Below are 57,671 nucleotides of genomic sequence, written 5' to 3' on the forward strand. Positions count from 1 at the left end.
AATGATGTGACGTTCTGTTAGCTGCATTCTCAACCTCCTGACCACATAATACCATGCTTGATTACTTATGCTTACAAACTGAATGAAGTTTTACAATACCCAAATTATCCATTTTGATACCACTTCAAAAAAAGAATGCAACCAAGCGTCGAAATTTTGTAGGGTGGAGGCAAGGCGATGAGCGATTAATCTGTAGCACCTGCGCGATAAATCTCCAACCGTACCGCCACCCAGCACGAACCAAAAACTAAAAAACGAGTAAATTCACAATTTTTGAAACCAGCGCTGTATCAGCCAAAAACCTTCGTACTATCGCGGTATTTTTCGGTCGAAAGCAGTCGCCAACTCCCATCACCCAAAAGTTCCAAAACCTGCTGGTGATATTTCAACAAACTCAATCGGTGGCCCACACTCACAAATGTAGTTTTAGTTGCTTGCAACTGTTCGTATAAAAGTTGCTCGTTCTTCAAATCCAAAGCACTTGTAGCCTCATCCAAAATAGCATATCGCGGTTTCGTCAACAACAATCTGGCAAAAGCTAAACGCTGCTGTTCTCCCAGGGACAAAATCTCGACCCAATCTAAAGCCTCATCAAAACCGCCCAATCTGTCCGGCAAATCTGCTAAGTTGACTAATGCCAAAACACAGCGCAATTGTTCCTCATCAACCTTGCTGCTGGTATTGGGATAGAGAAGTTGCGATCGCAAATTGCCCAAAATCAGATAAGGACGCTGCGGCAAAAACAGCATTTCTCCCAATTCCGGCCGCGCCAGACGACCCGTTCCCGAGTCCCACAAACCCGCAATAGCCCGCAGCAAAGAACTCTTCCCAGAACCGCTTTCACCGACAATTAACAGTCCTTCTCCCGGCGACACCGCTACCGACAAATCCTTAATCAAAGTCTTTTGATGCTTCGGAGTATCTAAAGTAACCTGTTTCAGCATCAACTGAGAATCTACTACGACATCTATAGTAGTTCCTCCGGCACGAGATACCGCCTTTTTTGCTTCCAAAGTATCTGTAAATACAGTTAAACGATTGATACTAGCTGCAAAAGAACTAAGGGGTTCAATGCGACTGACAATCAGTGAAAAAGCGGCTAAAACCTGACGGAAAGCAAAACCCGCCTGAGTGATGTCTCCAAACTGAATCGTATCGGTTGTGTCGGCAAAATAAGCAGGAGCGAGAAACAAAGCCGGAATAATCACCACAGCATACCCATATCCAGTTGTAAAATAATCCAAATTTCGCTGCCAGCCAATTAGCAAATTAAAATTGCGGAATACTTCCACGAACCGCTGCTTTATTTGGATCGATTCTCGCTCTTCCCCTCCATAAAAGGCAATGGATTCAGCATTGTCGCGAATGTGAACCAGTCCGTAGCGGAAATTAGCTTCTTGTTTAAGTTGCTCGAAATTCAGAGGCACTAATTTTTGACCAAAAATCAGACTGGCGGTCGTCCCCAACATAGCATAGACAATCAGGAAAATTGAAAGTTGTTTCGAGATTGACCACAGGATACCCGTGAAAGATATGATATTAACTATTGAACTCAGGAGCGCCAGCATAAATGTCAAACTTGTACGAGTAAACGATTTGACATCTTCAGAAATTCTTTGGTCGGGATTGTCGATTTCCTTGTGTGAATTTATTTCGTAATAAGCCCGATTCTTAAAATACTTGTCCAGGAACTTATTTGTCATCCACTGTCGCCAGTAGAGACTCAATTTATCTTGGATGTAGCCGTAAATTACCACAATGGGAGTGCCGACTGCAAAAACCCCTGCATAGACAAAAAGATACTTCCAATAATTGAGCTGGTCTTTTTTTGCCAGTGCTGTATTGAAAAAGTTACTGACGTAACTAATGATTACATTCAAACCGCTTACGGACAGGGACAATAACAGCAATAAAGCTAAAAAAAACCACGACTGCCAATGCGCTATCAATCTGCCTTTAAAAAACCAAAAAGCGCTCAAAGGAATAATTAGCATCAAGGCAACAATGATAATTGTCGGGGAATCAATAATCTGCTGCAACAAACTAACTAACCCAGCAGCAATATTATTGACAAAATCCGGAAAAAGAGCGGCACCCCCCAAACATACAACACTAACGAGTACAAACATAGCAGCGAACAGAAATATTAATAACAGCGCTACTAATCCCAGAAAAACCCTGCCTCCTCCAGGCTCTAAAGGATAAAAGTAAGGCTGAGCGATCGCAATAAATTTTTCCCACAACTGACGGTCAAATCGATTCATTTTTACTGTTTGCAAAACTACTTCAACTGTTCTAACATATCAAGTTTGATTCCCCATTGTCGCAGTAATTTATTTGGGAGTTTAGGGAAGAGATTGGTCTCCTATGAGGTGCGCGGTCACGACTACAATTAAATTGGTTTGTAGTGAGGACTTTAGTCCTCATGAAAATCAGAGGACTAAAGTCCTCACTACAAACCAGATCGCGGTTATTTTACCGGAGATGATGTCACTCACAGAGGAATATTTGTTTTCCGATTTAAGTCGTGGAGACGCAAACAGTTTGTAGGTTAGTTGTGGGGTAAATCTAAAATCTTAAATCTATGGGATCGGGAGAAGTGGTGGTTTCGCCGATCGACTCCGACGACGATAGATTGTAGTAAAATCGGTGGCTAATCCCCAAACTAACTTGCTTGAGCACCCAATACAAAACAGCAATAACGACAAATGTTGCAGCCATTACTACAACCGGACGCTTACCAATCAAATCATTCATGACGGTGTTAACCAACGCATCGGGGTTAGTCAGGATGTCCCAAGTGTTGAACCGGATAAATCGTCCTAAATAAATGCCGATCGCCGAAAGTGCGTGTATAGTTATCTCCGTTGCCAGAATAAATCTACCCCAACCCTGTTGCTTCAGATAGTAACCCAAACCCATCACCGACAGTACATAGGCCTCAAATCCCGCCAACATAAACACCAGATACTGCGGAATCAGCGCCAATGTCACCACCCACACCGAGTTCCCCTCTTTAATCTGCTCGATCAGGTGAATGATATCAGTTAAAACGTAGGGTGCATTGGGCAAAAACGCGATAAACCAGAAAAAACCGCCCCACCAGCGGAGAGAGCGAACTCCGCGCTGTCGCAGCACCCAGATATCTAAAGCCATTAGTGCTAGCGTAATTGCGATCGCCCCCAAAACGTAAGTTGTACCCACATCTTGCACAATGTGCTTGAGATAGGACACAACATGGCGCGTGCTAGGCAAAAAAGTAGCGCCCAGGAGAACCCACGTACCCCACAGCAGCCAGCGCGATCGAGGTTTGCGGAAGAGCCAAAAACTCAACGCCAGCGGTACTAAACCTAAAAACAAATTCCAAGACATCCAGCGGACATTCTGTCCCATTGCTGCGATCGCTTCCAGGATTAATCCCATCATGTCAGTTTTTATACAATTAAAGGTTTCATGCAGCACCGCTTTCTCAGCAGCGTGAATCTATCTTAGTCGCTATAGCATTCGGAAGAGTTGACAGTTGACAGTTGACAGTTGACAGTTGACAGTTGACAGTCTGATTTGTAGGGTGCGTCAGCTAGCCACTTCTCGCTCCCCGCTGTCACATTACATAAAGGTACGTTGTTGCGCTTCAGCGCTCTTCGACGATCTATGAAAGAGCGCTGAAGCGCAACAACGTACCTAAGGAACCTACAGATAGGTTTTGCCGATCGGAATTTCGATCGCAAAAGTCGTTCCGCCTCCGACTTGGGAGAAACAGTCAATCTTGCCCTTGTGCTTTTCTACCACAATCGAGTGCGCGATCGACATTCCCAAGCCAGTACCTTTCCCCACAGCTTTTGTCGTAAAAAACGGGTTAAAAATGCGATCGATCACCGCCTGCGGAATCCCCGTACCGTTGTCCGAAATTTCCACCCTCACAGTGCCCTGGGCCGTGACACCAGTGCAAATCACAATCCGGCCGCTCTTAGTCGCTGCTTCTGGAACTGACAACTTGTGATATTGTTCTTCAATAGCATCAATTCCATTAGCAATAATATTCATAAACACTTGATTCAGTTGGCTGGCATAGCACTCCACCGGTGGCAGTTTCCCGAACTCCTTAATTACTTCAATTTCCGGGCGCCTATCGTGACTCTTTAAGCGATGCTGCAAAATCAACAAAGTGCTATTAATTCCCGCGTGAATATCGACAGGCTTCATTGCCGATTCGTCCAGCCGCGAGAAATTTCTCAGCGACAGCACAATTTGCCGGATGCGATCGGTTCCCACCTGCATCGAACCTACAAGTTTTCTTAGATCCTCAGTCATGAAATCCAAATCAATCTCTGCAATGCGATCGACAATTTTTGCATTAGGTTCGGGATACTCATGTTCGTAAAGATTCACCAGATCCAGCAACTGTGTAGTATACTGGTGTAGATAAGCAATGTTAGCGTGAATAAAGTTAACCGGATTATTAACTTCGTGGGCGATGCCTGCAACTAATTGACCCAAAGAAGACATTTTTTCAGTTTGAATGAGTTGAGATTGAGCAGAGCGCAATGACCGCAGCGCTGACTCTAGCTCTGTAGCTCTATCTCTTTCTCGCGCCTCGCTTTGTCGCAGAGCTTCCTCTGATTGTTTACGAGTCGTAATATCTTGGGCAAATCCAATTATTACCTTCGACCGACCCTGAGAATTTCTGCTAAAAATAGTATCCCGACTTTGCAGCCAAAACCATTCACCGTTTGCGGCCAGCATCCGGTACTCAATTTCCCTAATTTCGCCATCTTTAATTTCTGCAAAGCTCGCGTGATATTCCAAAATTTTTGGCAAATCTTCGGGGTTAATTAACTGAGTCATTAGTGATGAACCCATCGCTTTAATTTCATCAAATGTATAGCCAAGAAGCGTGCCCATAGAAGAATTAGCATAGACATTTCGCTGTTCTTCCAAGTCATAAAGATACAAAATGCCGGGAGTAGCATCCGCAATTTTTTGAATAAACTGCTGGCTCTCTTGCAAAGCTAACTCAGCTTGTTTGCGATTCGTAATATCAATAGTGATACCGTCCCAAAGAATATCGCCGTTTGCTTTAGCTTCAGGACGCGAAATTGACTGAAACCAGTGAATTTTTCCTGAAGGCAGCACGAACCGTCCTTCCCAGTACCAAGGTTGCAAAGTTTGCGCTGAAATAGCAACAGATTCGTTATAATCTTGGCGGTCGTCGGGATGAACCAAATCTATTAGCAAAGCCGCATTTTTACGAAGACTTTCTGGTTCTAGCTCAAACATTTCTAGGGAAGCAGGACTGACGTAAGGGAAACTTAAATAACCATCTCCACCAAGCAAACATTGATAAATTACTCCCGGCACATTTACAGACATTTTTTGGAATTTCGCTTCACTTTTTTGTAGTGCTTCCTCTGCTTCTTTGCGCTCCGTGATGTCAGTAATTGAACCAACAATGCGGACAGCTTTTCCAGATGCATCCCACAAAGCTTGTCCGCGACTGAGTATCCATTTGTAGGTGCTGTTGTAGCACCACAAGCGGTATTCGGTGATGTAATGCGGCGTTTTTTTGTCTAAATGGTCTTGGAAAGCTTGCATTACTAAATCTAAATCATCGGGATGCGTGTTTCTGTTCCATTCGTCAAAGTAATCGAGCATGGGGATGTGTTCGTATCCCGTGATTTCTTTAAATCGATCGGACAGAAATATTTCTCCTGTTTGCAAGTTCCAATCCCAAATGCCGTCATTGTTACCTTTGAGTGCTAACTGCCAGCGTTCTTCTGTTTGCATCAATTGAGCAGTTCTTTGTTCGACTCTATTTTCTAGTTCTTCATTGAGCTGTTTGAGACTTTCTTCTGCCTGTTTCCGCTCGATCGCAATTCCCGCTAAATGCCTGACAGATTCTATCAATTGCAGCTCAAAATTTTGGGGAGTGCGCGGTTGGGCGTAATACATACCAAAAGTTCCCAAAACTTGACCCCCAGATGAGACAATAGGAGTAGACCAGCAAGCTCTCAGTCCAAAACTCAAGGCTAAATCTCGAAAGTCTTGCCACAAAGGATCGCTGGCAATATCTGTAACGATCACCTGTTCGCAGCGATAGGCAGCAGTGCCGCAAGAACCGACATTCGGGCCGATGGCTACTCCATTAATAGCAGCATTATAACTTTCTGGCAAACTGGGCGCGGCTCCGTGCAGCAAATGTTTGCCGTCTGGAGCTAGAATCAAAATCGAACCCATGACATTTTTAGATTGCTGTTCGATAATTTTAATTAAAGTATTTAAAGTATCGCCAAGAGTTGCGTCCTGAGCAATCATTTCTAAAATTTGTTTTTGACCTGTCAACCAATTTTCAGCTTGCTTGCGCTCGGTAATGTCCCGGGCAATCCACAAAGCCGTGTTGTCTTTCATTGGCGAAATGGTAGCAGCAAACCACTTTTGTTCGCTGCCAATTTCCAGGTGATATTCACAATTCAAAGTTTGATTAGTAGAGACAGCGATAGTAATTTGCTCCAAAAAAAATTCTGCTGTTTCTGGATCGAATAGATCGTGAATTTTTTGACCTATAACTTCCGTCGGTGGCTTGTACAAAAGTTCGGGATTTGTCTGGGCAACTTTTAGATAGCGTCCCTCAATATCGAACACAAAAATTACGTCGTTCATGGCAGCGAACAATGCCCGCAATTCTGCTTCTGAAGCTTGCAGGGCGAGTTCAGCTTGTTTGCGATCGCTAATGTCGCGCCCCACTCCTTGGTATTCGATCGCCGCACCTCGATCGTCAAAAGTTGCCCTGTCAGTCCACTGTATCCAGCGAATTTCGCCCGTGTCGAGAATTACGCGGTGTTCCCAGGTAATAGCGGGATTTTGTAGGCTTAAAGAATTGAAAATATCGCTGCAAAAGTTTCTATCTTCTTCCCAAATCAAAGGCATAAAAGAATTGCCGATCAGATCCGATCGCGATTTATTGAAATAGCGGCAGTAGGCATCGTTGACAAAAGTCACAACTCCGCTGGGCAAGAAACGGCAAATAAGTTCGGTTTGGTCTTCAATAATTGCCCGATAGCGAGATTCGCTCGCTTGCAGCGCGGCTTCTGCTAGGATGCGATCGCTAATGTCTGTACCGACGAACAGCAGCCCGATCGATCGCCCTTTGGAATCGACCACAGGTTTGTTTCTCCAGGTTATCCAGACTTTTTCCCCATTGCGGCGGATGTTTTCATTTTCGTGTTTGAAGTATTTGTCCGGCTGTGCCACACAGTCTCGAATCATTATGACTAACTGATTTTCCGACAATGTGGCCGGATCTACAATTGTGCCGATCGCACTTTTGCCAAGAATTTCTGCTTGTGAATACCCGAAAAAATTTTCCGCAAACTCATTAAAAAAAGTAATCTTGCCTTCATTGTCTAACTGCACAATCATGCTGTTAGCGTTCTCAACCAGTTGTCGGTACTTAGCTTCGCTCGATCGCAGCATCGATAGGCCGTACATCCCCGTAAAAACCGCCACCCCGCTCAAAACTGCCAGCAAGCCACCTCCTGAGAGCAACCACCCCCGCCGTGGCGAATTCTCGGGCCATCCTCCTGCGGGAATTGCTGCCAACTGCCAGGAACCGTTGGGCAAAATCACTTCCAACACCACCGGATTGTTCTGAAAAATCGAGTTGTCGCCGAAAAACACCTCACCTGACACTCCCTTCGCGTCTTTCCCCCGGACAGCGTATTGCACCTTGGCTGAGGGATCGTTGAGTCCCGCTTCCTCAAGCAGGACATTTTTTTCGAGGATCACACCGATCAACCCCCAGTAAACTCCTGTTTCGGGCTCGGCGTCGGGGGGGGTCAGAAAAATTGGCGATCGGCTGATGAAGGCCACGCCTCCCTCCAATAATTGCACGGGCCCGGCAAGCAGAGTTTTTCTGGTGTGGATCGCATCTTCGACCATTTGCCGCTGTTTGGGTAGCGTCATCAAGTCAACGCCGATCGCCTTTTCATTTCCATCCTTCGGATAAATATCAGCGATCGTCGTCCCTTTAACTAAAGTGATGTTGCGAATGCCGGTTTGCTGTGCCAGCAGAATTCTCGCCGTAGCTGCAAACTCGGCTGCGGTGATGTCTGGGTTGTGGGAAATGTCAGCTACCAATCCCCGGATCAAAAATAGCCGGGAATTCAAAGAACCTTCCAACTTTGAGCGGACTGTGCTGAGCCGATCGATCGTGCTAGCGCGGTTGTGTTGCAAAAATCGCTCTTGTTCCGATCGGTCTAAAATGCCAACTCCGACCAAAATTGCTACTAATGCCGAAAATGCTGCTAAATACGGTGAAATTTGGAATTTTTTCAGCTTAAAGTATTCCATCTGTCGGCAGTTCAACTATATTTTTAAGTCTTTAGATAGATTTATTTTAGTTTCATTTTCCTATGCCGATGCAAGATTTCCGGCAGACGGAGCTTTTCACAAGTCTGCACGAGTTTTGTGTGTTCTAAGCTGTTGTACATCTCAATTGTTTATTTCAATTTCCTCGCACATTCTCCCCATTGGTGTCAACTTAAGGTCAAAAACTTTTGTATTTTTCGTTCGCAGCCGAAGCCAGATCCCCCTAAATCCCCCTTAAGAAGGGGGACTTTGAGTGCTTCTTGTCCCCCCCGACCTAAGGGGGGTTAGGGGGGATCTGGCATTAATCATCAGACAGAAGACTGGAATTACATTTGACGTGTTTGTTGACACCAATTCCCTCTCCCCCTCTCCCACTCTCCAGACTCGCGCACCCGAAACACGGGATTTGTTGGCTAAAATAAGGTTAGCAATAATTTTTGTCAGCGCTGGGCGCAAATAATTCATAGGGGCAATTTGATGCAGGAACAGTTGATGGAAGCGATCGCACCTTACCGCGATCGAGTAGATTATCTAGAAGTTCGCCTCGAACAAAGCGAGTCAACAGCCATTAGTTTTCGCGGCCCTCAGTTAGATGCAGTCAACCGCAGTTTCAGTCTAGCCGGCGGCATCCGCGCCTGTCACAAAGGCGGCTGGAGTTTTGTAACATTTAACGGTTTGGCTGAATTAAAAGCCCGGATTGAAGAAGCTGTCGTGCAGTCTCGTTTGGTAGGTAGCGAAAAAACTGTACTAGCAGATGTCACTCCGATTCAAGATTATGTAGCGGTGGAATTCGGTCGCGATCCGCGGTCTATTACTCTAGCAGAAAAACGCAAGTTGCTCGAATCTTACAACCAATTGCTGTTAGATTTCGACCCGCGAATTCAGACGACAATGGCCGGTTACAGCGATCGATTCGGGATTACTTATTTTGTGAATTCTCAAGGCACTTGCATTGCTCAAGAGCGTTTGGACGTGACGGGGCGGTTTGGGGCGATCGCCCGCGGGGAAGGCGGTGTCGTCCGTCAAGGGTTTGAATCGATTCATTCGCGATCGGATTACAATGTCTTGACAAATATTGAAGATCGTGTTAAAAGCGCGGCGGTGCGAGCTGTGGGCCAATTAGAAGCAAAACCGGTCAAAGGCGGCCAGTATCCAGTGATTTTAGACCCTTATTTGTCGGGGGTATTTATTCACGAAGCTTTCGGCCATTTGTCGGAAGCTGACGGCATTTACGAAAACCCGAAAATGCAGGAATTATTGACTTTGGGCAAGCCTGTGGCGATCGAACAATTGAACGTAATTGACGACGCAACTTTGCCGGGATTGCCGGGAACTTTGAAATACGACGACGAAGGAGTGCCAGCTCAGTGCAAGCATTTAATTAAAAATGGAGTTTTAGCAGCGAGAATGCACAATCGCGAGACTGCGGGCAAAATGGGCGAAGCTCCGACGGGAAATGCTCGGGCCTTGAGCGCTACTTTTATGCCGTTGGTACGGATGACTAATACTGCGATCGAATCTGGCGCACATTCTTTCGATGAAATGGTGGGCGACATTGAGGAAGGAGTCTATGCAGTACGGATGTTGGGAGGACAAACCAACGGCGAAATGTTTACCTTTGCAGCAGCCGAAGGCTTCATGATTCGCAACGGCAAATTGGCCGAACCGGTGAGTGATGTCACCTTAAGCGGCAACGTATTTCAGACTTTAAAGGATATAGAGTCGATCGGCAACGACTCAGTTTATGCCTACGGCGGATGTGGAAAAGGTGGCCAAAGCGGTTTAGCTGTCAGCGTCGGCGGCCCCCATTTGCGGATCAAAAATGTTGTAGTCGGAGGCAGATAATATATAGCCTTTCGAGCTTTCATATGAGGTACTCATGGGGATAGGGCATAGGGCATAGGGCATAGGGCATAGGGCATAGGGCATAGGGCATACCTCACTTTTTTTAGAACCGCTATATAAAAACTGTTGAGTTTTGAATTTTGAGTTTTGAACTCAACAGTTTTTATCCCCATCGGCGAACCCAAGAGTTCAATAAAAAACCCGGTTTCTTGAAGAAACCGGGTTTTTTTCTACCAACTAAGAGAGGATTGAAAAATTATCGGGTAGAGGTTGCGGGAATTCTGCATTTCTCGCGCAACCCTCTCAACCAAACTACGGGCTAATTTTAGTGGCAGCGACTTAAAGCTGTCTCATCTCATCTTCAAGCACCCGAACCAAATCTTGATTGCCGCTGGCTCTAGCGACTTCGATGCGGTGCATCAGTTGCTTTTGAATGTTAGCGCGGTGGGTTTCAGCGATTTTTTTTACGTTTTGGCGATTTGTGTTCATGGTGAACGTTCCTTATATTAAATTTGGTGTAACTCCTACTTCTTTAATATAGCGCAAAATTTCAAAAAGTATCTAAATTTACAAAAAGTTTACAGTTATTGACCGATCGACCACAATAGTGTATACTATCTCGCATAAGTCAATAGCGATATCTTGACATTTCCAATAATTTAAATAGTAGGCGTCGGTCAGATTCCCGCTTCCCAACAAAATAATTTCCCAAATCAAAGGTACATAGTTGCGCTTCAGCGCTCTTAGGTACGTAGTTGCGCTTCAGCGCTCTTAGGTACGTAGTTGCGCTTCAGCGCTCTTAGGTACGTAGTTGCGCTTCAGCGGTACGTAGTTGCGCTTCAGCGCTCTTTGATATAGACAAAAGCGCCAAAGCAAAGGTACGTGCCTTAGTCAAAACTGAAAACTTCCCCCAGCACCTCTAGCAAATGGTGAAGGTGTGCGAGCTCGTGAGTTGCCATCAGCGAAATCCGAATGCGACTGACACTGACAGTCGGAGGCCGAATCGCCACAGCCAAAATACCCATTTCCTTGAGTTGGCTGCTAACTGCTAAAGCTGTGGCTGCATCTTTTAACAGCAGACTGAAAATTGGGGAGAGGGAATTGCTAATTGGTAATTGGCGATTGGTAATCGCCCCATATTTGAAAGTTTCAATATTTTGTTGCAACCGAACTCGGCGCTCTGGTTCTTGCTGTACAATTCTCACAGCTTCCAAAGCAGCCGCCGTGTCAGCCGGCGTCAATGCTGTAGTATAAATCCAACTCGCGGCTCGATTGCGGAGAAAATCAATTAAAGTAGCGGAGCCCGCAACGTAGCCGCCCAAACTTCCCAAAGCTTTGCTAAGCGTGCCAACTTGAATTAGCGGCAATCCCTTACAGCCGAAATGTTCTGCACAACCGGCACCGCTAGCACCGAAAACTCCTGTAGCGTGAGCTTCATCTACTAATACCATACAGTTAAATTGCTCGCCCAAAGCTAACAACTCCGGCAGCGGACACAAGTCCCCATCCATGCTAAACACGCTATCGGTAATAATTAAACACTTGCGGAATTTAGCACGATTTTGTTCTAGCTTGGCTTTTAAATCCTCAAGATTGCAGTGATTGTACTCTAGCGCTGTTGCACGGCTGAGTATGGCTCCATTTTTGAGACTCGAATGATTGTACTTGTCAGATAATATCAAATCGCGCTGGCCGACAACTGATGCGATCGCCCCTAAATTCGCTAAATACCCGGAACTGAATACTAAAGCGTCTTCAGTTTGTTTTAAATTAGCAATAGCCAGTTCTAGCTGTCGGTGCAAATCGCGGTGTCCGCTGACTAACCTCGAACCCGTCGCACCCGTACCAAATTCCTTAGTTGCAGCCATCGCCGCTTGAATCAACCTGTCATCGCCGGCAAGTCCCAGATAATCGTTGCTGGCAAAGTTAATCAGCCAACGGCTTGCTAATTTTACCACAGGCCCCGGACAGCTTTCGATCAATTGTGGCGATCGATACCAATCGGCCCGGCGAACAGTGTCCAGGGACTTCTCTAGCCAAGCGTAAGGGTCTGCATTCATATTGTCCAGCGATCGAGTAATAAGTTATATTGTCTTATAATCAGTCCCTGCCTATCAGAGAAGCATATGCCACTCACTAAAAAATACAGATTAGTCACCCGCAGTGATTTTGACGGTCTTGTCTGTGCCGTTTTACTCAAAGAACTCGATATGATAGACGAGATTAAATTCGTGCATCCTAAAGATATGCAGGATGGAAAAATCGAAATAACAAATAACGATATTACCACCAATTTACCATATGTTGAGGGAGTTCATCTAGCTTTCGATCACCATTTTAGCGAAACTCTCAGACATGAAAAAATCAAAATCAACCACATCATTGACCCCTATGCAGCTTCCGCAGCCAGAGTGCTGTATAAATATTATGGAGGCAGAGCAAAATTTCCTGATATTTCCGAGGCGATGATGCTAGCAGTTGACAAAGCAGACTCCGCTCAATTTGCCAAAGAAGAGGTTTTGCAACCGGAAGAATGGGTGCTGTTAAACTTCTTGATGGACGCCCGCACTGGCTTGGGCAGGTTTAAAGAATTTACGGTTTCCAATTATCAGTTAATGATGGAGTTAATTGATTACTGCAAAAATCATACCATCGATGAAATCTTGCAGCTTTCTGATGTGAAAGAAAGAGTAGACCTTTACTTCGAGCAATCCCAAAAATTTGAAGACCAAATACAGCGCTGCGCCAAAGTTTACGATCATTTAGTCGTTTTAGATTTGCGTAACGAAGATGTGATTTATGCGGGAAATCGTTTTGTAATTTACGCTTTGTTCCCCGAGTGCAATATCTCGATTCACACACTATGGGGACTGAAGCAACAAAATACTGTTTTCGCCGTTGGTAAGTCAATCTTCAACAAAACTTCTCAAACTAATATAGGGGAGTTAATGTTAAAATATGGTGGGGGCGGCCACCGGAATGCGGGAACTTGTCAGATTGAAAATGATAAAGCTAGTAAAGTTTTGAAAGAGTTAATTGCCCAGATTGAGCAAAAGGGTTAAATTAAATTAACTTGATATTTTTGGCAGTCAGGACTTGAGTCTTTGATGATTTAAATTTTCAGGATTCAAGTCCTTACTACAAAAGGGAATGTTTAGAACTCAAGTCCTTGCTGCTAGCGGGAGTTTAGTCCTCAAGGTTTTGAGGTTGGGGGTTCGGGGCGTTGAAATTTTCTGCACTCTTGCCTTTGACTGGCGGCAAATAATCTACTAAACCCATATCAAAAGCCACATCCGGCAAATCGGCAGCGTTATAATTTCCTGCTTCAAACAATCGCCCAGGAGTAAAACAAGGCTGCTTCAATCTTACCACTTCGCTAGGCGAAAACATTCCCCTAAACATTTTGCGTTCGAGTCCCATAATTTCTGCTCCTAAAACAACTCTCGCATTAATCTTAACAATTTTTTGCCTGTCGCTTCCCAATTAAATAAATCCGCCGTCTCCCGAGCTTTTTGGGCTACCTGAAAACGCATGGGATCCTCCACAATTTTTCGCAACTGTTCGCGAACAGACTCAACATTTGGTTCGGCCCAATGAGGAGCATTTCTAATTTTAAGATACTGAGTATCGTAACATTCTCCGACGGGAATTAGATCGTGAGCAATGGGATAACAGTTAGCACTATTTGCGTACTCCGTCGGGCCACCGTACACAGTCATAGCGACTGGTAAACCCGCAGCAAAGGCATCCAAAATTTTAATCGCAAAACCCTCGCCACGAAACGGAGCCAAAAAAGCATCTGCTGATAAGTATAAATCCGCTAGTTCTGTTTTAGTAAAAAATTTAGGCTTTATCTCTATTTTCGGCTTTAATTTGCCGAATTGTCTTTCCATATTTATGATATGTTCGGTTATGGCATCAGGATTTTTGCCACCATCTTTGACGATCAACTCTACGTTGGCATCATCTTGAAACTCTTGATAAAATGCTTGGATGGCGAGATCCGTGCCAAATCTATACAAGTCAAAAGAATTGGTCATGTGCAGAATAGATTTTACATCGTTCTGGTTTTTTTTAGGTCTGGAAGAATAGAGTTGCGAAATTAAAGGATTGAAACCTAGAGGTATGACGGAGACTTTTTTTGTCGGACATCCAGCTTGGACTAAAACGTTTTTAGAATATTCACTGACGGCTATGATGTGGGATGAATTGTTGACAGCATCGTAAATCCAGTAATCATATTCATCATCATTTCTGGCGAATTCGTAATTGATGGCAAAAAATTCTAAGTTGAGGTGTCCGCTGAGTTCTTTTAAAAAGAAAGGTTTCCAATAATGAGACCATTTTAGCTGAAATAAATCTGATGGTGCGGTGTTCATCCACTTGGCTAGGAGGTGGTTTTCTTCGGCTGTGGAATAGCGTGTGAGGTGAGATGCGATTTCTGAGGGTTCGACTGAAATAGAAATCCCCATTTTGTCTAAGGTTTTCGCCAGCGATAGGGTAATGTCGGCGAAGGAATTAAAATTTTGAAAGCCGACGTTAAAGTGAACCATAATTAGTTATTGGTTATTGGTTATTGGTTATTGGTTATTGGTTATTGATTGTAGGGTGCGTCAGGCGAGTAGGTTTTCAATACAAACTCAGGATTTTTGCCCTGACGCACCTTGGGTTTATTGAGGTGAGAAGGTTTTCAATACAAATTCAGGATTTTTGCCCTGGCGCACCTTGGGGTTTATTGAGGGTTGATTAATTAATACCATTTCTCTAAAATTGTGCAACACTCTTCGACCCCCCCTAGCCCCCCCATGAATCAGGGGGGGAACAAGAATACTGTTATTTCGTTGAAAATTGGTATAAATTATTCATAAAAACATTTGTACAAGCCTCCACGTGAAAGATGCGGATTCATGAGATTGTTGATATAATTTAGGGATGTTCGAGTGCGACGCACCCTACGACTCACATCTCAAAATATACGATTTAAATGCGGTACAGCTTAGGATTTTGCTAAAGTGTAAGGTGCGTCGCTTGATGATTTTGCATATATAGCCTTTCTCAAAAAGATGAGGTATGGCTGACGGCTTATATAATAAACACTAAGAGGGGCTGAAGCCCAACAACGTACCTCATCTTTTTGAACACCGTTATGATTTAGGGATTGTTGATGGCGACGCACGCTACGACTAAAATCTAAGATCGCCAATGGTATGATTTTGCTAGGATGCCGATCGCACTAATATGACTGTACAGTCGCATCCGCGCGCCACAGCTTCCGGGATGTTCCCCTGAATCACCTGTTTCAGCAGCCCTTCGCGACTGGCTCCCAGGACGATCGCATCACATTGATCGTTTTGAGCCAAATCAATTAAAGCATCCGACACCGACTTAGCGCAAACCGCAGTCACTATTACTTCACAACTAACCCGCCCCTGAATAAACTTCGCAGCTTGCTTTAATTCGGCGCGCGAGGGCTCCGCAACAGAAGGCTGGTGCACCTGACACAATTTAATCTCCGATAAGGCACTCGCAGCCACGAAAGCAGGTAGCAGCCGCAATGCCGCAGCTTGCTTGTAACTGCCGCGAATTGGTACTAACCAGCGCTGCAAACCCATCAGTGTGTGCAATCCCAATTCTGGCGCCCGAATGTCGGAATTGGGCGAGGAAAATTCAGTCTCTGGTGTCGCTGATGAATTTGATGTCACAAATTGAGAATTTTCTGCGTCATCAACTCCTGCGGCATTTAACTGCCATTCTGTAGACGCATATTCCCGCCCGCTGCTAGCGGCTGAAAACTCATTTTTCTGGCGTGTTACTAATAGTTTTTCGCTCCATTTAACTAAAACTACTTCGCAGCCTGCTTGCCGAATTACGGTATCGACCACATCGCCAAAAATGCGTCCAGTTGTGGATAATTCGCCTTGCCAGCCCATCAAAATTAGGTCAATGTGACGCTCCCTAATTGTCTCTAAAATCGCGTGAGGCACGTCGTGAGCTACCCGAATTTGAGTGTGTACTGGCAAGTTCCAATTGCGGATAATGCGCTCGGCTTGTTGCAGCAGGCGGCGGCTTTTTGTGGTTCGCACTGCGCTTTCTGAGGGGGAACTGTTGCGCGGTACGATGATGATTTGCAGGCATTCTAATTCATAATTGCGATCGCGCGCAATGGCGGCCGCGAGTCGCAGCAAGGCGGGTGCTGTTTGCGGGTTGGAAAGCGGCACTAATAAGCGGCCGTTTCCGACTTGTGGCGCTCGGGTTTGATAGACTACATAGGAGGGTTCTGGATGCGGGCCTTGGGTTGTTTCTCCGCTGAGGCGATCGGATTCTACTCGGATTATGTCGCTGCGGGTAATAATTCCAACTAGATGCCGTCCTTCTATGACGGGCAAGCGGCTGATATTGTAGTGATTGAGTCTGTACAGTACCTCGCTTAGGGTATCCTTGGCTTTGACTGCGATCGGCTGTGCAGTCATAAATTCTTTGAGCAGTGTCTTGCCGGACAAATTCTGCTCGCTGGCTTTTGCTAAATCGGTTTGACTGATAATTCCGACCAGTTTACCATTTTCAACTACCGGAAAGCCGCGGTGGTGCGATCGCGAAAAAGCCTGCATCACTTCATCGAAAGTCAGTTGACTCGAAAGAGTTTCAACTCGGCGCTGCATCACGTTAGCTGCGTACAAGTCGCTCAAACCATCAACCGCAGGTTTATCTTTGGTGAGATGAATGCCGCTAAACTCCAAAAGGCGATCGTACAAAGAGCCGCTGTCCACCTTTTCGGCGACTAAATAAGCAACTACAGAACAGATCATCAAAGGTAGCACCAATTTGAAATCCGCCGTAATTTCAAACACAATAACTACCGCCGTAATCGGCGCCCTAGAAACCGCACAAAAAAACGCTCCCATTCCCGCCAAAGCGTAAGTTACCGGCAAACCAACACCCAGCCAATGTGCTTGGATAATTCCCACGATATGGCCGAGTGCCGAACCGAGAACTAAAGAAGGTGCAAACAATCCTCCCGGAGCTCCCGAAGCTGCGGAAAGAATTGTCAAACAAAAGTGAGCGATAAAAGCAATTAAACTGGTGGTTCCGCTAGCTTCTCCGGTTAGCAAAAACTCGCGCAAACCAGTATTATTGCGAAAATTTTCTGGCAAAGCAGCGATGACTATACCACAGATAAACCCCGCACAAGCAATTCGCCAAGGTAAGGCTAATTTCAGCGTTTTTCGATTGAAGTGCAAACCAGCAATAATCCCTTTGCTGAACAAAGCTCCCAGCAATCCCGCTAAAACTCCTAACAGTATATAGAACGGAATTTCCTGAGGAAAAAAACTAATTTTATACTCTCGCAAATTGAGATTTAAACTATCTCCGCCCAAAAGCTGCGAAACAACCGCACCGATGAAAGAAGCAATAATTGCCGTACCTAAAGTCAAGCCAGAAACATCGTGCAGCAGTTCTTCAACTACAAACAAAACCCCTGCAATCGGAGCATTAAAACCAGCAGCCAGTCCCGCCGCTGCACCGCAAGCAATCAATTGGCGGCGGTAGTCTGGGGAAGTCGGCATCAAGTTACCTATCCAGCCGGCCAAAGACGCTCCAATTTGGACGGTTGGGCCTTGTCTTCCCAGGGTTAAACCGGAACCAACTGCTAAAATAGTGGTCAGAAGTTTAACGACAGCTACTCGTAAATTCAAAGAAAGATTGACACCAGCGAGGGCAGCTTTGACGTGAGGAATGCCACTACCAGCAGTTTCTGGAGCGAAACGTTCAACTAAAAAACCTGTTAGAAACCCGCCTAATAAACCGACAGCCGGAAGCAAAATTAAAGCTGGAATTAGCGTTGAGGTAGCAACTCGCCAACTGCCGAGCCATCCGACTCCTAATTTGAGCAAGACGCCAGCCAATCCTGAAATTAAACCGATCAGGCAAGCTTCAAAAATAGCGAGGCGTTTGGGGCGTAAAAAAAGCTGAGATTCGATGACGCTGGAAGGTTCCCTAAGTTGTTTAGGGATAGTAATGTACGGCATAAATAGGGTAGATGACCTAAGAATTGTATGCTCGATTAGACTTTAGCAAACATTCGGTATGTTTGGGGAAATACAGCAAATATTAATGGCTAATTTACTATTTTTTCGATGCCATAATTTTGATTTCTATACTATAGCAGTTCTCGTAAATAATCATTTTACAAGACGACGGTCTAATACATCGATGTCAGGAGGTTGAACAGTTATGGTCAAAGTAGGAAGAGCAGGGTTTATATATCTTTGTTCTTGCCTAAGCATTGTTCCAAAATGAAGCAAATTTAATTAGAGTGGCAACACATTAAAGAAGATGAATTAGCTGCGACATTAATTGAGATTACAAAGTGTTGAAAAATTTATGATTTTTCTTGAATTCTTTTAATTAGGTTTAGTGCCTTTTCATAATCATCTTTTCTTGCTTGTTTCTGAAATAAGTCGGCGGCTTTTTGTAAATCTTGTATCGCACCCTGCTTATCTCCTAATATCGCTCGCGCAATACCAAGGTTGGCGTAGGCTTCAGCATAGTCTGGGTTGATTTTTATAGCCTGGTCGTAATCGGCGATCGCACCCTGCTTGTCTGCTAAGCTCGATCGGGTGACACCTCGGTTATAGTAGGCATGAGCATTGTTGGGGTCAATTTTTAGGGCTTGGTCGTAATCGGCGATCGCACCCTGCTTGTCTCCCAATTGATCGCGGACTAAACCTCGGTTGTAGTAGGCTAACGCATAATTAGGGTCAATTTTCAGGGCTTGGTCAAAATCTGCCTTCGCACCCTGCTTGTCTCCTAATTTTGCTCGGGCGATACCCCTGCCCATATAGGCATTGGCATAATTAGGATTAAGCTTAATTGCTCGATCGCAAGCCTCTACAGCGCCCTGATAATCTCCTTGGTGGTACTTCTGTCCAGCCAAATTATAAAATTCCTCCGCCGTCATCCCAGGCGCCCCAGCCTCACTCACAAGCTGCACGGACAAATCCACTCGATCGTAATGCTCAATCTGTGCCGCCGCGATCGATTTAGCTTCTCTGGCGTCAACTGCGGGGTGGTGGGCGATGAAAATAGTTGCAGTTAAACCAATTAATGTTGCTGGTATTCGGTGATGTAAGTTCATAATTTTAGTTAAAAATTTATTTTTTCCGAACTGTCAAATCTGAGAAATCCTGTGTTATACCAAACAGTAAATATTTTTGATATGGCAATCATAAATCAATACGCTTGGGTTAAGACCGTCCGGTCAATAAAACGATATGAAAAATAGACTCTGCGTTGGCGCGTGCCTGCCCGTTGGCGAAGCCGCCCTGAAAGGGCTAGGGCTTATGCTTCGTTCCTCTCTTCGGACAATTGCTAACCCAAGCGTATTGAATCATAAATGATTTAGATAAATCTGTAGGGGTAGTACCTTTCTTTGCCTACCCTCCTACTTATACTCTTTTTTGCAAAAAGTTGTTTTTGGTAGTGCGAGTTCAAGAGGGCGCACTACCCAAGTTAGCGTGTTCGATGCTCTCTAGATTATTGAGGACTTGACGGTGTGCCTTGAATTTTTTTAATTAACTCTAGCACCTTTTGAGAACTCTCATTGTCTCCTTGTTTCTGAAATAAGTCGGCGGCTTTCTGAAGATCTGCGATCGCTTCTTGCTTGTCTCCTAATTGTGCGCGTACACCACCCCGGCCTATGTAGGCTGGTGCATTATTGGGGTCAATTTTTATGGCTTGGTTGTAATCGGCGAGGGCAGCTTGATTGTCTGCTAAGATATACAGGATAAAACCCCGCTTGATGTAGGCTTCAGCATATTGGGGGTCAATTTTTATGGCTTGGTTGTAATCGGCGATCGCAGCCTGATTGTTTTTTAACCTTAAGTGGGTAACACCCCGGTTCAAGTAGGCTGAGGCATTTTTGGGGTCAATTTTTATGGCTTGGTCGTAATCGGCGATCGCACTCTGGCTGTTTCCTAAATCATCCCGGGCATTACCCCGACCGATATAGGCATTGGCAAAATTAGGATTAAGCGCAATTGCTCGATCGTAAGCCTCTATAGCACCCGGATAATCTTTTTCGCGGTACTTCTTGACACCCAGATTATAAAATTCCTCTGCTGTTTGCTCGTTCCCCAGAGGCTTGCTGGCCACACGCACAGACAAATCCATTCGAGCATAACTATCACTGATTGATTTGGCAGAGTTTGTTGCAACTGCGGGCGGCTGGGCGATGATAATAGTTGCAGTTAAACCAATTAATGCTGCTGGTAGTCGTCGATTAAAATTCATGATTTTAGTTGATGGTTGAGTGTGGTTTTATAACTGTCAAAGCTGAAAGTTTCTGCGATTCTAGCGACTTTCAGATATTAGATTAAGGAAAATTTTATGTTGTCCCTTGAATTCTTTTAATTATCTTTAGTACCTCTTGGTACATCTCTTTGTTTCCTTGTTGCTGAAATAAGTCGGCGGCTTTCTGAAGGTCTGCCACCTCTCCCTGTTTGTCTCCTAAGCTCGATCGCGTAATAGCACGGTTGAGATAGGCAAAGGCATAGTTGGGGTTAATTTTCAGGGATTTTTCGTAATCGGCGATTGCTCCCTGTTGGTCTCCTAATTCATCGCGAACATTACCCCGACTGGTATATACCGCAGCATCGTTGGGGTTAATGTTCAGAACTTGGTTGTAATCGGCGAGGGCACCCTGCTTGTCTCCCAATTGATAGCGAGTTTTCCCGCGGTTGTAGTAGGCTTTGGCATCGTTGGGATTAATTTTCAGAACTTCGTTGTAATCTTGTATCGCACCTTGCTTGTCTCCTAATCTATTGCGGGCATTGCCTCGATTGCCGTAGGCTTCGGCATACTTAGGATTAATTTTCAGGGCTGCGTCGAAATCGGCGATCGCACCTTGGTTGTCTCCTGAGCCTGAGCGGGCAATCCCTCGGTTGTAGTAGGCATTAGCATAGTTGGGGTCAATTTTCAGGGCTGCGTTGTAATCTGCGATCGCACCCTTATTGTCTCCTGAGGCTGAACGGGCATTACCGCGATCGTTATAGGCAGAAGTATAATTAGGATTAAGCGCAATTGCTCGACTGTAAGCTTCTATCGCACCCTGATAATCTCCTTTGTCGTACTTCTGTCCACCCTGATTGTAAAAATCCTCCGCTGTTTCCCCTGCCGCCGATAGCTCACTCGCAACTTGGACAGACAAATCCACTCGATCGTAAGTATCAATCTGCCCAGTAATTGATTTAACAGTGATTGATTTAGCTTCTCTGGCGTAAACTGCCGGGGATTGGGAGATCAAAATAGTTGCAGTCACACCAATTAATGTCGCTGGTAGTCGGCAGAGTAAATTCATAGTTTAAGTTGAAAATTGAGTAGTGGGCGAGACAGTTTGATCCTCAAAAGTTTTATCTTGGCATGGATCGATGCGGTCAATAGTTTAGTTGTTTATGGTACAATACGGTTGACTTAAGAACAATCTGACTTTCAAGAAATGCCTGTATTGCCTAGAAAATCTTGAGATGACATTCGTCAAAAAGCGTTAAGTCCACCGTATTGGTTTATGGTGATTCTTGAAGTCTATTAATTATATTTATTGCCTTTTCGTAAAGAACTTTATTGCCTTGTTTCTGAAATAATTCTGTGGATTTCTGAAGATCTGCGATCGCACCCTGCTTGTCTTTTAACCTCGATCGAGTAATCCCCCGATTGTAGTAGGCTAAAGCATAGTTGGGGTTAATTTTCAGGGCTTGTTCGTAATCGGCGATCGCACCTTGACTGTCTCCTGAGTCATCCCGGACATTGCCCCGATTGACATAGGCGGTGGCATTGTTGGGGTTATTTTTGATGGCTTGGTCGTAATCTGCGATCGCACCCTGTCTGTCTCCTGACTCATCGCGGAGATTGCCTCGATTGATATAGGCATTAGCATCATTGGGCTTAATTTTTATTGCCTGGTCAAAATCTGCCTTCGCACCCTGCTTGTCTCCTGAGTTCGATCGGACAACACCGCGATCGTTATAGGCCTCGGCATAATTGGGGTTGAGTTTAATCGCTTGAGTGTAAGACTCTATAGCACCCGGATAATCTCCTTGTTTGTACTTCTCTACAGCCTGATTGTAAAATTCTTCCGCTGTTTGGTTTTGTGTCAAAACCTCACTCGCTACCTGCGCGCCTAAATCCACCTTCGTTGAAGCCAACAATCTGAAATTTTGGTCGATTGGAATTCTCAATGAAAAGCTTTTATTTTCGGCATAACTCGGTTGACAATTTACTAAACCTGTGGTTGTTGAAACAACTAATCCTGTCAACAGTCCAGTCAAGATTTTAAACTTCATCCTAATCTCCACCTTTTGGTAATTTCAAGCAACTATTTTGACATCTGCGGTTATTTAGGCGATCGCCTCCACCAGCGTTGTCAAATCCGGCACTTCTAAATCCGGCTGGGCGCTGGCCGGCAGTGTCGCACCAAATCCTGTTCGATCGTATCTCCGATTTACCCAAACTGTCGATATTCCCATATATGAGGCTGGTACAATGTCGTGATACAGGCTTTGAGCGACGTGCAGGAGTTTTGACGGTGGTATGCCCATTTTCTCGATCGCCATTTCAAAGTTGCGAGTTGACGGTTTGTACGATCGTACTTGTTCCGCCGTAATTACCCAATCGAATTCAACTTTTAAATGTTTGGCAGTACCAACAAACAAATCGTCATCAATGTTGGAAATTACCGCCAATTTATATTTTTGCTTGAGCGCTCTCAAAGCTGCAACTGTATCCGGGAAAGGCTGCCAATTTTTTATCGATTCAACCAAACAATTAATTTCTGTTGCCGACTCTGTTTCTGTCGGTTCAAAACTAAATTTTTTACCAATTTTTCTGACTATTTCTTGCAGGATTTCCCGATATTTGATATACTCACCCTTGTCTTTTTCCAGTTCCGATTCAAACTCAGCAAACATTTCTAAAGTTCCCTCATCGCTAAAATCGATTTCGCGGTTGGACAGCAACTGTTTCAAGACTGGTAATATCCCACTTTCCCAATCTATGAGAGTGCCGTAGCAGTCAAAACTCACAACTTCAAATTGATTAAAATCTAACATCTGTCATTCCTCCTATTTTATCGAGACTGAGCCAGTCCAACCTATAGAAACCGATTTTTTACAGGAATTAAAGGCGATCGACCAGTTTCTTAGGAAAAAACCCGGTTTCTGAGCAGCAATCCGTAAGTCCTGTTGATTCTATTTTACGGTTGATATTCAGCAAAAATTTCAATTTTGCCGACAATATTGCGATTGAAGTCTGCCAACTCTTCTGCTGGAATCCAATACTCTTGGTGAATCGAACTGCCGACTGTTTGGACGGGATATTTATTCAAGAATTCAGCCAAAACTCTAAACCTGGTTACATAACCAAAATATCCCGATGCTGCATCTTTGGTATTCCAATCTCGTGCAATTTGTATGGCATATGCTTTGTGAAGTACGGGATAAAAAATAGGCTGGAAAGACAGTCGCGGCGGAAATACCAGAAAATCGCTTTCTTTAATTAATTCCATTTCTTTTTTTCCGACTGCTCTAAACAGAGTTACCGTCTCTTTATCTGATATGTTTATATTTTTAAACCAATCTTTCCAAGCCTCCCAATTGTGAATTATTTTAGCCACTTCCTTGTAACCAGCAGCCCGAGGATGGGAACCGTCATTGTTGGTAAGTTCTTCGATCCAAATCTCTGATTTTTCCAGCGGGGTACAAATATCTAAATAAGGCACATTTAACTCGCTACAAACTTGGGAAAACTGCTCGGATAAACTGGCTATTCTGATTGTGCGCTCGACATCAATAACTGGCGGCGGCCCTATCATTAAGACTGGCACTCTTTCTTTCGCAGAGTTGAGAATATAGCGGAGATTTTCAATTGACTTTTCAAGTAAGACGCGAGTTTTTCCGTTTTCAAAATAAGTGTCGTTGACGCCAAAGGAAAATACTATTCTGCCGTCGCAGTAGTGAGGTAAGCGACAAGAAATTTCGCTGAACCACCGAGTTTCTATATCCGTACTGGTTTCTCCCCGCACTCCTAAATTATAGTAGGTGATATCCTGTCTTTGCCCGCTGGCTGCCGCACAAACACGTCCTGTCCAACCAAGATATTTGGGGTCGCCTGTACCATTGACAAAAGAGTCGCCGATAAAACAAATACGCATATTATGTCTGGGAATGGGGAATGGGGAATGGGGAATGGGGAATGGGGAATTGGGAATTGGGAATTGGGAATGGATAATTGGGAATTGGGCGGAGCGAAGGGATTGGCCAAACAGGGAATTGAGAATTGGGAATTGGTTATTTTTTATTAGAAAAACTCCTCACAAGTAACCACTAACCACTAACCACTAACCACTAACTATTAACTACTAAGCTGTTGGGCATCTTAATTGTATTTTTTGGGCGGTTTCTGGGAGCCACCACACGGGTGCATCTCACTCACTTTTGGGGAGGGCGAAGCATGACCGCATATAAATTATTAGTTATAATCCCATATTGACTGCGGTCATGCTTCGCCCCTACAAACATATTTGTTAAAACCAGATGCACCCCACCCACAAGCATTTTATCAAACTTGACTGCACAATTTAAATGCACTTGGGCTTAACCACTAACCACTAACTATTAACTATGAACGATTACCCATTATCGATTACCAATGCCGTATGCCCTGTTTGCCCAATTCCCATGAATTTAGTTTTTGCCGGTGACGGACAATCCCTCTACAATTACAGATGGTGTGTGGCAAGAACCGTTCCACTCGGAGTCTCCTCCTAATTCTACCAATTGTTTGAGGACGCTGTAGACGTTGCCGGCTACCATGGTGTCTTTGATTCTGCCGATTATTTGACCTTTTTTGACTCTGTAGCCGAGATCGACGTTAATTGAAAAATCGCCGGAAATTCCGGCACTGCCGCCGAGCATTTGATCGATGACAATGCCGTCGTCTAATTGAGTGATTAAGTCAATTAACGATCGCTCTCCTGGTTTAATCAAAACATTAAACAAACTCGGCGTTGGATAGCTGCCCAAACCGGGGCGAAATCCGTTGCCGGTGGTGCCGCTTCCCAAGGCTCGACCGGTGGTGCGATCGGTATAAAATAGCTGCAATACTCCGCTGTTGATAAAGACGATCGCCCGAGTGGGAGTACCTTCGTCATCAAAAGGACAGCTATAGGGCCCGATATCCGGCTGCTGCGAGAGAGTGACAAGGGGCGATGTTACTTGTTGGCCCAATCGATCGTTCCAAGGAGAAGCGCCTTCGAGTACCTGTTTACCATTCAACGCCGCACAGACAGTCCCCCACAGCAAATCGGCTGCTTTGGCTGTAAACAGTACCGGCACGCGGCCCGTGGCGGGGGCTACATTTTCTTTCGCCCATTCCAAACGCTGCAAAACGCGCTTGGCGCTGGTGGTTAAGTCGAGGGTGCCGCGTTCGGTTTCGCCATCCCAAATGTTGAGGAAATCTTCGCCGCGGACTAATTCTGCTGACAAATAACCGCTGAGGGTGGTGTCGGTGTGGCTAGAATCCAAGCCTCTGGTGTTCAGCAAGCGGGTGCTTTCGATTTCGCAGTCGAGTTCGGCGGTGCAGAGGCTTTCGGGATAGGCTTCGCGGACGATCGCGATCGCCTCTTTTCCCCAGTTTACTAACTGTTCGGCTGGGATTGACACTCCGCGATCGGGATACACAACTTTGTCACCGGTGCCGAGTTCGATGGTTTCCGGCTCGTTGAGTTGCGAAAGTGCGATCGCGCGATCGACCAAAATCTGCGGTTCCACGGGCCCGTAGGCCACCGCCAAACCCGGCCGCCCGTCCCGCCACAGCCGCAGCGCAATGCCTTCTGCTTGGGCAGTTTCTAGCTGTTTGAGGCGGTTTGCTTCAAAAAAGACCGGCCGCGAGAGCGATTGCGATTCCAATACCTCAGCAGCTTCGGCACCTGCTTTGGTGGCTAATTCTAGCAGTTGTTCTGCTGATTGGTGATTGGTCATTGTTGTAGTTGACAGTTGACAGTTGACAGTTGACAGTTGGCAGTTGACAGTTGACAGTTGGCAGTTGGCAGTTGGTAGTTGACTGTTGTCATTTGTCGGTTGTCATTTGTCATTGGAAGCAATTACCGATTGCCAATTACCAATTACCGATTGCCAATTACCAATTACCAATTACCGATTACCAATTACCAAATTTTTGCGACCGATGCCAGATCGGTTATTGCCAAGGGATCGACTAATTAGTTAGTTAATTAGTTAGTTCGTGCAGCAGCCAAAATCCTGCAAAAGATTCCGATTGTGGATTCGACTGAATTGCTAAAAAATGTACTTGTTTTGCTTGCTTTTTCGCCGCTTCAAATCCTTTCGCTTCTTTCTCAGTTGCTGAGTCTCTGAGATTAGCTATAATCCAGCGATCGTTAGCTCCCGTATCTAATACCAGCCTAGGGATAGGGGCGCTATCATATCTGAGAAAAGCTAATTCCAAACCCGACATCCAACCTGCTAAAGCCGTTGCTCTCGATGAGTAGATGATTAATCCTGGAATTTGTGTTTCCGGGGCGAGGCGTGTCATCGGGAGTCCGAAAGCTTCGCCAAATCCAATATCCCACTCGGACATTTCGTCAAAAGCTGCGATCGGCAAACTCACAAACGACCATTTTTCGCCGATTAAGGCATCCGGCAGCGCTATGGGCGTTTCGGGTACAAATTGAACGGTGGGGTTCACAACCGGCTGATAACCCGGTTCGGCGGGATAAACGTCTTGCATCCGTTCTTCCAGCCACAGGCTGAGGGCGAGGGTGCGGCGGCTGGAGGCTGAGGGAATATCCAATTCCTCGCAGGCTTTGGTAATCATGTTCGCCATTTGGCGGCGAAAAAAGCGGATTTTTTCGGGTGGTTTCGGTGCAGAGGCGATCGCATCTTTAATTGCACCAGCCAGCCACAGGGAATTCACGGTTGTACTGGGGCAGAATTGCGAATAGCGAAACAGAGATTCTGCCTTGTCGCCTACATTCAGCGGGCTTTCGCAAATCAACACTTCCCATTTTTTTTTCTCTCGCTCGTCTAGGATTGGACGGCTGTAAAAGTCGAGTTCCCAAATAGTAGCCATGCCGCGCTGTTAAAAATTAATCCTTTCTCATGTTACCTGACATCGGGCAGGTTTCTGATGAGTGAGAATTTAAGACTGATTTTCAATTGCGGGCGATCGCGATTACCAAAGAAATGGGTTTAAAGCCCCGTCTTTCAAGACGGCTTTTCTTGATTCTGGATATAGCGTTTGAGGACTTCCAGTGGCGCTCCTCCGACAGAAGCAGCAAAATAGCTAGGACTCCATAAAGCTTCTTTCCCGCAAGGCTTTGGAAACCCCTCTTGTCCATATTTCCTGCTAGAAACGCCCTTGAGTGCATTCACCATAGCAGAAATCGATAGCTTGGGAGGATACTCGATCAAAGCGTGGATGTGGTCGCTTTCTCCATTAAACTCTCGAATCTGAAAATTCATCTTCTTAGCCACATCCCTAAACGACGCTTCAATCACCGCAAGGCTGTTGGCAGTAAATACCGACCTACGATATTTGGTCACACAGACCAAGTGAATTTTCAGATCCGTAATGCTGTGCCTTTCTTTGCGAAGAAGAGTTTTCATCTTGAGCGCACCGATGTATAATTGAGCAACAGACCAACTATAGCACCTCAACGTGAAAGCCAGATATCGCTACCGATTCTACCCAACAAACCAGCAACGACAAAGCTTAAGTCGGTTGTTCGGCTGCGTCCGGGTAGTTTGGAACGATGCGTTGGCTTTGTGCAAGGCTTCCTCCAAATTGTCAAGCAACGGAGATTTGCAGAAATTGCTTATCACTGAAGCGAAAAAGACTGAAGAAAGGTGCTGGCTGTCAGAAGTTTCAGCAATACCATTGCAGCAGTCCATCGCCGATTTAGGTGTTGCTTATAAAAACTTTTTTAGCTCTCTCAATGGCAAGCCCAAAGGCAAAAAGTTAGGCAGTCCCAGGTTTAAGAAAAAGACCAATCAGCAATCGGCAAGACTAACTCGCGGCGGTTTTTCAATTAACAATGAAACGGTTTACTTGGCAAAAATTGGGAGTGTAAATCCAATTTGGTCAAGAGAACTGCCGTCTGAACCTAGTTCTGTAACAGTAATTAAAGACTGTGCCAACCGTTATTTTCTCAGTTTCGTGGTCGAGATCGAACCAGTCAATATCAATCCTAAAAACCAAAGCATTGGGATTGACCTGGGGATAAAAACCTTCGCGTTCATGAGTGATGGCACAAAAGCTGAAAGCCCAATCTACACAAAGATTGACCGCAAAGTGAGGAAGTTGCAGCGCAAGTTGAGCCGACAAGAAAAAGGCTCCAGAGGCTGGGAAAAGACTCGGATTAAAATAGCCAAAACGCACAACAAAATTGCGGACACGCGCCAAGACTTCCTGCACAAGCTATCGACTAAAGTGGTCAGCGAAAACCAAGCCATCATCTTAGAAGACTTGAATGTGTCGGCAATGATGAAAAACCGCAAACTTTCTAGGGCAATCAGCCTTCAGGGTTGGCGACAATTCAGAGTATTTTGCGAGGCTAAGTCGGTCAAATACGGCAGAGAGTTTGTAGTAATTAGTCGTTGGGAACCGACCAGCCAAGTTTGTTCCGAATGTGGATACAAATGGGGCAAGCTAGACTTAAAAGTGCGGTCAGTGCAGTGCGTAAATTGCGGGGCTACACACGACCGCGACGAGAATGCCGCCAAGAATATAAATAAAGTCGGGATGGGGAATCGCCACGACTCTAAATGCACGTCGAGACGGAGTAAAACTATTTCGGTAGTATCTGTCGGTGAAGCGTGAAGAATCCCCGTCCGCGACGGTCGGGGAGTATTTCAACTAACTAATTATGCCTCTGCCTACTTGGCGGGCGATCGCACTTTCCCCAAAAATACCGCTCTCCCTCGCCGCTTCCCGTCTAAATTTCCGCAGCACCACCCAACCGGACACATTAGCAATTGCGATCGTAACAGTTCCCCAGCAATCTCAACCCGCGATATTTGTTAAACTTGTCGAAGCCAAGGAAAACTCAAACTATAGCTTGATCCCATGAGACAAATCATTCTCGACAAGATTGTTTCAACCCTACAACCTTTAGATTTTGTTCTCGCTTTGTGGCAGGGAGGTTCAGCAGCCCACGGCTACACAGACGAATGGTCAGACCTCGATATTGCAGTTGTGGTTGCAGATAACTGCGTCGAACAAACCTTTGAGATTGTGGAAAAAACCCTCGCCGAAATTTCCGAAATCGAACTCAAATATCGAGTTCCAGAACCTGCTTGGCACGGTCAATCCCAGTGCTTTTGGCGACTCAAAGAAACCCCACCGTTCTTGCTAATTGATTTTGCCGTTTTCCGGCGCAGCAGCCGCAACGATTTTCTGGAAATCGAGAGACAGGGACAGGGTGCATCTGGGTTTGGCGAATACATCCGTAGGGGCGAAGCATGACCGCAGAAAATATGGGATGATAACTAATAATTTATATGCGGTCATGCTTCGCCATGCACCCCAGGGACAAGTCCCGATCGCTTTTGACAAAGCCAATTTAATTGTACCGCCTCATTTGGATACAAACAAGCATCTTTCCCAAATGCAAGCCAGATTCAACGAAATCAAAATTCGTTTTGATTTGCTGCAACCTCTGGTCAAAAAAGAGATATATCGCGGTCATTTAGGAATAGAAATTAAATAACTTAAGCAAATTTGTGGGATGGGCGGGAGAGCCCGTGCAGAAAGGACGGGCTCTCCCGCCCATCCCACAACAATCATCGGACGCTTTTACCCTTGGTGGAACGGGAGCATCTCAGGCAAGGCGAATATATCCGTAGGGGCGAAGCATGACCGCAGAAAATATGGGATTATAACTAATAACTTATATGCGGTCATGCTTCGCCCTCTTCAAAAGTGAGATGCACCCGGTGGAACTCTTGGGCATGATATACCGTCCCCACAGATACGACTTTAAACTCAAATATTTCACCCGAGATTTTCCGGCCGCAATAGTCGATCGCGTCACACCGCTTTTCTGCATTGCCAATCTGGAAGATTTAGCAGCAAAACAGCAAACAGCCGAGGCTTTTTTTGCAGATACATTACCGCAGGCAGAAGCTAAATTATACTCTAATACCAATTCTCAAAATTAGTAGTAGGGTGCGTCAGCCACTTCTGGCTCCCCACCTAAAAATTAGGCTCCTCGCTGACGCACCCTACAATATCTTCGATCCTTCAACCGCAGATGTCAGACAGATGCAACACAGATAAACGCAGATAATTTCCGGGTGTTTTCCGATTTTTGTAAGAGGTCTATTATACTCTAATACCAATTCTCAAAATTAGGGAAACAGGACTGCCGTTTCGACCCAGAGATGACCGACAAGGCACTGCAATTTGCCACGCAGATCGCGAAAACGGTAAAACCAGTTTATCAAGGTAATATGAAAGTTTTAACAATTGGCATAAAATTTAGGATTGTAGCAATATACTGTCAATCTTGTGCAAGAATATCCTATTAAACCTAGAGGGCTGAAGCCCAACAACGTACCTCATCTTTTTGAGAACCGCTATAACCTAAAGTGCTAAAGATTTCGTTCCCAAAGCGATTAATATAGTAGCAGCAACCTTAAAGATTAACATCCCATGACAAAACTCAGCGTCAACATCAACAGAATCGCCCTCCTCAGAAACTCTAGAAATATCGGCATTCCCAGCGTTACCGAAGCTGCAAAAACAGTAATCGCCGCTGGAGCGCACGGCGTCACAGTCCATCCCCGCCCCGACGAAAGGCACATCAAAGCTGCCGATGTTTACGAATTAGCCAAAATGCTAACCGTCGAGTTCAACATCGAAGGAAATCCGTTTCAGCCGCCATTTATGGATATAGTTTGCGATGTCAAACCGGCTCAGTGTACCTTAGTGCCAGACGCTCCAGACGTGCTCACCTCGGATAGCGGTTGGGATATTCCCGAAAATCGCGATCGCCTCTTACCAATTATTGAAAAATTAAAAGACAACGGCATCAGAGTCAGCTTGTTTATGGACGCAGATGCTGCTCTCATGCCCCTAGCCAAAGAAGTTGGAGCAGACCGAGTAGAGCTGTACACGGAACCCTATGCAACTGCTTTTCGTGAAGGGAATGTAGAATCTGTTTTTCAACAGTATGTTTTAGCAGCTAAAGCGGCTCAATCTGTAGGTTTGGGAGTGAATGCCGGACACGATTTAAATTTGCAAAATTTAGCTAAGTTTTGCTCTATTCCTGATATACTAGAAGTCTCGATCGGTCACGCTTTAATTGCGGAAGCGTTAGAAATGGGCTTGTCGAACACAGTAGAAGCTTACCTAAAGATTCTGTCGGGTTCCTAGTACAAATAAACCTCGCTGTAAAAGCCCGGTTTTGCACAAAAATCGCAACTAAACCCGCCTGGAGAAACGCTACTCGCCTCTAAGCGCTCTCTACAAAATAGAGTTTGTGCGATCGCCCGCAACAGCTAACAGTAGAAACCGTCACCCCCTGCGGGTGATAGCGGTTTTCTAGTAGCAAGCTAAATCCCGGAGCGAAGATACCGGGTTTTTTGGGCGTTGGCATTTTTTGGGGCCAACTCCCCGATAAAAGCTTTAATTTTCCTTGACCAAATTACTAATATTTTCACCGATACTATGCTGTCAGGAGTATGATTAAAATGTCACGGCAAACTGAGGCTACCACTTAGCTCCCGCATTGTAAATTTGCTACCAGTAGGTTTGGTGCAAGTACGGGAAATTCAGGTATCCTCTATACTGCTGTAGCCGATCGCGATCGCGCCTACTTAATCCGGTGCAAACAGGCAAACACAAGTAACCATATACAACTCCTTACCCCTGCCAAGTGCGACATGAAAAAACTAATTTTACTGACTGGAATGCTACTCATGATGACGGCAAAATCCGTATTTGCCAGCCCTGTAGCCCCCAAATTTGAACCGAGCGAGCGGATGGCCGCTGCGGAAATTACACAAACTGTTAATACACCCGTTACTTCTGTCCTAGTTGCTAAGCAAGAACCGATCGAGCCAACATCAGTTACCCCAGCCCCGGTTGCGAAGCTAGAGCCGATCGAGCGAATGTCAACCTCGGAAATTCGAGCCACCATCAGCCAACCAACCACCTATATTTTTGAAGGCGTCAAAGGGCGAGAACTCACACTCTCGCTGTGGGCGGGAAAACTGACAGCCCAACTGTACAGCCCCAACGGTCAAAATCTGGGAGTTGTTGACAAAAGTGACAATCAGTGGATAGGTCAGTTGCCAGAGTCCGGCATTTATCGCGTGCGAGTTACTCCGAAAGGTGAGACTAGCGCCTTCGTACTCGAACGCGACTTTAACGCCAAGTGGACTTATAGGCCCGATCGCGCACTTCCCATAGCATACGGGGAAACAGAAGCCACAGTTAGGCTCAAAATGTCCGGCTACCAAATCCAGCCCCTGACAGTTCCCGGAAAACAGGGACAGACAATCACCGTGAATGCTAGCAACAAAAATCTCGATGTGGCGATCGAATCTCCATCGGGACAACTCCTAGATCAAGGCGAAGGTCAAACTTTTGCTCAACTCCCCGAGTCTGGCACCTACAAGGTGCTGATAGTTGCCAACAGGCCAGTTAAATCCTCGATCAGAGTTGCGGTGCGATAGATCGAGATAGATAGCAAAAACATTCTTGATGGCGATCTAAATTTCCCTCGCCCAACCACAAAAGCTCGCCCGAAACGCGAGCTTTTTTTTTGCGTAAAATCAACCGCCCAGAACTTCAACAGTTGACAGTTGACAGTTGACAGTTGACAGTTGATCTTTGGTAGGGGCAGTGGATGGTGCGTGCCTGCCCTCTTAGTTGACCTGTGACAGTTTGAGAATAACCTCTACCCTTAAGTCCGAGTATTGGAGTAATGAATAGTCTGATTTTAATTTCTCCCGCTCCGGCGGGCGGGCTTTCAACCAATTCTTTCTGGTTAGTTATATCAATTCTGGTTACACCGAAATGATGTTGACAGTTAACTGTTAACTGTTAACTGTTGATTGTTGATTGTTGGCGGATTAAACAATACCGATGCAACCGGAAACAATATTAGGGGAGCATCTCAGTTTTGGAAAAAGCATTTTTTTTACAGTGCGAGCGTCCCCGCTCGCGAGTAGTGTACAGCTCGCGAGCGAGACGCTCGCACTGCGCTATAATTTCGATTTAACGTAACTGACAACTGTCAACTGACAACTGTCAACTGTCAACTGACCTCTCAACCTTCGATCAGTGCTGCAAAACGTTCTTGTTTCCAAATACAGCTTAAATCGGAGTCAGCTACAGCTAGCTCTCGGTATAAATTAGGCATAAATTCCACAGCCCGCTGCAAATTGTCAAGGGCCAAATCAGCAAAGCCCAGCAGCGCATAACAGCAAGCTTGATTGTAAAAAGCGTTAGCAAAATTAGGATTGATTTCTAAGGTAGTTTCATAGCAAGCGATCGCCTCTGAATAGCTACCTTGCCGCGCCAATTCCACACCCCGATTGTACCAAATCAAATAATCCTCAAAGATACACTCTGATGTGGGAGTGAACTTGGCATTTTTCTGATTTAAGCCGACTAATTTTTGCAAAGCAATTCGTCGCTCGCCTACAGCTTCGGCTCTGTCCGGTTTCAGAGCGATCGATCGACTAAAACTAGCCACTGCTTGCTTGTAAAGTCCCATGGAGTTGGCAGCTAGACCGCGATTGTACCAAGCCTTGGCATCATCTGGGTTAAACTCGATCGCGCGATCGAAACTGTTGAGCGCCTGATAGTAAAGCTTGAGTTCCAACAGAGCATTCCCTCGGTTGTACCACGCCCAAGGCGCCTCTGGCTGCAAGCTCAAAGAGCGATCGAAACTCAGAACCGCCTTCTGGTAAAGCCCCATATCAATTAGCAAAAGTCCCCGGTTGTGCCAAATACTCGCCGCATATGGGTTGAACTCCAGAGCCCTGTCAAAACTGTTAAGAGCCTCCAAAAAGCGGCCCAACTTTCCTAAAGCAATAGCCCGGTTGTGCCAGCCAAAGCTCGCATCCGGCTGCACCGCCAAGGCCTCATCAAAACTTGAAAGCGCCTCTAAGTGTCGTTCTAAGTTGCCCAAAGCCATACCTCGCCCGAACCAAGCCTTATAATGATCCGATTGCAAGTTCACAGCTCTGTCAAAATTCGCCAGAGCACTATCATGATCGTTAGCTTCGAGGTGGCGCGAACCCAGATGATAATACCAAGCCGCTTCCAAGTTTTGAATTAAGTTCATAATACTTCGCATCTATCTTAGGGATGATTCTACACGAAAAATGCCCGGAGTTAAACTGTAATTTGACTACAAATCAGAAAATTTTGATACAGGGCGATCGCCCGTACAAACAGCCATTAACAACCTCAACAATTGACAGTTGAAACCGACTATTTTCCTCTCATCAAATGCTCTTTTAGCTAACCACACTCATCACTGGTTGGAGCTGCTGCAAATCTCAGGCTGGCGCGAGTCACGCAACTATTACCAGAAAGAATTGGTTGAAAGCCGTAACCCCGATCGGGAGAAATTAAAATCAGACTATTCATTACTCCAATCCTCGGACTTAAGGGTAGAGGTCGCTCTCAAACTGTCAACTGTCAACTGTCAACTGACACTAAAAGTGCAAATCTCGTAGTGCCAATAGATCCAACTTCTGCTTACCCAATTCAAGCAACCACAACCGCTGTTTGAGCAGTCTCGCTCAACAGCAACCTGCCTGAAGCATCAATACTAAAATCCTTCCCCAGCACAAAACCCTTGCCCATCAAGCGCTTGCAAACAACCAGCGCCGTAATGCGGCGAATTTCTTCCATCACATCAGCAGGAATCAAATAACTCAAACTCCAGATCACCGACTCACAGTCAGACCAAATCAAGCGCTCAATACTGACAATCATCAAAGCAGCTACGCTGTCTGTTGACAGCCGCCCTCTGAGATCTGCAATCAAATCTTTACCAATTAAGCTATTGCGAGTCATCATCGCTCTAGCCATCTTTCCAATTTCTTGTTCGAGTTCTAAATGATTCATGCTTGGCACTGGCTGTTATGTTTTTAAAGCACTAATCGGAGTAAAAACAGTGACTGCTACCAGGCTCTGCTCTAGGGTAGCTGACGCAGGCTCTACCGCAACTCCTTTTAACAAAGTATACCTAAAGAAAGATTAAAAATGTATCTAAAGGCAGATACTAAAATTTATTTTTTTTATCATAAATGGATGAAAAACTTCCCACAACAGTTGGTCTGAGCAGCAACTCAGAGCCTGAGGCAAGTTAAGAATTGGTAAATTCGATACATAATAAAGATGTAGTTGCTTCGGAGAAAAAATAGCAATGGCTGCACAAGGGCCAGATATCGATATTGCCCCCTATATCGACCACGCCCTCATCGATCCGGGCGCCACTCCCGAGCAAGTAGAACACTGCTGCCAACAAGCAGAAAGATTTGGGTTTGCCACAGTTTGCGTGTATCCCGCCTACGTGCGACAAGCGGTAAGTCTTCTGCACGGCACAAAGTCAAAAGTTTCGACAGTCATAGGTTTTCCCACGGGAGCAACCACATCAGCAGTCAAACTCTACGAAGCTCTAGAAGCGGCAGACAGCGGAGCCGTTGAGTTAGATGTCTCGGTCAATTTAGGATTGTTGAAAGCCGGAAAAAGCGACGAATTTCACCGGGAATTGGCCGAAATTTGCGAAGAAACCGGACTAACTATCAAGGCGATTATCGAATGCTCGATGCTTTCTGATGAGGAAAAACAATTAGCGGCTGAGCTTTGCATGGAGGCGGGCGCCGTTTATATCAAAACTAACACGGGCTTTTTTGGTGGGGCGACAGTTGAAGATGTACGGTTGTTGAAGGAATTTACTAAGGGAAGAGTTGGTATTAAAGCGGCCGGAGGAATTCGCACTCACGAACAAGCTATAGATTTGATCGTGGCTGGTGCGACTCGTTTGGGGACTTCTCGCGGCCCGGAATTAATCCGCCAGCGAGATAATTTAAATCAGACTCATTAGTGATGGAAAGGTACGTAGTTGCGCTTGAGCGCTCTTTCATATATCTAAGAAAAGAGCGCTAAAGCGCAACAACATACCTCAAAATTAATTCCTAGTCATTAGTGATGGAAAGGTACGTAGTTGCGCTTGAGCGCTCTTTCATATATCTAAGAAAAGAGCGCTAAAGCGCAACAACATACCTCAAAATTAATTCGTATAAGAGTGCCGTTGTAAATCTAAAATCTATAATCTAGTGACTCGAACTTACAAAGCAATTGGAATCAATCTTAAGAGTGCGCCGATCGGCGAATCCGATCGCCTGCTGACAGTTTTGACGCGGGAATTCGGCTTAATTAAAGCCGTAGCACCGGGTGTTCGCAAACAACGATCGAGCATTGGCGGTAGAAGCGAATTATTTGTAGTCAACGAATTGCTGATTGCCAAAGGTCGATCGCTCGACAAGATTACCCAAGCGTCCACCGTCGAATCCTATCCGGGTTTGAGCCGCAATCTCGGAAAACTCTCCGCCGCGCAATATTTGGCCGAATTGGCGATCGCCAGCGCCCTTTCCGACGAACCGCAAGAATCACTTTTCTTTTTGCTGGGGGAACACTTGAGCCGTTTGGAGCGTTTGTCCGATCGCACAGAAATTGAATCCGCCGCCCTGCTAGTCGCCCATCTAGCCCAGGGTATTTTTCACTTGCTAGCCCTAGCAGGCCTCGCGCCCCAAGTCCAAGTCTGCTGTGCCACCAGAGTGCCACTCATCCCAAATTTCACAGATCCGAACTGGCAAACCGGGTTTAGTATACCCTCTGGGGGAACCTTCAGCTTGCCAGAGCTAGCTAACCTAGAGGCAGAACTTTCCTCACAAACTGGCAGCCTGTACAGATCCAGCTCCCGTTCCCGGCAAACGAGCGACAGCAAACACTTGACAAATTTCCATATTAATGCTAAAGAATTAGCTGCACTGCAACAGTTGGGGAGTGCAGAACTAGGAGAGGGGATTGCCGATCGGGGGACTTGGATATCAGTAGAAAATATTTTGCGGCAATATGCCCAGTATCATTTAGGTTGCACGATTCGATCGGGAAGCTCGATCGACACGTACTTGGAGAGTTTTGAGTTTTAAATTTTGAATCTCGTGGAGTAAAAATCTCACCCAGCTTGCGGGATATCCGAACCTGTAAGCAATTTCAGGTAAATGCTCAAAATTCTTGCAAAACTAGATAATAAGAAAAGTTACGAGTTATTAAATTTAGAGGTTAACGCCTCAATTTGAAATTCCCATCCCCCCAAGCTCAACCATCCCAGGCGATCCACCCCAAATCCTATGATGCGACTGTCCGATACTGATTTGAGAAGATCTATTTTAGCTGTGACCCACCACAAGATGGAAGAACGAGAAAATTTTCCAGATTTTAACTCATCGCCCGTCTTTGCCGATCGACAATGGAGTAACGCCCAAGACCCAGAAATGGACAAATATCCCACAAATCCAGAAACAGACTGGAACAACGGCAACAGCCAGCAACCAGAAGCCATCCCCGCGCTGTCAACAGCAGCAACCGCAGCAGAACTCGCGGAAGCAGCAGGCGAAACTCCCGAGCAAGAAACCGGATTTCTGCCGGTGCTCAAAAACCGAAATTTTCTAGCGCTGTGGAGCGGGCAAGTTTTTTCGCAACTAGCAGATAAAGTTTATCTCGTACTGACGATCGCCCTGGTAGCCAGCAGATTTCAAGCGCCAGATCAAACCATCAGCAGGTGGGTATCGGCAATCATGATCGCCTTTACCATACCTGCGGTGTTATTTGGGGCTGCTGCGGGCGTATATGTCGATCGTTGGTCAAAAAAAGCAGTGCTCGTAGCCACAAACCTGCTGCGGGGAGGCTTCGTCTTGACATTGCCTTTGCTGTTGTGGCTCTCCGACGGCTGGGAACTCGGTCAACTACCGCTCGGATTCTGCCTGCTGCTGCTAGTAACATTCCTAGTTTCCACCCTAACTCAATTTTTCGCCCCAGCAGAACAGTCAGTAATTCCCTTAATTGTTGAACGCCGCCACCTGCTATCGGCAAACTCGCTCTACACCACAACCATGATGGGTTCGGTGATTATCGGCTTTGCAGTCGGAGAACCCTTACTAGCCTTAGCCGACACTCTATTTACCAATCTCGGTGGCGGACTCGGCATCGGCAAAGAATTAGTAGTCGGCGGAAGTTACGCCTTCGCCGGAGTGCTGTTGCTGTCGATGAAAACAGGCGAAAAAAACGAAGTCGAACACGAACCGCCGCATCCCCTAGCAGATTTAAAAGACGGTTTGCGTTACATCAACGATCAACCGAAAGTCCGCAATGCTTTAATTCAACTAATTATTCTATTTTCCATTTTTGCAGCCTTAGCAGTTCTAGCGGTGCGGCTGGCAGAAATCCTGCCCGGTATGAAAGCGTCGCAATTTGGATTTTTGCTGGCTGCGGTGGGCGTCGGGATGGCTGCTGGGGCGACGACTGTCGGCTATCTCGGCCACAAATTTTCTCATTCCCAACTTAGTTTAATCGGATCTGTTGGTATGGCAGTTGCTCTGATGGGTATTTCTGCATTTACACACCATTTGTGGATCTCGGTGCTGTTCATTACCCTGTTGGGTTTGTTTGCTTCGTTGGTGGGAGTGCCGATGCAGACGACAATTCAAGCAGAAACCCCAGAAGAAATGCGGGGAAAAGTTTTCGGGCTGCAAAACAATGCGACTAATATCGCTTTGAGTTTACCATTAGCTTTAGCGGGAGTAGCAGAAACATTTCTGGGTTTGCCGACGGTATTTTTGGCTTTAGCGGGATTGGCGATCGCAGGTGGCGTCTTAACCTGGTATATTTCCCGTAGCACTAATAGCAAAGTCGATCGAATTTAAAACATAACAAACTCTGATTTACTCGAATGCACATCGCTTGGCTAGGAAAAAAATCACCTTTTTGCGGTAATGTAACTTACTCCAGGGAAGTCACTAACGCCTTATTAGACCGGGAATACCAGGTCAGTTTCCTGCACTTTGCCCAAGAAGCGGGCCAAATTGACAGGAATAATGCCGCGTGGAGCGTAGCAAATGGAAAATGGGGAAGTGGAATTACTCCAACTTCATATACCAATTCGCTTTCGCCCGCGAGTTGCAACGAAGTTTCTTTACCCTGTCACTACAAATCGCAAATTTATACGATTCCAACTCTCAAATCCCGCACAGTGTTGATGAAGTCTTTGCGGCGGCTGAAACCGGATGTTGTTCACGCTTCCCTGACGCTTTCGCCCCTAGACTTTTTGCTGCCGGAAATTTGTCAGGAATTGAATTTGCCTTTGGTGGCGACTTTTCACCCGCCGTTCGATCGCAAATTGCGGAATTTGACATCGGGAACCCAACACCTGATGTATCAACTGTACGCTCCGTTTTTGGCTAACTACGACTCGACGATCGTCTTTTCTTACATTCAGCGAGATATTTTGGTGAAGTTGGGAGTGCCGGAAGAACGGGTAGCTGTGATTCCCAACGGCGTAGACGCCCAGAAGTATTCGCCCGGGCCTTCGGGGTTGAAGTCGGAATTAAAAGCCGATCGCATATTTGTATATCAAGGCCGCATTGCCCCCGAGAAAAATGTTGAGGCTTTGCTGAAGGCCTGGAAACAATGTAATTTTGGCCCTGGCAACGTATTGGCGATCGTAGGCGACGGGCCCCTCGCCGCCTCGCTGCAACTGTCCTACGGCGAAGAGGACGGCATTGTATGGCTCGGATTTGTCGCCGAGGAGGAACGCCGGATCGAAATTCTGCGCGGTGCAGATGTATTTATTCTGCCTTCTTTGGTGGAGGGATTGTCCCTGTCGCTGCTGGAAGCGATGGCCTGCGGTTTAGCTTGCTTGGCAACGGATGCCGGTGCTGACGGCGAGGCGTTGGAGGAAGGCGCGGGGATAGTTTTGAACACTCAGCGGGTGCGGAGTCAGTTACTAACTTTGCTGCCGTTGTTTTGCGATCATCCTGAGTTTGGAATGCTGCTGGGCCAAAAAGCGCGCCAACGGGCGATCGAGCGCTACACTCTCAGTCAAAATATTACTGAGTTGGAAAAGCTTTATGCAGAAGTTTTGCAGAGGCAGCGCGTGCCAGTTCGCGGTTTAGCATGATTTAGCAGGAACAAGAAAAGGAAGAATGCTCGTCCCCAGGCAGAGCCTCTGGGTATCGGTTCCCAGGCTCTGCCTAGGAACCAGTTCAATGCCCAATTCTCAATCCCTCCGCTTCGCTTCGCCCAATTCCCAACAGAATGACTTACAAAAATCCTGCTCCTACAGTTGATATTATCATCGAATTGGTCGATCGCCCGCAGCGACCGATCGTACTTATAGAACGCCTGCATATTCCCTACGGCTGGGCGATTCCCGGCGGCTTTGTCGATTATGGGGAATCGGTAGAAACGGCGGCAAAACGCGAAGCTTTAGAAGAAACAAGTTTGAATGTAGAATTAATCGAGCAATTTTACGTTTATTCCGATCCAAATCGCGACGCGCGACAACATACTATTAGTATTGTATTCTTGGCTGCGGCAACGGGGGAACCTCAAGCTGCGGATGATGCTAAAAATTTACAACTTTTTGAGTCTTGGCAGATTCCCGAGCAATTGTGTTTCGATCACGATATCATTTTACGCGATTATTGGCGTTACCGTCATTATGGATTGCGGCCGCGTTTGACAGTTGACAGTTGACAGTTGACAGTTGACAGTTGTTATGTTTTGGTGACAATAACCAAATAACCAATTCCCAATTCCCAATTCCCAATTACCAATTACCAATTACCAATTACCCATTACCCATTACCAATGAAAATATTGACAATATTAGGTGGAGGTGCATGGGGTTCGGCCCTGGCAAATCTGGGAGGTAAAAAGGGCGATCGGGTAAATTTGTGGTCGCGCCGCAGTTCTTTTAGTCTAGAATCGGTTATAACTGGCGCCGATGTTGTGGTTTCGGCAGTTTCGATGAAAGGAGTTGGCGAAACAGTCGATCGCCTGCTTGCCTTAAATCCAAATCCCCGTACAATTATAGTTACTGTCACCAAAGGTTTAGATCCCGCCACGACGCGCACTCCATCTCAAATTTGGCAAAATGCCTTTCCTAATAATCCAATTGTCGTACTTTCCGGCCCCAATCTTTCCGAAGAAATTCAGCGAGGATTACCCGCTGCCACGGTAGCGGCGAGTTTGGATTTAGCGGCGGCGAAGCAAGTACAAACTATTTACAGTTCGGATATTTTTCGGGTTTATGTGAATCAAGATCCCTTGGGGACTGAGTTGGGGGGCACTTTGAAGAATGTTTTTGCGATCGCCGCTGGTGTTTGCGATGGTTTACAATTAGGAACTAATGCTAAATCTGCTTTGTTAACTCGCGCCTTGCCGGAAATGATTCGGGTAGGGGTTCGTTTGGGATCTCGCGCTGAAACTTTTTATGGTTTGTCTGGTTTGGGAGATTTACTCGCTACTTGCAATAGTGCTTTGTCGCGCAATTATCGGGTTGGTTTCGGATTGGCGAAAGGTAAGTCTTTGGAGGAAGTTTTGCAGGAATTGCAGAGCACTGCTGAGGGAGTTAATACTACTAATGTGTTAATTGATTTGGCGGATCGGCGCGAGATTGAAGTCCCTGTTTCCAGTCAAGTTTACCGTTTGCTGAATGGTAAAATTACTCCCGAACAAGCTGTTTTATCGCTGATGGAACGTGCTTTGAAACCGGAGATTTAAGAACCGTACAGGTGGCGATTAGCGAAAATTCATCAACTGCGATCGCAAATCGAGTACAACCAGCACCAAACAACTTACTTAAATTCTGGAAACTATGGTTAAAATACCCAATTGGTTAATCTATGCACTCGTTTGTTCATTATTATACGGCTTTTGGGGATTTTTTGGCAAGTTAGCAACTAAATCTATTGACTATAAAACAGTTTTTGTTTATGAAACAATCGGCGCTATTTTAACTACAGTATTTATTCTGGCCAGCAGTAAAGACTTGAGTCTTGAGGGGAATATTACAGGAATCGTATTTGCTTTATTAATCGGTGTTTGCGGAACTGTAGCATCGGTGATTTTTCTGAGATCCATTGAAAGCGGGCCAGTTATCAGCGTCATCAGCATTACATCACTGTACCCGCTAATTACTGTATTTCTATCATATTTCTTCCTGAAAGAAGCAATTACAATCCCGCAAATTATCGCTCTTGTGCTAGCCATAGTTGCAGTTATACTTGCGTCTTAGTTGAAATATAGGAGTTATCAAAAAAGTATTGTAGGGTGCATCGCTCTTGACAATTTAGGAATCAGTTTGAAAATCTCGCAGCGACGCACCCTACCAATATTTAGAGCAGCATCACTGAGAATGAGTTTTTTAGAAAAGGCGCTCTAATTTTTTGTATACTTCATCATCGTTACGCTTACCAACTAGAATAATTTCTACCAAATCTTCTTCGGGATTAAAGTTGTAAATAATCCGATACTCGCCACTATCTACCCGATAATAACCCAGATATCCGATTAATTGCTTGCTATCATTAGGTAAAGGATCGACATTCAGCGCTAACACTTTTTTAGCAATTTGAGCCGCTATTTTAGGTTGCAAACCCTTGAGAAAGTCGAGAACTGTTTGTAAACCATCAAGTTTCGCCATTTGCCAGTTGTTTTAGTGTTTCTACAAAGGTTTTAGTACCAACCATTTGAGACTGACTCAGAGCAGATTTTGCTGATGAACCTAAAAGCATATCTTCTAATTCCATCAGTCGCTCTATCAAGCCCTGATAGGCATCAGCGGACATGATTACGTGGCTGGGCTGCGATTTATCTGTGAGTAAAACTGGCTCCACAGCAGCTCGGTTAAAGACTGTCCCCTGTGGATTACATACTTCTGCGAGGGTATAGCTTTGCATGACAGATGTTATGAGTTTGGGTTATGTCTATTTTAAGCAAAATCGGCAGGGGTTGGGAGGTCGATCGATAATTTGGGATTGCAAAAGTAGTCCTGAATGCAAAAAATTAGGTTTTTGAGAAAAATCGCGCACATCTGGGAGAAGTTTCGCAGTCTCGTAAGGTGCGTCACTGTTGAAAATCTAGGAATCAGCTTGAAAATCTCGCAACGACGCACCATACCAAGGAATGCAACCGAAAATGATATAAATACGCTCTATTTACCGCCGTAATAAAACGCAACTTCTTTGTCTTTTAGCGGTGCAAAGTCGGCAGCAATTAGCATTGGATCGAGTTCTGCTTGAGGCAGGTGTTTGACTCCAATTCGGACAATGCGCGATCGCATGGTGTTCGACACGCCGCTGCGCTGTCTTCCGGCTTCTAATCCCATTACTTTCTCGTACAGGTCTAATTTTGCTTTCGGAATCGCAGTGCCGTCAAAATCGATTCCTGAGGCGATCGCCACATCGATCGCATCTGCACCAGTTGTCGATTGAGCTGCTGAGTTTGTTTCTGAAGACATTGTGCTGTGATATCAAAGTTTGTTGTGGGAGCATTTTATCAGAGAAGTATCCCCATCTACGAAAAAAAGCGATCGACCTCTCTAATATCCACATTTCCACCGCTGACAATTACACCAACTCTGCTATTTTCTGCTTTCACAACTCCTGACAGCAAAGCCGCCGCAGCTAACACTCCCGTAGGCTCGACAACAATCTTCATCCGCTCCCACATAAAAAACATTGTATTGCGAATTTGCGCTTCCGAAACAGTTGCCATATCGTCCACATAATGCAGCACCAAAGGAAAAGTTAATTTCCCCAAAGAAGGTGTGCGCGCGCCGTCTGCGATCGTATCTGGGTTGCTAACAGTTTGCAGCGTTTTGGTGCGGAACGATCGCGCGGCATCATCTGCTTGCTCGGGTTCCACCCCTATTACTTTACACTGGGGAGACAAAGTTTTAGCTGCGATCGCACATCCCGACAATAAACCTCCACCGCCGCAGCAAACCAGCAGCAAATCCAACTCCCCAACTTCTGCGATCAATTCCATCGCCGCCGTACCTTGTCCCGCGATCACTCGCGCGTCATCATAAGGAGGAATAATTGTCAAGTGTTGTTCTCTCGCAATTTGGGCGGTGAGATCTTCGCGGGAATTGCGAGTGCGATCGTACAAAACAATTTCGGCACCGTAGCCGCGAGTCGCTTCCTGCTTGACTTTGGGCGCGTCTGCTGGCATTACGACAGTAGCAGGAATTGAGAGTAATTGTGCGGCAAGGGCGATCGCCTGCGCGTGATTTCCCGAAGAAAAAGTCACTACTCCGTTGTGTTTTTGGGCTTCAGATAGCTGCATCAAAGCATTACAAGCACCGCGAAACTTAAACGAACCCGTCCTTTGAAAATTCTCGCACTTGAAAAATACTTGAGAATGGGTTTGTTTGTTTACAGTCTGCGAAGTCAGCACCGGTGTCTTGAAAGCTTTGCCCTGCAATCGTTTTGCCGCCGCCTCCACATCAGCAAAACAGACTTGCAAAGCATTTTTATCGGTAAGGTTGGCTGTCATATTTTTTTCTGCCTGGGGTGCTTGGGCGGCATTATATCATACATAGAATCAAAGCTTAATCAATTTTGATGATATGACATATCGGAAATAATTATCAATAGACTATTGCAACTAATTACCAAAAGCGTTGTAGGATAAGTTGAAGATTATTGCAATTAATTATCAAATAGTTTAGGTTAGGTTAGGAGATCGATTGATGAATGCAAAGTTTAAAGTGCTAGCAAGCGCTAGCGCAGGATTGTTGCTGCTAGCGGGTTTGACAGCGAATGCAGTCGGAGTTGGGCAGAAGGCGATCGCGCAAACAGCACCAAAGGGCGAGCGAGATTTAACAGCACAAGCAGCTATAAGTCGCATTAGGATCGTATTTGCCAACCGCAGAGATGCTACAGACTTGCAAAACAAAGCCAATCAAGTAGCGCAAATACTATCCAAAGAAATGGGAATTCCTATTGATGCAGTCATCGGCGACGAAACCGCTGCTGTAGAAGCTTTGAGGGCCGACAGGGCAGATGTCGCATTTGTAGCAGGGCGCGCGGCATTAAAAGCAGAACAATTAGCCAAAGCGCGGATGTATTTAGCAGAAGTTCGCAGCGATTATTCCGGCGGAAATACCTACGATTCTGTATTTGTAGTGCGGCAAGATAGTCCGCTGCGCCCCAAAGGTTCAGCAAAGCAAACCCTCGAACAATTGAAGGGTAAAAAAATGGCTTTCACTTCTCGAACTTCCGGTTCGGGATTTATTTTCCCAGTCTCAGAATTAGTAGGTCAAGGATTAGTCTCAGGCCCGGATAGACTCGAAAGTTTCTTTGGAAATGTTACCTACGGCGATGGTTACGGGAGCGCTTTGCAATCAGTTTTAAGAGGTCAAGCAGAAGTCGCAGCAGTTTCCGAATACGCTTTACTACCGCCTTGGATTACAGCAGAAGAAGGCAAGAAATTGCGAGTTTTGCAGCAGATTCCAGGAGTTCCAGCCCACGGAATTGTAATTGACGATCGCATTCCGGCACCGATGCGCGAAAAACTGATCAATGCTTTCATGAAAATGAACGAACCTGCAAACAATCAATTGTTCCGCAGTTTGTACAATTCCCAAAAATTAGTAAAAGTCGATCATGCGCGCCATTTGGCAACCTTGCGCCAAGCTTTGCAGCGCGCTAAACTCGAACCATAAAACAAAGGTTCGTAGTGAGGACTTCAGTCCGCAAAAAAAGCCGGACAAAAATCCTCACAGTAAAACAAAGGTTCGTAGTGAGGACTTTAGTCCGCAAAAAAAGCCGGACAAAAATCCTTACACAGTAAAACAAAGGTTCGTAGTGAGGACTTTAGTCCTCAGAAAAAGAAGGACTAAAGTCCTCACTACAAACCTATTTTATTGTAACAGTTAGATCGTAAATTATATTAAGGGCAAAGTTTATCAACAAATATTTACCAAGTTAATACAGCCAATTAAAAGTCAGCTAAACTAAAATTTTTATGTGTATCTCTTACTCATTCTCGCGCGAAGACAATTAAAAAATCTTCCCTCTTCCTTCTTCCCTCTTCCTTCTTCCCTCTTCCTTCTTATTATGACTATCGAATGCAGTAAAATAGAAACAGCTTATTCAACTTCGCTAAAACGCCCGATTTTGAACGGAATTGATTGCAAAATAAAACAGGGCGAATTTGTAGCGCTGCTGGGTTTAAACGGTGCAGGAAAATCCACACTTTTGCGTTCATTTGTCGGATTAGTTCCCGTCAAAACCGGAGAAATTAGAATTAACGATACAGTAATAACTCCGCGCACATTGAGGCGAATTCGGCGCGATATTGGCTTGATTTTTCAAGGCGGCGGATTGATTAAACAGCTACCTGCGATCGACAATGTGCTGTGTGGTTGCTTGGGAGGATTGAATACTTGGGAGACTCTGTGGGGTTTTCCTAAGCAAAAGCGCGATCGAGCTTTTGAATTACTGGCAAACTTCGGACTGCAAGACCTAGCGTACCAAAAAACCGGACAACTCAGCGGCGGACAACAGCAAAAAGTGGCGATCGCCCGCGCCCTCATCCAATCTCCCCAGATTTTACTAGCAGACGAACCCACCACCGGATTAGACGTAATCGCCGCCCAACAAGTAATGGAAATCCTCGCTAAACTGCACCGCGAACAAGGGATGACAGTAGTTGTAGTATTGCACGACTTAGGAATGGCAAGCAGATATCCAGAAAGAGCGATCGTCCTAGATGCCGGTCAGATAGTCTATGATGGCAAATGTCACAACCTGTCCGACAAATTCAGCAAACTAACACCGCCCAAACTAGCAGTGTGAACTCCCCTCTTCTCAACTCTTCCTCTGTGCCCTCTGCGCCCTCTGCGGTTCACAAAAAAAGCCCCTTCATCAAACCAAAAAATAGCCGTACATAAATCTCAAAACCAACTGAAATGATCGAAAAAAAATCAACTAACTTCTCAAAAAAATATAGCTTGATTAAAACCCCAGGTATTACAACAATCTTAATTGTAATTTATGGCTGGGCCTTGCAGGGATTAGAAATAGATGCCACAACATTGGCTAGCAGTTGGCCATACATGACAGATTTTATGTCCCGCTTGTGGCCCCCAAATCTCGAAATTATAGATGTTGCAATTAATGCCTTAATCGAAACAGTTCAAATGTCCTTGTGGGGAACGACTATCGGCGCAATTCTTTCCGTACCGATTGCGATTTGCAGCGCCCACAATATAGCACCAAAGTGGTTGCAATGGCTAGCTAATTTATTGCAAAATGCGGTGAGATCGGTTCCTTCAATTGTCCTGGGATTGCTGTTTGTATCCGCGACTGGTTTGGGCGCGCCTGCTGGTACTTTGGCTTTGGGAATTTATACTATAGGTTATCTTGCTAAATTTTATCAGGAGGCGATCGAGTCTGTGGAAGCGCGATCGATCGAATCGTTGCAAGTGGCGGGTGCATCTTGGCTGCAAGTTGCCCAATACGGCATTTTCCCCCAGGTGTTGCCGCTAGCGTTGGGTTACACGCTGTGGATGTTTGAATACAACATTCGGGCGGCTTCGGTGTTGGGTGTGGTGGGCGCCGGCGGTATTGGTTTTGAATTAGTCAATTATATTCGAGCTTTTGAATACAATAAGGCTACTACGATGATGTTGGTATTGTTAGTTGTCGTGACTGCGATCGATGTTATTAGCAGCAAATGGCGGCAGCGGTTGGAAACGAGGTAATACCAATTATTCAAAATCATTCAACAGTAATAGAGACGGCGGTTGAAACCGCGTCTACACAGACAAACCCACCTCCGTGGGTTGAAGAGTTAATTTTCTAATAGTCGATCGCACATTTCCCCCAAAAGTCGATCGAATTACTCGTAGGGGCGATCGCATTTTGGCGACAAACCTTAACAAAAAACCAAAGATTTTCTGTCCAAAAGCGAAATATTCATTGACTCTCGCGCATCAAGGGTTGACCAATATTTGGTAATTATGACTTGTCTGTGGGGGCTGGGTGAAGCATTCGGGTATTGGATGGTAGGTTGGGAATCAACTATTCTCGCCCGAATGCTTCACCCCTACAAATTTATCGGTATCCCGGCGTAGCGTAGCGGGGCGTAAGCCATCGCACAAATCCCCAAAAAGGCGATCGCGCGATCGTATCCACCATCAACAACACCACAAAAAAAGACAGGGTAGTACCGTTTCCATACCCAAAATAAAGCCACTAAATTGTTTGAAAATCAACAACAACAAAACAAGGACACAGCATTGCCGTGTCCTTATCTTGTTGGGATACAGCATTGCTGTATCCCCGTGCATACCCTCGATATTCAGATTAGAATTCTTGCCGTTTAGAACAAGAACAATTCAGAATTACCCGAAACTCCCAAATTGACATTGACAGTAGCAAACAAACTGTTGCCACCAACCGTCGAACCGTTGCTATCGTAATACAGCTTAGTAGTATTAGCTGCACTATCGAAGAGAGCAATAATCGACGGCGAAGTCAAGGATGACTCGATCGCGCTTACAGTAGCAACAGTGCTGCTGTACCGGTAGAAATTCACACCCAAAGGCCCCGAACCCAACCCGGCAAAAGCAATCTTGTCAATGTTAATTACATCATCAACAATGCTGTAATCCGTAATGATATCCCCGCCACCAGCAGTAGTTCCGGTGAACACAAACACATCAGAACCCAATCCACCGCTGAGAGCATTTGTTCCCAAACCGCCGATTAAAGTGTCATTACCAGCACCACCGGAGATGCTGTCATTACCAGCACCACCGGAGATGCTGTCATTACCAGCCCCACCGTTGAAGATATCAGCACCGGAACCACCGTTCAAAATATCGGAGAACTCAGTACCAGTGACGTTATTCGCCACAGTTGAATTGCCAGTAAACAAGACAGGAGTGGTAAAGTTATAACCGCCCGCACCAGAACCGAAGTTGTAAACTCCAGTTGTCGGGAAAGTACCCGGATTAGTCACTAAATTGACAATGCTACCAGAAGTCGGAGCAGGGGTAGTTGGAGAAGCAACGATCGTCCCTGTGAACACAAAGTCTGCTGTGCCCAAAGTCCCCGCAGCCGTACCCAAATTAGCAACAGTTGTGAAACCACCTGCCGCTGTACCATTCGAGTCAAACACCAACACCGTCTCGCTGTTCGTATTCGTATATACGAAGAAACCAGGAGTTGTAGAACCACCCACAGCCTTAGCTTGAGCCGCCTCCACAGTCGAATAATTGGCACCGGTGAAAATCACCAATTGTTTGCCAGTAATGTCAGGATTTGAACCGCTCGCACTGACAAAATTCGTAGAAGTCAAATTGCCGAAAGCGTTCGCAGCAAACTGCAATTTGTCAGTTCCGAAGGTAAAGTCAGTAATCGTATCCGGGCCGTCGCCGGGAGCCTTGAAAGCAAAGATATCTGCACCAGAACCGCCAGTCAAAATATCTACACCGGCACCACCGGTGATAGTATCTGCACCGCCGCCACCAGCGATCGTATCTGCACCGCCACCACCGTTGAGGATGTCAGCCAACTCAGTACCAGTGACGTTATTCGCCACAGTTGAATTGCCAGTAAACAAGACAGGAGTGGTAAAATTGTAACCGCCCGCACCAGAACCGAAGTTGTAAACTCCAGTTGTCGGGAAAGTACCCGGATTAGCAACTAAATCAACAATGCTGCTGGAATTTGTAGAAGTACCAGTCGGAGCAGAACCAGTAGCACCAGTAAACAAGAAGTCTGCTGTGCCCAAAGTTCCCGCAGCCGTACCCAGATTCGCAACAGTTGTGAAACCGCCTGCCGCTGTACCGTTCGAGTCAAACACCAACACCGTCTCGCTGTTCGTATTCGTATATACGAAGAAACCAGGAGTTGTAGAACCGCCCAAAGCCTTAGCTTGCGCCGCTTCCACAGTCGAATAATTCCCGCCGGTGAAAATCACTAACTCTTTGCCAGTAATGTCAGGAGTTGAACCCGTCACACCGTCAAAGTTAGTAGTAGTCAAATTCCCGAAAGCACCACTGGCAAACTTGAATTTGTCAACCCCAAAGGCAAAGTCAGTAATCGTATCACCGCCTTCACCGGGAGAATTGTAAACAAAGATATCTGCACCACTGCCGCCAGTCAGAATATCTGCACCGCTACCACCGCTGAAGATGTCAGCAAATTGAGTACCAGTGACATTGTTAGCCTTCGCATCTCCGGTAAATAAGACGGGTGTGCTGAAGTTGTAACCGCCAACACCTGAACCGAAATTATTGCTCGCACTCGGATAGGTATTCCCAGCAGCAGTTAAATCTACAATGCTGCCGGAATTTGTAGAAGTACCAGTCGGAGAAGTTGCGATCGCACCAGTAAACACAAAGTCTGCTGTGCCCAAAGTCCCCGCCGCAGTACCCAGATTCGCAACAGTTGTGAAACCGCCTGGTGCTGTACCGTTAGAGTCAAACACCAACACCGTTTCGTTCGCAGCATTGTTATATGCGAAGAAACCAGGAGTTGTAGAACTTCCTGTAGCCTTAGCTTGTGCCGCTTCGAGACTGGCATAGGTTCCGCCAGTGAAAATGACTAACTCTTTGCCGGTAATGTCAGGAGTTGAACCGCTAACACCGTCAAAGTTAGTAGTAGTCACATTGCCGAATTCGCTCGATACAAACTGGAATTTATCTGTTCCAGATTTGAAATCAGCAATTTTATCGCCACCTTCTTTAGTTGTGTTGTAAACAAACAGATCTGTGCCACTGCCACCGCTGAGAACATCAGCACCGAGGCCGCCGGTGATGGTATCGTTGCCGTCACCGCCGTCGATGGTATCGTTAAAGTTGCTGCCGACAATGTTGTCATCGCCAGCCAAAGCCTTGAAATTAACTGCGGCCGGATAAGTGCCGAAGTTTAAATTGTCAGGGCCGGAAGTACCGACAGGAACATTTAGTTGCGGGCCGCTGAAGACAAAGTTCCTGATTTGCAGGCTAAATTTCAGCGAGAAACTGGTGACAATTTCAAAGCGCGCCCCAACAGCAAATACCAGCACGGAACGGTTAGTTTCGGCATCTGTAAACTGACAGAAAGTAGGTGCGTCACTGTTGCCGCCCAAAGCTGCAAACCGCGCTTGCAAAGTGGCGATGCTGGTAACGGTGATATCGGCGCTGAAGTCGAGTAAGTTAGAACTGCCGATCGATCCAACAGTAGAAGTAGCCGTAATCGCCAGTCGAGTCAAGCTGGTAAGGCTGAGATTGCCAAAAGCTGCGGCAGACAACTCTAAGAGATCTTCATCAGCCTTAAAGTCAGTAATTAAGTCAGCATCTAGAACTGTTTTAATCTTTTCGCGGGAAACTTTGTAAATAAAGCGATTCTTACCAGCGCCTCCAATTAGAGTATTGGTTCCTTCGCCACCGTCGATCTCATTCTCGCCATCGCCGCCTTTAATTTTGTCATTGCCAATACCGCCGATGAGTTTGTTTTTGCCTTTACCACCTTCGATATCGTCATCGTCATCGCCACCTTCGATATCATTATCGCCATCACCGCCTTTGATTTTGTTTTTGCCTTTACCTCCTTTGATTTTGTTTTTGCCTTTACCACCGATGATATCGTCATCGTCATCGCCACCTTCGATATCATTCTCACCATCACCGCCTTTGATTTTGTTTTTGCCTTTACCTCCTTTGATTTTGTTTTTGCCTTTACCACCTTCGATCTCGTCATCGTCATCGCCACCTTCGATCTCGTTATCGCCGCCATCGCCACCTTTAATTTTGTTTTTGCCGTTACCTCCTTTAATTTTGTTTTTGCCTTTACCACCTTCGATCTCGTCATCGCCATCGCCGCCGTCGATATCGTTATCGCCGCCATCGCCACCTTTAATTTTGTCCTTGCCTTTGTTTGCTTTAATTTTGTTGGTCTTGTTACCGCCTGTAATGGTATCGTCGCCGTCGCCGCCTTCGATGTCGTTATCTAGCGTGAGCGAACCGACAATCACTTGAGGAGTTGTATTGCCAGCAAAATTAAAGATATTTTGCTCGACATTGAAGCTAAAACGTTGGCTGGTGACAATATTTCTGCCGTCGCTTACTTCAAAACCAAAACTAGCCGCACCGCTAAAACCTTTTACAGCTTGGAAAGTTAACAAATTGAGGCTAATGTCTACTTGAGTGAAGCTCAAACCGACTTGTGTTACCTCTACTCCCTTAAAGAATAGTTTCCCGGTTTTAGCATCAGGGAGCTCCGTTAACTTAAAGACTGTTTCGCTAGCACTTTGCTCGTTATCGACAAACTTCAACAAGTCACCAGTAATAGTTTGTGGCAAGCCGTCGGAACCGACAGTGAGTGTTTTGTTGGCTTGCGATCGCGGAGGGGTACTAACTATTCGACTTGGGGTTGGAGTTGGAGTTGGGCTTGGGCTTGGAGAGCTACCATTAACTCCCAAAAAGTCGCCAGCATTGAGAATCGTGGCGCTAACATTCAACAATAGTGCCAGCACCAACTGATTGCTGCTGAGTCGAATTTCGGTATTGAGGCCGACTTGTACAAACAACAAGCTGCTAAAGTTCAAGCTGCCAGACAGTAGAAACTTGTCGAAGCCGTCTGCGTAGTCAGTGATGACGGAACTTCCGGGAGTGGTATTGTTACCCATATCCATGACAAAAACGTCATTTCCAGCACCGCCGCTACAGGTATGGTTGCCAGTACCGCCAACGATCGTATCGTTGCCAGCATTACCCATCAGCGTATCGTTGCCAGATCCGCCGCCGACAACGCTGTCGTCGCCATCGCCGCCGTCTGCCATGTCATTGCCGTCGCCAGTAACGAGGGTATCGTTGCCAGTACCGCCCATCACGGTGTCGTCACCGGCGCCACCGACAACGCTGTCGTCGCCTTCGTCGCCGCTGCAAGCGTCGTTGCCTTCGCCACCGATCAAGGTATCTTTGCCGTCGCCGCCGACAACGCTGTCGTCGCCTTCGTCGCCGCTAACGTTGTCGTTGCCGGCACCACCTGTTGTGGTGTCGTCGCCGCTGCCTCCCATTACGGTGTCGTCGCCGTCGTCGCCGCTGCAATCGTCATTGCCAGCACCGCCGATGACGGTATCGTTATCTTTGCCACCGTTAACGGTGTCATTGCCTTCGCCGCCGTTAACGTTGTCGTTACCCCGATCGCCCCTGACAGTATCGTTGCCTTCGCCACCATTGCAGGTGTCGTCGCCTTTGCCGCCGTAGACGGTATCATTGCCGCTGCCGCCGTCAACGTCATCCTTGCCGTCGTTACCGTGTACCCAGTCATCGCCGTCATCGCCTTTGCAGGTATCGTTGCCGGTGCCACCAGAAAGAGTGTCGTTGTCTTTGCCGCCGTAGAGGGTATCGTTGCCTTCGCCGCCGTCGCACTTGTCGTCGCCGCGATCGCCTCTTATTTCGTCATCGCCATCGCCGCCCTCGCAATCGTCGCCGTCTTTGCCTCCATAGAGTTTATTTTTGCCACTCTTTCCTTTGAGTTTGTCTTTGCCTCTTTTGCCGTACAGCGACTGGTTAGCGCCCGTGGCAACAATTATGTCATCGCCATCGGTACCTTCGATCGTCTGCGGATCGCTACCGCTGTCATCTTTTTTGTCTTTGTCTTTTTTGTCGCCCGCACCTTCTTCGGGTACACCGCTCAATTCAGGAATTTTGCTGCTATCATCAGTAACTTTGGGGGATTCGTCCTTAGGCGGATTCGGAACTTTGCCGTTAGTGATGCCGCTGTTTTGTGCGATCGCATCGTCCACTAACTTGCCTAACCCGCTATCGGAATTGATAGCACTAGCATCCCGAAAATCGGCGAGTCGATCGAGCTCGCTGGGGGAAAACACGAGTTTTGGCTGCTCATCATCCAGGGCGATCTGTGAAAACAAAGTGGTTTTTTTTAGGTCAGAAATTTCTGTTTCATCTCGATCTGGAAAAAGTGTTCCCGATACATTTTCCAACATTTCTTCTTTCATCTTTGATATTTCCACAAAAGGGCTGAGTTTCTTTGAGTCAGTTTATCAGCAAGGAGGATGTAGCAGAAGCATAATTTTACAACTTCATACTTTCGCCTGTTAGAGCGGCTGATGTCCTACCTTTCTGTTTATAGATGCTATTTATTTAAACTGCAAGGGGTTATTTCCATCCGTTGCGAGTTGTATATTCTGCAATTGCCCACCCCAAATAATTAAGCCGCGACATACACCCCAAGTCCTGCGCCGGAGCGCAACTCGCTTTTGATGTTATCCGTAATTTCTACAGTAAGCCGCGCCTAAATGGGCCGGATTGTAGATTTTCTACGTAATTTCTACAGTGGATTTGCAGAATGTAAACTCGCAACTGACAACTCCCACATAACTACCCAAAACCTTTATTACCCAAATTTTACCTTGCTTTTCCTGCGATCGAGCCTAGTTGCCTTAACTTTTTGTAACACTCCCAGCTCTGACAAATCCTTCCCTGACTTAGGATTTGCATCTCTTTTGCCAGTGACTGTACGCTCCTAATTTTAGTTCCCGATGATTAATAAATAAATTAGATGATTCGCCCCGGCAAATATTTGTTTTAATTTTCTGTCGTATAAGTTTATCTGAATTCGAGCCAGCCTCGCGAACTGATAAGATTTTGTATTTTAGAACAAAATAGCAATTCTGCCCAATAATATCTGGCTCAATACAGATTTTCAACAGTTGACAGTTGACAGTTGACAGTTGACAGTTTGAGAGCGGCCTCTACCGAAAAGTCCGAGTATTGGAGTAATGAATAGCCTGATTTTAATTTCTCCCGCTCCGGGTTCCGGCTTTCGACTAATTCTTTCTTGTAAAATTCTATAACACATAGCAATAAACACATAATTTATACGATTTTAGGTTTGAGATTTTAAATTTGAGATTAGTAATGACAGATTTTGTATTGTCTTGAACCTTGCCTACAATTGCATTAATTTTTGCCAAGAAGAATGGGTTTAAAGCCTCCTCCTTTTAGGGGGAAATAAAACAAAATTCTTCACTGTTTCAATCCTCTTCCTTTTATGGAGAGGTAGCCCTCAAGCGGTCAACAGTCAACTGTCAACAGTCAACTGTCAACTGAAAAGTGGCATTGTTTTTGGTTAAAATTACAAGCTCGATCGGCATTTTGAGCGCAAATGACCCGTGGTGGACACGATAAACCCGGTTTATTTGTAAGTTTATGGTTGCCTTTTCCCAATATTTCACCGAAAAAGAGGCTGGATGAGGCTCAGTCCTCTAGATGAGAAAAATCCTGGTTGCTGGAAAGGGCTGGAATATTCGATAGCAGTTGTATTCTGAAAACTTCTCGGACACTTGACTTTATTTTTCCTGCTTCACTTTAGCTAGATTAAGACAGTTAAACAAAAAAATAACATTAACATAGAAGCGGTAAATTAGCAATAATCGATGAGGAATTTTAGAGGGTCGCTCTATCGATTAGCGATCGCCGCTCAGGGCTTATGGATGAGGACTCAGGGCTTACGGATGAGGACTCGCCGGCTGACCAATTCATTAATTGACACAAAATCAAGATTTGAAATGGGGGGTTGATGGTAGAGGATAAGTGGTGAGGACACAGCGATCGATCGCTACCGCCAAAAATTTACTCAAAATTGCCTGCGATATTGCCCTGAAACAGGTGGGCGATAGCTGAAGTAATCTTAATAAGAACTAGAGATCCGCCTGGTAAAGTGCCTCCTATTTAACTTTACTGAGCAATGACAAACTCAAGTTTCCGACGAATGTAAAGGGGTCTGCGGTAGAGGTGCAAAATGTTCAAAATAGCAAGATTGGAGAAAATTCGGCTTTCACCAAGCCATAGGGCAATCAAAACTAATAAACTGTTATTAAAGTACAAGTTTTATAGCCTCAAAGTGTTTGAACAAATATATTTGATCCCAGCGATCGCCCGATCGGGGGAAGCGCATTCAGAAACTTTGATTGAAAGAGTAAAAATTAGTTGGCCGATCGCGATTGCTAGCTGCAAAAACGCAGGCACATTCAGACTTGAGGCGGGGGGGCGCTAAATTGGTGAGCCAAGAATTTAAACTCTCAGTCACCCCAGTTGGGGACGACGAATATCTAGTGCGGACAGAAAAGGTTGCACCCGGTGTACCCTTAGCAGAGCAACAAGTCCGCTGGCCGATCGACCAATGGCTGGCACTGTCTGCTCAACTGATGAATGACCCGATGGTGGGCGTGTTCCAAGGAACTGGTGCTGCCGGTCGCACAGGGCGATCGACAAAAAACTCAGCGCCGAATTTAGTAGCCCTGGGGCAACAATTATACAGCGGACTGTTTCAAGGAAACTTGCGCGATAGCTGGACTTGCGCTCAAGGCATCGCCCAGCACCGCCGAGAAGTGCTGCAACTGCGCCTGGGACTCAAAGGCAGGCACTTGCCGCGGCTGCCGTGGGAAGTGCTGCACGCGGGCGATCGCCCTTTAGCAACCGGCACCGATGTCGTGTTTTCCCGCTACCAACCAGGTACAAGTTTGTTCAAACAAACCCGGGTGGTACCCAGCAGCGGCCCGCTAAAAATTTTAGTGGCGATCGCCTCTCCGAGCGATCGAGACAGCTTGCAGCTCAAACGAGAAGCGCTCCACTTGCAACAAGAACTGCAAAACCGGAGCGCTAATCCCCTCAAAAACGGCCCACACTCCGAAATTCAACTGACGATTCTCGAACAGCCCGATCGAGAACAGCTTACTCAAGCCCTAGAACAAGGACACTACCAAGTCTTGCACTACGCAGGCCACAGCAACTTAGGTTCCAGAGGTGGCGAACTCTACCTAGTCAGCAGCCGCACCGGGTTAACCGAAACCTTGAGCGGCGACGACTTAGCCGGATTGCTGGTTAACAACGGCATTCAGATGGCCGTGTTCAATTCCTGCCGCGGGGCCTACGGCGACCCCTCAGACATCGGCGAGGACAGTTCGGAACGCAATTTAACCGCAGCCTTAATCAAGCGGGGCATTCCGGCAGTGCTAGCAATGGCAGAAAGCATTCCCGACGATGTAGCCCTAACTCTGACGCGACTGTTTTACCGCAACCTGAATCAAGGCTATCCAGTCGATCTCAGCCTGAGTCGGGCCAGGGCGGGACTAATTTCTGCCTACGGTTCTCACCAGTTATACTGGGCTTTGCCGATTCTCTACCAGCACCCGGACTTTGACGGCTATCTGACGGGCGCCCCAGCCCAAAGCGGGCCATCCGGTTCTCCGGTGCCAAATTTAATCCTACCGGGAACGCCGTCGGCGGGAGGGGGTACAGAATGGAAGGCGCCGCCTGCACTCTCGACGATCGC

The 57,671-nt window shown here is 46.0% G+C and carries 50 protein-coding genes (1 of these 50 running past the window's edge); 22 read left to right on the plus strand and 28 right to left on the minus strand.

Translation table 11 applies throughout. From position 1 onward, the window contains the following. Positions 1-290: 290 nt before the first annotated feature. From JGK36_RS24620 to JGK36_RS24630, 3 genes are all read right to left on the minus strand, one after another. Positions 291-2,264 carry an ABC transporter ATP-binding protein/permease gene (locus tag JGK36_RS24620; RefSeq protein ID WP_293193395.1) on the minus strand — a complete coding sequence of 658 codons (1,974 nt, stop codon included), beginning with the start codon at positions 2,262-2,264 and terminating at the stop codon, positions 291-293. A gap of 304 nt (positions 2,265-2,568) precedes the next feature. Beyond that, positions 2,569-3,426, minus strand: coding sequence for a DUF1361 domain-containing protein (locus tag JGK36_RS24625; RefSeq protein WP_293193394.1), 858 nt, complete (start codon positions 3,424-3,426; stop codon positions 2,569-2,571). Positions 3,427-3,690: 264 nt separating this feature from the next. Continuing rightward, complete coding sequence (locus JGK36_RS24630; protein WP_293198331.1) at positions 3,691-8,346, minus strand: PAS domain S-box protein; 4,656 nt, start codon at positions 8,344-8,346, stop codon at positions 3,691-3,693. Positions 8,347-8,841: 495 nt separating this feature from the next. Between JGK36_RS24630 and JGK36_RS24635 the strand changes: the two genes are divergently transcribed. Further along, complete coding sequence (locus JGK36_RS24635) at positions 8,842-10,209, plus strand: TldD/PmbA family protein (protein ID WP_293185135.1); 1,368 nt, start codon at positions 8,842-8,844, stop codon at positions 10,207-10,209. Positions 10,210-10,548: 339 nt separating this feature from the next. Here the strand turns inward: JGK36_RS24635 and JGK36_RS24640 are convergent, their stop codons facing one another. Together JGK36_RS24640 and bioF are read right to left on the minus strand one after the other, a co-directional pair. Beyond that, complete coding sequence (locus tag JGK36_RS24640; RefSeq protein WP_293143575.1) at positions 10,549-10,698, minus strand: hypothetical protein; 150 nt, start codon at positions 10,696-10,698, stop codon at positions 10,549-10,551. 398 nt (positions 10,699-11,096) lie between these two features. Beyond that, complete coding sequence (bioF, locus tag JGK36_RS24645) at positions 11,097-12,269, minus strand: 8-amino-7-oxononanoate synthase (protein ID WP_293193391.1); 1,173 nt, start codon at positions 12,267-12,269, stop codon at positions 11,097-11,099. 66 nt (positions 12,270-12,335) lie between these two features. Between bioF and JGK36_RS24650 the strand changes: the two genes are divergently transcribed. Next, positions 12,336-13,271, plus strand: coding sequence for an exopolyphosphatase (locus JGK36_RS24650; protein ID WP_293185139.1), 936 nt, complete (start codon positions 12,336-12,338; stop codon positions 13,269-13,271). 124 nt (positions 13,272-13,395) lie between these two features. Here JGK36_RS24650 and JGK36_RS24655 read toward each other — a convergent pair whose 3' ends face one another. The 9 genes from JGK36_RS24655 to JGK36_RS24695 form a co-directional block, all read right to left on the minus strand. Then, a complete protein-coding gene (locus JGK36_RS24655; RefSeq protein ID WP_293143588.1) occupies positions 13,396-13,629 on the minus strand; it encodes a hypothetical protein in 234 nt (77 codons plus the stop codon). A gap of 11 nt (positions 13,630-13,640) precedes the next feature. Continuing rightward, the gene (locus tag JGK36_RS24660; RefSeq protein WP_293185141.1) at positions 13,641-14,762 is read right to left on the minus strand and encodes a glycosyltransferase family 4 protein; all 1,122 of its coding nucleotides are present in this window, start codon (positions 14,760-14,762) and stop codon (positions 13,641-13,643) included. Positions 14,763-15,425: 663 nt separating this feature from the next. After that, entirely contained in the window at positions 15,426-18,236 is a 2,811-nt protein-coding gene (locus JGK36_RS24665) for a chloride channel protein (protein ID WP_293185143.1), read from the minus strand. 353 nt (positions 18,237-18,589) lie between these two features. Continuing rightward, positions 18,590-19,345 (minus strand): tetratricopeptide repeat protein, encoded by a 756-nt coding sequence (locus JGK36_RS24670; protein ID WP_293185144.1) that lies wholly within the window; start codon positions 19,343-19,345, stop codon positions 18,590-18,592. A gap of 398 nt (positions 19,346-19,743) precedes the next feature. Further along, a complete protein-coding gene (locus JGK36_RS24675; RefSeq protein WP_293193390.1) occupies positions 19,744-20,499 on the minus strand; it encodes a tetratricopeptide repeat protein in 756 nt (251 codons plus the stop codon). Between the two features lie 94 nt (positions 20,500-20,593). Further along, positions 20,594-21,565, minus strand: a complete 972-nt coding sequence (locus JGK36_RS24680; protein WP_293198333.1) for a tetratricopeptide repeat protein — start codon at positions 21,563-21,565, stop codon at positions 20,594-20,596. Between the two features lie 205 nt (positions 21,566-21,770). Continuing rightward, complete coding sequence (locus JGK36_RS24685) at positions 21,771-22,547, minus strand: tetratricopeptide repeat protein (protein ID WP_293185149.1); 777 nt, start codon at positions 22,545-22,547, stop codon at positions 21,771-21,773. A 54-nt stretch (positions 22,548-22,601) separates the two neighbouring features. Beyond that, positions 22,602-23,312, minus strand: coding sequence for a haloacid dehalogenase type II (locus tag JGK36_RS24690; RefSeq protein ID WP_293198334.1), 711 nt, complete (start codon positions 23,310-23,312; stop codon positions 22,602-22,604). 143 nt (positions 23,313-23,455) lie between these two features. After that, complete coding sequence (locus tag JGK36_RS24695; RefSeq protein WP_293198337.1) at positions 23,456-24,412, minus strand: GDSL-type esterase/lipase family protein; 957 nt, start codon at positions 24,410-24,412, stop codon at positions 23,456-23,458. A gap of 3 nt (positions 24,413-24,415) precedes the next feature. Here JGK36_RS24695 and JGK36_RS24700 point away from each other — a divergent pair, with 3 nt between their 5' ends. After that, complete coding sequence (locus JGK36_RS24700) at positions 24,416-24,562, plus strand: hypothetical protein (protein WP_293198340.1); 147 nt, start codon at positions 24,416-24,418, stop codon at positions 24,560-24,562. Between the two features lie 382 nt (positions 24,563-24,944). Here the strand turns inward: JGK36_RS24700 and JGK36_RS24705 are convergent, their stop codons facing one another. From JGK36_RS24705 to tnpA, 3 genes are all read right to left on the minus strand, one after another. Beyond that, the gene (locus JGK36_RS24705; protein WP_293185156.1) at positions 24,945-26,240 is read right to left on the minus strand and encodes a TldD/PmbA family protein; all 1,296 of its coding nucleotides are present in this window, start codon (positions 26,238-26,240) and stop codon (positions 24,945-24,947) included. 247 nt (positions 26,241-26,487) lie between these two features. Next, positions 26,488-27,348: a Tab2/Atab2 family RNA-binding protein gene (locus JGK36_RS24710; RefSeq protein WP_293185160.1), complete on the minus strand. Its 861-nt coding sequence runs from the start codon at positions 27,346-27,348 to the stop codon at positions 26,488-26,490. A 134-nt stretch (positions 27,349-27,482) separates the two neighbouring features. Then, entirely contained in the window at positions 27,483-27,884 is a 402-nt protein-coding gene (gene tnpA / locus JGK36_RS24715; protein ID WP_293185162.1) for an IS200/IS605 family transposase, read from the minus strand. Between the two features lie 52 nt (positions 27,885-27,936). Here tnpA and JGK36_RS24720 point away from each other — a divergent pair, with 52 nt between their 5' ends. The 6 genes from JGK36_RS24720 to JGK36_RS24745 all read left to right on the plus strand — a co-directional run bounded on the left by JGK36_RS24720 (position 27,937) and on the right by JGK36_RS24745 (position 31,653). Then, positions 27,937-29,097, plus strand: coding sequence for a transposase (locus tag JGK36_RS24720; protein WP_293185163.1), 1,161 nt, complete (start codon positions 27,937-27,939; stop codon positions 29,095-29,097). A gap of 46 nt (positions 29,098-29,143) precedes the next feature. After that, positions 29,144-29,347 carry a hypothetical protein gene (locus JGK36_RS24725; RefSeq protein ID WP_293198342.1) on the plus strand — a complete coding sequence of 68 codons (204 nt, stop codon included), beginning with the start codon at positions 29,144-29,146 and terminating at the stop codon, positions 29,345-29,347. Then, positions 29,344-29,742, plus strand: a complete 399-nt coding sequence (locus JGK36_RS24730; RefSeq protein ID WP_293198344.1) for a nucleotidyltransferase domain-containing protein — start codon at positions 29,344-29,346, stop codon at positions 29,740-29,742. The genes JGK36_RS24725 and JGK36_RS24730 overlap by 4 nt, the downstream gene beginning before the upstream one ends. Positions 29,743-29,758: 16 nt before the next feature. After that, a complete protein-coding gene (locus tag JGK36_RS24735; RefSeq protein WP_293201155.1) occupies positions 29,759-29,986 on the plus strand; it encodes a hypothetical protein in 228 nt (75 codons plus the stop codon). Between the two features lie 241 nt (positions 29,987-30,227). Next, positions 30,228-30,437, plus strand: a complete 210-nt coding sequence (locus JGK36_RS24740) for a hypothetical protein (RefSeq protein WP_293198351.1) — start codon at positions 30,228-30,230, stop codon at positions 30,435-30,437. Between the two features lie 493 nt (positions 30,438-30,930). Beyond that, entirely contained in the window at positions 30,931-31,653 is a 723-nt protein-coding gene (locus JGK36_RS24745) for a pyridoxine 5'-phosphate synthase (RefSeq protein ID WP_293185167.1), read from the plus strand. A gap of 79 nt (positions 31,654-31,732) precedes the next feature. Here JGK36_RS24745 and JGK36_RS24750 read toward each other — a convergent pair whose 3' ends face one another. Continuing rightward, positions 31,733-31,876, minus strand: a complete 144-nt coding sequence (locus tag JGK36_RS24750) for a hypothetical protein (RefSeq protein ID WP_293185168.1) — start codon at positions 31,874-31,876, stop codon at positions 31,733-31,735. 286 nt (positions 31,877-32,162) lie between these two features. Between JGK36_RS24750 and JGK36_RS24755 the strand changes: the two genes are divergently transcribed. Next, positions 32,163-32,957 (plus strand): hypothetical protein, encoded by a 795-nt coding sequence (locus tag JGK36_RS24755; protein WP_293185169.1) that lies wholly within the window; start codon positions 32,163-32,165, stop codon positions 32,955-32,957. 596 nt (positions 32,958-33,553) lie between these two features. Here the strand turns inward: JGK36_RS24755 and JGK36_RS24760 are convergent. The 3 genes from JGK36_RS24760 to JGK36_RS24770 form a co-directional block, all read right to left on the minus strand. Continuing rightward, on the minus strand, positions 33,554-34,576 hold the full coding sequence (locus JGK36_RS24760; RefSeq protein WP_293185170.1) for a tetratricopeptide repeat protein: 1,023 nt from the start codon (positions 34,574-34,576) through the stop codon (positions 33,554-33,556). A 179-nt stretch (positions 34,577-34,755) separates the two neighbouring features. Next, positions 34,756-34,884 carry a hypothetical protein gene (locus JGK36_RS24765; RefSeq protein WP_293185171.1) on the minus strand — a complete coding sequence of 43 codons (129 nt, stop codon included), beginning with the start codon at positions 34,882-34,884 and terminating at the stop codon, positions 34,756-34,758. A gap of 120 nt (positions 34,885-35,004) precedes the next feature. Next, positions 35,005-35,367 carry a hypothetical protein gene (locus JGK36_RS24770; protein WP_293185172.1) on the minus strand — a complete coding sequence of 121 codons (363 nt, stop codon included), beginning with the start codon at positions 35,365-35,367 and terminating at the stop codon, positions 35,005-35,007. A 301-nt stretch (positions 35,368-35,668) separates the two neighbouring features. Here JGK36_RS24770 and deoC point away from each other — a divergent pair, with 301 nt between their 5' ends. From deoC to JGK36_RS24805, 7 genes are all read left to right on the plus strand, one after another. After that, positions 35,669-36,349, plus strand: a complete 681-nt coding sequence (gene deoC / locus JGK36_RS24775) for a deoxyribose-phosphate aldolase (protein WP_293185173.1) — start codon at positions 35,669-35,671, stop codon at positions 36,347-36,349. Positions 36,350-36,581: 232 nt separating this feature from the next. Continuing rightward, entirely contained in the window at positions 36,582-37,457 is an 876-nt protein-coding gene (gene recO / locus JGK36_RS24780; RefSeq protein ID WP_293185175.1) for a DNA repair protein RecO, read from the plus strand. Between the two features lie 201 nt (positions 37,458-37,658). Next, the gene (locus JGK36_RS24785) at positions 37,659-39,230 is read left to right on the plus strand and encodes an MFS transporter (RefSeq protein ID WP_293198353.1); all 1,572 of its coding nucleotides are present in this window, start codon (positions 37,659-37,661) and stop codon (positions 39,228-39,230) included. Between the two features lie 26 nt (positions 39,231-39,256). After that, complete coding sequence (locus JGK36_RS24790; RefSeq protein WP_293185178.1) at positions 39,257-40,483, plus strand: glycosyltransferase family 4 protein; 1,227 nt, start codon at positions 39,257-39,259, stop codon at positions 40,481-40,483. A gap of 137 nt (positions 40,484-40,620) precedes the next feature. Continuing rightward, a complete protein-coding gene (locus tag JGK36_RS24795; RefSeq protein WP_293198355.1) occupies positions 40,621-41,061 on the plus strand; it encodes an NUDIX hydrolase in 441 nt (146 codons plus the stop codon). Between the two features lie 114 nt (positions 41,062-41,175). Then, the gene (locus tag JGK36_RS24800; RefSeq protein WP_293198358.1) at positions 41,176-42,090 is read left to right on the plus strand and encodes an NAD(P)H-dependent glycerol-3-phosphate dehydrogenase; all 915 of its coding nucleotides are present in this window, start codon (positions 41,176-41,178) and stop codon (positions 42,088-42,090) included. 94 nt (positions 42,091-42,184) lie between these two features. Next, positions 42,185-42,604 carry an EamA family transporter gene (locus JGK36_RS24805; RefSeq protein ID WP_293185182.1) on the plus strand — a complete coding sequence of 140 codons (420 nt, stop codon included), beginning with the start codon at positions 42,185-42,187 and terminating at the stop codon, positions 42,602-42,604. A 129-nt stretch (positions 42,605-42,733) separates the two neighbouring features. On the opposite strand, the gene JGK36_RS24810 is transcribed toward JGK36_RS24805, so the two are convergent. From JGK36_RS24810 to JGK36_RS24825, 4 genes are all read right to left on the minus strand, one after another. Beyond that, complete coding sequence (locus JGK36_RS24810; RefSeq protein WP_293185183.1) at positions 42,734-43,012, minus strand: type II toxin-antitoxin system RelE/ParE family toxin; 279 nt, start codon at positions 43,010-43,012, stop codon at positions 42,734-42,736. Continuing rightward, positions 42,999-43,268 carry a prevent-host-death protein gene (locus JGK36_RS24815; protein ID WP_293198360.1) on the minus strand — a complete coding sequence of 90 codons (270 nt, stop codon included), beginning with the start codon at positions 43,266-43,268 and terminating at the stop codon, positions 42,999-43,001. The genes JGK36_RS24810 and JGK36_RS24815 overlap by 14 nt, the downstream gene beginning before the upstream one ends. A gap of 254 nt (positions 43,269-43,522) precedes the next feature. After that, positions 43,523-43,828 (minus strand): DUF4090 family protein, encoded by a 306-nt coding sequence (locus JGK36_RS24820; RefSeq protein WP_293185185.1) that lies wholly within the window; start codon positions 43,826-43,828, stop codon positions 43,523-43,525. 56 nt (positions 43,829-43,884) lie between these two features. Then, positions 43,885-44,868 carry a threo-3-hydroxy-L-aspartate ammonia-lyase gene (locus tag JGK36_RS24825; protein WP_293198362.1) on the minus strand — a complete coding sequence of 328 codons (984 nt, stop codon included), beginning with the start codon at positions 44,866-44,868 and terminating at the stop codon, positions 43,885-43,887. Between the two features lie 196 nt (positions 44,869-45,064). Here JGK36_RS24825 and JGK36_RS24830 point away from each other — a divergent pair, with 196 nt between their 5' ends. The 3 genes from JGK36_RS24830 to phnE all read left to right on the plus strand — a co-directional run bounded on the left by JGK36_RS24830 (position 45,065) and on the right by phnE (position 48,082). Continuing rightward, a complete protein-coding gene (locus JGK36_RS24830) occupies positions 45,065-46,039 on the plus strand; it encodes a phosphate/phosphite/phosphonate ABC transporter substrate-binding protein (protein WP_293185187.1) in 975 nt (324 codons plus the stop codon). 394 nt (positions 46,040-46,433) lie between these two features. After that, complete coding sequence (locus JGK36_RS24835; RefSeq protein WP_293185188.1) at positions 46,434-47,174, plus strand: phosphonate ABC transporter ATP-binding protein; 741 nt, start codon at positions 46,434-46,436, stop codon at positions 47,172-47,174. A gap of 155 nt (positions 47,175-47,329) precedes the next feature. Continuing rightward, a complete protein-coding gene (phnE, locus tag JGK36_RS24840) occupies positions 47,330-48,082 on the plus strand; it encodes a phosphonate ABC transporter, permease protein PhnE (protein ID WP_293185189.1) in 753 nt (250 codons plus the stop codon). Between the two features lie 54 nt (positions 48,083-48,136). Here phnE and JGK36_RS24845 read toward each other — a convergent pair whose 3' ends face one another. The 3 genes from JGK36_RS24845 to JGK36_RS24855 all read right to left on the minus strand — a co-directional run bounded on the left by JGK36_RS24845 (position 48,137) and on the right by JGK36_RS24855 (position 54,333). After that, positions 48,137-48,262, minus strand: a complete 126-nt coding sequence (locus JGK36_RS24845; protein WP_293185190.1) for a hypothetical protein — start codon at positions 48,260-48,262, stop codon at positions 48,137-48,139. Between the two features lie 164 nt (positions 48,263-48,426). Then, positions 48,427-48,576, minus strand: coding sequence for a hypothetical protein (locus JGK36_RS24850; RefSeq protein ID WP_293185191.1), 150 nt, complete (start codon positions 48,574-48,576; stop codon positions 48,427-48,429). A gap of 126 nt (positions 48,577-48,702) precedes the next feature. Beyond that, positions 48,703-54,333, minus strand: coding sequence for a cadherin-like domain-containing protein (locus JGK36_RS24855; RefSeq protein ID WP_293198365.1), 5,631 nt, complete (start codon positions 54,331-54,333; stop codon positions 48,703-48,705). A 1,805-nt stretch (positions 54,334-56,138) separates the two neighbouring features. On the opposite strand from JGK36_RS24855, the gene JGK36_RS24860 reads away from it, so the two are divergent. Next, positions 56,139-56,393, plus strand: coding sequence for a hypothetical protein (locus tag JGK36_RS24860; protein ID WP_293198368.1), 255 nt, complete (start codon positions 56,139-56,141; stop codon positions 56,391-56,393). 4 nt (positions 56,394-56,397) lie between these two features. Further along, a protein-coding gene (locus tag JGK36_RS24865; RefSeq protein ID WP_293198371.1) for a CHAT domain-containing protein crosses the window boundary here: on the plus strand, positions 56,398-57,671 show its 5' portion. Its footprint extends 397 nt past the window's final position; only the first 1,274 of its 1,671 coding nucleotides appear in the window; it begins with the start codon at positions 56,398-56,400; the stop codon falls past the right edge of the window.

It is taken from the genome of Microcoleus sp. PH2017_35_SFW_U_B (assembly GCF_020737865.1).
In the GTDB taxonomy this organism is placed as follows: Bacteria; Cyanobacteriota; Cyanobacteriia; order Cyanobacteriales; family Microcoleaceae; genus Microcoleus.

Bases quoted from the DNA above. Each gene is read 5' to 3' on its own strand.
- JGK36_RS24620 (WP_293193395.1), bottom strand. From the start codon at position 2,264: ATGAATCGATTTGACCGTCAGTTGTGGGAAAAATTTATTGCGATCGCT.
- JGK36_RS24625 (WP_293193394.1), bottom strand. From the start codon at position 3,426: ATGATGGGATTAATCCTGGAAGCGATCGCAGCAATGGGACAGAATGTC.
- JGK36_RS24630 (WP_293198331.1), bottom strand. From the start codon at position 8,346: ATGGAATACTTTAAGCTGAAAAAATTCCAAATTTCACCGTATTTAGCA.
- JGK36_RS24635 (WP_293185135.1), top strand. From the start codon at position 8,842: ATGCAGGAACAGTTGATGGAAGCGATCGCACCTTACCGCGATCGAGTA.
- JGK36_RS24640 (WP_293143575.1), bottom strand. From the start codon at position 10,698: ATGAACACAAATCGCCAAAACGTAAAAAAAATCGCTGAAACCCACCGC.
- bioF (WP_293193391.1), bottom strand. From the start codon at position 12,269: ATGAATGCAGACCCTTACGCTTGGCTAGAGAAGTCCCTGGACACTGTT.
- JGK36_RS24650 (WP_293185139.1), top strand. From the start codon at position 12,336: ATGCCACTCACTAAAAAATACAGATTAGTCACCCGCAGTGATTTTGAC.
- JGK36_RS24655 (WP_293143588.1), bottom strand. From the start codon at position 13,629: ATGGGACTCGAACGCAAAATGTTTAGGGGAATGTTTTCGCCTAGCGAA.
- JGK36_RS24660 (WP_293185141.1), bottom strand. From the start codon at position 14,762: ATGGTTCACTTTAACGTCGGCTTTCAAAATTTTAATTCCTTCGCCGAC.
- JGK36_RS24665 (WP_293185143.1), bottom strand. From the start codon at position 18,236: ATGCCGTACATTACTATCCCTAAACAACTTAGGGAACCTTCCAGCGTC.
- JGK36_RS24670 (WP_293185144.1), bottom strand. From the start codon at position 19,345: ATGAACTTACATCACCGAATACCAGCAACATTAATTGGTTTAACTGCA.
- JGK36_RS24675 (WP_293193390.1), bottom strand. From the start codon at position 20,499: ATGAATTTTAATCGACGACTACCAGCAGCATTAATTGGTTTAACTGCA.
- JGK36_RS24680 (WP_293198333.1), bottom strand. From the start codon at position 21,565: ATGAATTTACTCTGCCGACTACCAGCGACATTAATTGGTGTGACTGCA.
- JGK36_RS24685 (WP_293185149.1), bottom strand. From the start codon at position 22,547: ATGAAGTTTAAAATCTTGACTGGACTGTTGACAGGATTAGTTGTTTCA.
- JGK36_RS24690 (WP_293198334.1), bottom strand. From the start codon at position 23,312: ATGTTAGATTTTAATCAATTTGAAGTTGTGAGTTTTGACTGCTACGGC.
- JGK36_RS24695 (WP_293198337.1), bottom strand. From the start codon at position 24,412: ATGCGTATTTGTTTTATCGGCGACTCTTTTGTCAATGGTACAGGCGAC.
- JGK36_RS24700 (WP_293198340.1), top strand. From the start codon at position 24,416: ATGTCTGGGAATGGGGAATGGGGAATGGGGAATGGGGAATGGGGAATT.
- JGK36_RS24705 (WP_293185156.1), bottom strand. From the start codon at position 26,240: ATGACCAATCACCAATCAGCAGAACAACTGCTAGAATTAGCCACCAAA.
- JGK36_RS24710 (WP_293185160.1), bottom strand. From the start codon at position 27,348: ATGGCTACTATTTGGGAACTCGACTTTTACAGCCGTCCAATCCTAGAC.
- tnpA (WP_293185162.1), bottom strand. From the start codon at position 27,884: ATGAAAACTCTTCTTCGCAAAGAAAGGCACAGCATTACGGATCTGAAA.
- JGK36_RS24725 (WP_293198342.1), top strand. From the start codon at position 29,144: ATGCCTCTGCCTACTTGGCGGGCGATCGCACTTTCCCCAAAAATACCG.
- JGK36_RS24730 (WP_293198344.1), top strand. From the start codon at position 29,344: ATGAGACAAATCATTCTCGACAAGATTGTTTCAACCCTACAACCTTTA.
- JGK36_RS24735 (WP_293201155.1), top strand. From the start codon at position 29,759: ATGATAACTAATAATTTATATGCGGTCATGCTTCGCCATGCACCCCAG.
- JGK36_RS24740 (WP_293198351.1), top strand. From the start codon at position 30,228: ATGATATACCGTCCCCACAGATACGACTTTAAACTCAAATATTTCACC.
- JGK36_RS24745 (WP_293185167.1), top strand. From the start codon at position 30,931: ATGACAAAACTCAGCGTCAACATCAACAGAATCGCCCTCCTCAGAAAC.
- JGK36_RS24750 (WP_293185168.1), bottom strand. From the start codon at position 31,876: ATGCCAACGCCCAAAAAACCCGGTATCTTCGCTCCGGGATTTAGCTTG.
- JGK36_RS24755 (WP_293185169.1), top strand. From the start codon at position 32,163: ATGAAAAAACTAATTTTACTGACTGGAATGCTACTCATGATGACGGCA.
- JGK36_RS24760 (WP_293185170.1), bottom strand. From the start codon at position 34,576: ATGAACTTAATTCAAAACTTGGAAGCGGCTTGGTATTATCATCTGGGT.
- JGK36_RS24765 (WP_293185171.1), bottom strand. From the start codon at position 34,884: ATGAATAGTCTGATTTTAATTTCTCCCGATCGGGGTTACGGCTTTCAA.
- JGK36_RS24770 (WP_293185172.1), bottom strand. From the start codon at position 35,367: ATGAATCATTTAGAACTCGAACAAGAAATTGGAAAGATGGCTAGAGCG.
- deoC (WP_293185173.1), top strand. From the start codon at position 35,669: ATGGCTGCACAAGGGCCAGATATCGATATTGCCCCCTATATCGACCAC.
- JGK36_RS24785 (WP_293198353.1), top strand. From the start codon at position 37,659: ATGATGCGACTGTCCGATACTGATTTGAGAAGATCTATTTTAGCTGTG.
- JGK36_RS24790 (WP_293185178.1), top strand. From the start codon at position 39,257: ATGCACATCGCTTGGCTAGGAAAAAAATCACCTTTTTGCGGTAATGTA.
- JGK36_RS24795 (WP_293198355.1), top strand. From the start codon at position 40,621: ATGACTTACAAAAATCCTGCTCCTACAGTTGATATTATCATCGAATTG.
- JGK36_RS24800 (WP_293198358.1), top strand. From the start codon at position 41,176: ATGAAAATATTGACAATATTAGGTGGAGGTGCATGGGGTTCGGCCCTG.
- JGK36_RS24805 (WP_293185182.1), top strand. From the start codon at position 42,185: ATGGTTAAAATACCCAATTGGTTAATCTATGCACTCGTTTGTTCATTA.
- JGK36_RS24810 (WP_293185183.1), bottom strand. From the start codon at position 43,012: ATGGCGAAACTTGATGGTTTACAAACAGTTCTCGACTTTCTCAAGGGT.
- JGK36_RS24815 (WP_293198360.1), bottom strand. From the start codon at position 43,268: ATGCAAAGCTATACCCTCGCAGAAGTATGTAATCCACAGGGGACAGTC.
- JGK36_RS24820 (WP_293185185.1), bottom strand. From the start codon at position 43,828: ATGTCTTCAGAAACAAACTCAGCAGCTCAATCGACAACTGGTGCAGAT.
- JGK36_RS24825 (WP_293198362.1), bottom strand. From the start codon at position 44,868: ATGACAGCCAACCTTACCGATAAAAATGCTTTGCAAGTCTGTTTTGCT.
- JGK36_RS24830 (WP_293185187.1), top strand. From the start codon at position 45,065: ATGAATGCAAAGTTTAAAGTGCTAGCAAGCGCTAGCGCAGGATTGTTG.
- JGK36_RS24835 (WP_293185188.1), top strand. From the start codon at position 46,434: ATGACTATCGAATGCAGTAAAATAGAAACAGCTTATTCAACTTCGCTA.
- JGK36_RS24855 (WP_293198365.1), bottom strand. From the start codon at position 54,333: ATGAAAGAAGAAATGTTGGAAAATGTATCGGGAACACTTTTTCCAGAT.
- JGK36_RS24860 (WP_293198368.1), top strand. From the start codon at position 56,139: ATGTTCAAAATAGCAAGATTGGAGAAAATTCGGCTTTCACCAAGCCAT.